This window comes from Lentzea sp. NPDC051208, assembly GCF_040682435.1.
GTDB classification, from domain to species: Bacteria; Actinomycetota; Actinomycetes; order Mycobacteriales; family Pseudonocardiaceae; genus Lentzea; species Lentzea kristufekii.
Genome location: NZ_JBFBAW010000015.1, coordinates 1 through 56404 on the forward strand (window position 1 = coordinate 1; position 56404 = coordinate 56404).

A 56404-nucleotide genomic window follows, 5' to 3' on the forward strand; every position below is an offset into this window, starting at 1 on the left:
GTTTCCGGCCCAGAGCCGGATCGGTTTTGGTCTGCACTGAAGCCACAGGGCCGTTCAGGGCTTCCGGGAACGCGCCGCGGCGAACCTGGCCGCCGCCTCGCGCAGATCCACGACGGGCGGCGGGTAGTCCAGCGCCTTCCGTTCCTCGTCGGGCAGCGTCCACGGTTCGTGGACGTGCTTTGGTTCCACCGCGGCAAGTTCGGGCACGTAACGCTTGACGTAGGTGCCGTCCGGGTCGTAGCGGTGAGCCTGGGCCAGCGGGTTGTGCACGCGGTTAGGGCGGGTGTCGGTGCCCGTGCCGGCCACCCACTGCCAGTTCATCTGGTTGTTCACCAGGTCGCAGTCCACCAGCAGGTCGACGAAGTGCTGGGCGCCCAGCCGCCAGTCCAGGTACAGGGTCTTGCACAGGAAGCTCGCCGCGATCAGGCGGGCCCGGTTGTGCATCCAGCCCTCCCGGACGAGCTGGCGCATCGCCGCGTCGACGATCGGATAGCCGGTGCGGCCGTCCCGCCACGCTGCGAAGTCCTGGTCCGAGCGCCGCCAGCGGTCGTTCCGGGTGCGGTAGTCCTTCGTGGCCGACTCGGGACGGGCGGCCAGCACCTGGTGGTGGAAGTCGCGCCACGCGAGTTGGCGGGTGTACGCGCGGGCACCTTCGGACGCGGTGCCGGCGCGGTCCAGCAGTTCGGTCACCGACACCGTGCCGAAGTGCAGGTGCGGTGACAGGTGCGAGGTGGCGTCGTCGGCCAGTGCGTCGTGCAGGTCTGCGTAGTCGTCCACGCCGGTGCGCACCCAGTTCGCCATCAGCTTGCGTCCGACGGTCTCACCGCCTGAGGCCAGGTCCGGTGACGGGGTGCCGTCGTGGAGCCTGCCCGGCGGCTCACCGCTGATCTCGGGCAAGGTCAGCCGCGGCGCGCGCAGGACGCCTCGGCGGTGCACGGTCTCCCACTTGCGGAAGTACGGGGTGAACACCGCGAAGTGGTCACCACCGCCGGACGGGGTGAGGGACAGCGGCGGGACGGCGTTGATCGACGCGTCGTGCACGCGCAGGTCCACCCCCAGCGCCTCCAGGGATTCCTCACGGCGGCGGGCGTACCGGCTGACGTCGGCGGCGAGGTGGATCTCGGTGACGTCGTGGGCGCGGACGATCCTGGCGACCTCGTCGACGATCTTTCCCTTGCGCAACACCAGTTTTCCGCCGCACTCCCGCAGCGACCGGTCCAGGTCGGCCAGGCAGTCGGACAGGAACGCGGCGCGGTTGGCGTTGAAGAACGCCGACGAGACGATCGCGTCGTCGAGCACGAACAGAGGGATGCACCGGTCCGCCGCGGCCGCGGCGTGCAGCACCGGGTTGTCGTGGACCCGCAGGTCACGGGTGAACAGGGCGATCGACGTCGTCACCGGTGAGCGGTACCCGACGGCCCGGCTCGGCAACCGCGACGTCATGCGTTCGTGGACGGACGGTTGCGCCCACCCGGAAGTGGGCACGTCATGCGGGTGACGACCGACGAAGACGGGCAGCCGACGAGGTGCCTCGTGATGGGCGCGACCGGGCACCTCGGGTCGCGCCTCGTGCCCGAGTTGCTCAGGCACGGCCACCAGGTGGCCGTGCTGGTGCGCGACAGTGCGCAGGCGGCGCAGTTCGCCACCAGGGTGATGGTGCACGCCGGTGATGCCACGGACCCGCACGCGGTCCGGGAAGCGTTGGCGGGCAACGACATCGTGTACTTCCTCGTGCACTCGCTGGACCGGCCGGACTTCGCGGGCGTCGACGCCGAGGCCGCCGCCGTGCTGGCCGGGGCGGCGGCGGACGCGGCGGTGCGGCAGATCGTCTACGTCGGCGGACCGCGCCCCGGCTCCCCCGGCGTGTCCGCGCACCTCGCCTCACGGGCCGAGGTCGGCGACGTCCTGGCCGCGGGGCGGGTGCCCGCACTCGTGCTGCAGGCGTCGATGATCATCGGTGCCGGCTCGGCGAGCTTCGAGCTGCTGCGGTCGTCCGCGCGGCTCACGCCGTGGGTGCCGGTGCCGTCGTGGATGCGCAACACCAGCAGGCCGGTCGCGGTCGCGGACGTGGTGCACTTCCTGGTTGCCGCGGCGGACCTCCCGGAACCGGTCGGCGGCGTGTTCGACGTGCCGGGCCCGGAGCGGCTGAGCTACCTGGAGCTGGTGCAGCGGTGTGCGCGCGTGCTGCGGCTCCCGGTGCGGCTGCCGGTGCCCGCCCCCTTCTGGTCGCACAAGCTCGCCGCACAGGTCGCCGGACTGGTGACCCCGGTGCGCGCGGCGGTCGCGGAACCGCTGTTCGCGTCGCTGGAGCACGACCTCGCGGCGGACGGTCCACTCGCCACCGACGTGCTGCCCGCACCACCCGGCGGCATGACCAGCGTCGACAACGCCATCCGCGCCGCGACGGAACCGGAGGCCGAGAAGGACGGTGGCGAGGTGTTCACCGAGGAACGGACGGTGCTGACCGAGGCGTCACCGGAAGACGTCTGGCGCACCGTGAACACGTTGGGCGGCAAGGACGGCTGGCACACCATCCCTCTCGTGTGGACGGTCCGGGGTGCGATCGACCACCTGCTCGGCGGCATCGGGCTGTACCGCGGCCGGGCACCCGAGGTCGGCGAAGGCGACGTGGTCGACTTCTGGACCGTCGTGCACCGCGACGACGAGGCGAGGCAGCTGGTGTTGCGGGCGGACATGAAGATGCCCGGCCGCACGCTGCTCGACATGCGCGTGGATCGCGAGGGTGATCGCACGCGGTATCGGCAGAAGATCACGTTCACCGCCGACGGCCTGCTGGGCCAGCTGTACTGGGTGGCGCAGAAGCCGTTGCACGACGTCGTGTTCGCCGCGATGGCGCGCGGGATCGTCCGGAAGGCGTCTGCGGCATGATCTGCCCATGCGCAGCTCACTGTTCAACCACGAGGAGCGGGCCGTCGAGCCCGGAAGCTTCCAACTGCAGAACGAACGCATGCTCAAGGTGGACCTCACCGGCAGCGGCGGGTTCTTCTACGCCAAGCAGGGATCGATGGTCGCCTACCAGGGCGACGTCGACTTCGCCTACGAGGGCAGCGGTGGTCTCGGCAAGCTGTTCAAGAAGGCCTTCACCGGTGAGGGCATGTCGCTGATGAAGGTGTCGGGCAGCGGCGACGTCTTCCTCGCCCAGGACGCCGACGAGATCTTCGTGCTGTACCTGGAGGACGAGGGCGTCACGGTCAACGGCAAGAACGTGCTCGCCTTCGACAGCACCCTCAAGTGGGACATCAACCGCACCGAAGGCGCGTCGATGCTCAGCGGCGGTCTGTTCAACACCACGTTCACCGGCACCGGCGCGCTGGCCATCACCGCCTACGGCACCCCGGTCGTGCTGAACGTGGACCAGCCGACGTTCGTCGACATGCAGTCCGCCGTCCTGTGGTCCACCTCGCTGCAGTCCACGATCCGCAAGACGGCCAAGCTCGGTGCCGTCATCGGCCGCGGCTCCGGTGAGGCGTACCAGCTCGCGTTGTCGGGTCAGGGCATCGTCGTGGTGCAGGCCTCGGAAGGCCACCCCGTCCCGACCGCGCAGTAGTGCTCAGGCGAACGCAGCCGAGGACACTTCTCGGCTGCGTCGCTCATCGGACGCGGTCTCCGGCGATCCACAGTCCGGCGATGTTCCGCGTGGCCGTGAGGTCGCCGTCGACCAGGAGCAGATCCGCGCGCTTCCCTGCCGCGATCACCCCGCGGTCGCCGAGGCCGAAGACCTGTGCGGGCAAGGAAGTCGCACTCGCGAGCGCTTCGCCCGGAGTCAGACCTGCGGCAATCAGGAGTTCGAGCTCGTGGTGCATCGACTCGCCGTGCTTCGGGGCGAACGGCGCTCCGGTCGCCGAGTTCGAGTCCGTCCCGGCCAGCAACCGGATGCCGGAGTCGTGGAACGCGGTCACCGTGTCGCGCGCGTGCTCGTAGCGGAAACCGGCGCCGGCGAACAGCTTCGCGGTGCCTTCCATCATCGTCAGCGTCGGCACCGACACCATCCCGATCTCTCGCATCCGCGCGATGGTGTCGTCGTCGAGGACGGCGTCGAGCGGCGCGTGCGTGCTGACGTCCGCACCGGACTCCACGGCGACGCGGAACGCGCCCGTCGTGACGGAGTGCGCGACGACGAGGAGGTCGTGTTCGTGAGCGGCCTGCACGAGGGCGTTCACGGTCGCCTGGTCCATGCCCTCGGGCGGTGCGGCCTCGGTGACGATCTTGATGTAGTCGGCGCCGTCGGCGACGCGCCGGTCGACGAACGCCCGCGCCTCGTCCGGGCCGGTCACGATCCCCTCCGCCGGAAAGCCCGGCATCCGCGCGTGGTGACCGCCCCGCGCGACCACCGGGATCGTGGCGCTCAGGATCTGCGCCACGCCTCTCTGCCGCCGCATCTCATCGACGAACGCGAGCGGCCAGGCGCCCATGTCCAGCCCCGTCGTGACGCCCCAGCGGGCGAGGTCCTCAAGATCCGCCCGGCCGCGCACGGTGTGCACGTGCGCGTCGATCAGGCCCGGCAACAGCACGCCTCCCGCCGCGTCGGCGACCGTGTCGGCCGCGGCGGTGTCGTCCGCGAGGACCGACTCCCCGAACACCACCCGCCGGGGCTCGCTCACCACCGAGCCGTCGAACACCCGGACGTTCTCGATCGCCGTCGTCATCGCGCCTCCCAATTTAGCTTTTACAAAAGCTATCACGAAAGGCGTCTGATAGGATCCAGGCATGTCCGCGCTGTCACTCGCCCAGCACGCCGTCAGGCTGCAAACGTTGCTGGAGCGGCACATCACCGAGGTGCTCAAGAAGCACGGACTGTCCCGCAGCGAGCTCGACGTGCTGGGAGCCCTGGCCTCGTGCGGTGATGCCGGCGCACGCCCGCAGGAGCTCTCCTCACAGCTGCTGCTCACCACCGGCGGCATCAGCAACATCCTGCGCAGGCTTCAGAACGACGGGCACATCACGCGCGAGGCGAACCGCACCGACGCACGAAGCAACATCGTGCGCCTCACCCCGCAAGGACTTGACGTCGCGCGAGAGGCCGGGACGGCCGTCACCGAGGTGATCAGCCGGGTCCTCGCCCCCGCCGATCGATCCGTGATCGACACCGCCGCCGAACTCCTGCACCAGGTCCTCGTCGCCCTCGACGAGGACTCACCGGTGCACCGCGACCTCACCCCCTGACGCCCGCGCCGCACGCGCGGCCAGTTCGGCGAAGGCGCCACGCAGTTCCGGTGGCCCGACGACCTCGATCTCGGCGTCGAAGCGCGCCAGCCGGGCGGCGAGCGCGGCCCACGACCAGGAACCGGCCACCAGCCTCGTCCTGGCAGGAGCCACCTCCTCGGCGGTGCCGTCTCCCGCGAACAGCGCCACCTCGGCCAGTGGAAGGCCGAGAACGACCTCGCCCCGGCAAGGCCAGGCGTCGGCACCGGCGGAGCCCTTGAACCGGGCGGACAGGAACGCCGCGACGTCGCCGCCGGGCACCTCCCGCCGGGTGAAACGGGGACCGGTGGGCACGCGGAGCGTCATCCGGTCCACGCGGTAGGTGCGCCAGTCCTGCCGTTCGCCGCTCCACCCGAGGAGGTACCAGCGGCCGCTCCGGACGACGAGGTGGTGCGGCTGCACGCGCCGAGGGGGTTGCGGCTCGGCGTCGTCCGGGCGGCCCGGCGAGTGGTAGTCGAACCTCAGCTCCTCCCGGTTGCGGATGGTGCTGCTCAAGGTGAGCAGCACCTCGGTGTCCACCCGAGGGGACGTTGCGCCGGCCGCGGTGATCTCCAGCGCGTCGACGCGGCGGCGCAGCCGGGACGGCATCACCTGACGCACGGTCACCAGGGCTCGTGCGGCGGCTTCCTCGATGCCGGCGCCCGCGCTCACCGCGATCCGCAGCGCCACGGCGAGCGCGATGGCCTGCTCCTCGTCGAACAACATCGGTGGCATCTGACTGCCGGCTTCGAGCCGGTAGCCGCCGTCGGGTCCCTTGACCGCGTGCACGACGTAACCGAGCTCGCGCAGCCTGTCGACGTCACGGCGCACCGTCCGTTCGCTGACGGCCAGGCGCTCGGCGAGCAGGCCCCCCGGCCAGTCGCGGCGCGCCTGCAGCATCGACAGCAGCGCCAGCAGGCGCGCGGAGGTGGTCGTCGAGGAAGCCGTCGGCATGGTCCTGAGTCTGGCAGGAGAAGCGGACGTTCTCTGTCCTCTACCGCTGACATCGTGGTTCTTGTCGCCGGAGCCCTCCGGCGGCGAGAACCACTCGTGAAGGACCGGACACCATGTCGCTCAACGCAGTCGCCCACCTCAACTTCCGCGGCCAGGCCGGGGAGGCCCTGGAGTTCTACCGGTCGGTGTTCGGCGGACAGGCCACCATCGCCACCTACGCCGACTTCGGCATGCCCGCCGACCTGCCCGGCGCCCGGAACGTGGTCTTCGGCCAGGTCGTCGCGGACAACGGCTTCCGGGTCATGGCCTACGACGTGCCCGGCGAGAACGTCCCGTTCGTGCAGGGCGAGCCCACCACGCACCGGGCGAACGGCACCACGATCACCACGGAGCCGTTCTTCCTCTCCGTGCGCGGCGACTCCGTCGAGGAGGTCGCCACCCTGTGGAAGGGCCTCGCCGAGGGCGCCGCGGTGATCGAGGAGTTCGGCCCCGCGCAGTGGGCGCCGGGCTTCGGCATGCTCACCGACCGGTTCGGCGTGACGTGGATCCTCGACGTCGCGGCCGACCACGCGTGAGTTCCTAGAACGCCGTCAGGATCTGGTGGTTCCACCACAGGTCGAGCTTGTCGAGGGTGTCGATGTCGCCCGGCTTCTTCAGCGTGCCGATGGTGAGGCTCCTGGTGTCGACCCACCAGACCTGGGCGGTGCCGCCGTCGAGGAAGCAGGTGGTGTACTCGTTCGGCAGCGGGCCGGCGGTGTCGCGGTAGAAGAGCGCGTAGTGGATGGGGTCGGACTTCGGCCGGCACCCGCCGCGCTCGTCCATCCGCGGGATGCCCCGGCTCGTGACCAGTGCCAGGAAGAACGCGTTCTGCTTGGCCTGGTCGGCGAACAGCCGGAACTCGGCCTCGGCGGGCGGTGGGGCCCACGGGTCCTGGACGGTCACGGTGGTGCAGCGGACGGTGGCGACCGTGTCCTTGTCGAGAGCGATGGGCGCGCAGGACTTGGCGCTCTGGTAGACGGTCGGCAAGGCGGCCATCAGCGCGTCGTCCTGCGGCGTCCGCGTCCGGGTGGCGCTCGTGGTCGCGGTGGCGGTCGTCGTCGTGGTCGTGCTGGTCGGGGTGCTGCTGGACGTGCCGGACCCGAGGGTCTTGTCGCCGTTCCCGATGATCAGCACCGTCGTGACCAGCCCGGCCACGACCGCGAGGGCGCCGGCGGCGAGGGCGACCCGCTTGGCGGGGCCGGACCTGGTACGGGTTCGGGGGTACGGCAGCGGGTTCACGGCCTGTTGCGGGCCGGTCGTGATGTGCTGGGCCGGTGCCCAGGGCTGGGGTGTGGGTGTGGACGGCTGGGGGAACTGCGGGCGGCCCTGCGGAACCGGCGCGACGGGCCGTGGCCAGCCTGCCGGGGGTGCGACCTGCCCGCCTGGCGGGGTCGGAGGTGCGGGCTGTCCCGCGGGAGAGATCGCGCCGCCGACCAGCCCACCTGGCGGAGTCGGTGCCACGTACCCACCCGGCGGGGTCGCGGGTGCGACGTGCCCACCCGGCGGGGTCGGAGGGGCGGGCTGTCCCGCGGGAGAGATCGCGCCGCCGACCAGCCCACCTGGCGGAGTCGGTGCCACGTACCCACCTGGCGGAGTCGGTGCTACCTGCCCGCCCGGCGGGGTCGCAGGTGCGGCGTGCCCACCCGGCGGGGTCCGAAGGGCGGGCTGTCCCGCGACCGGAGTCGCGCCGCCGATCAGCCCGAGTGGTCCGGCGGACGCGGCCAGTGCCTCGGCCGCCGCCCGTGCGAACGCGCCCGCCGTGGCGTAGCGGTCGGCCGGGTTCTTGGCCATGCCCTTGGCGATGACCTCGTCCAGCGCCGCGGGAACAGCCGGGTTCAGCGGGGACGCCTTGGGCGGTGCCTCGTTGAGGTGCGCCCAGATCTGGGCGGCGGTGCCGTCGGCGGTGAACGGACGGCGGTTCGTCAGGCAGGCGAACAGGACGCACGCCAGGGCGTACACGTCCGCGCGGCCGTCCACCGGGCCGCTCTCGAAGCGTTCCGGGGCCATGTAGTCGAGGGTGCCGACCACGGAGCCGGACGCGGTCAGGCTCGTCGCGGCCGGTGAGACGCTGCGGGCGATGCCGAAGTCCACCAGGTACACGAAGTCGCCGGAGGTCACGAGGACGTTCGAGGGCTTCACGTCGCGGTGCACGAGACCGTCTGCGTGCGCGGCGTCCAGGGCGCTCGCCACCTGGTCGACGATGCGCACGGCCCGTGCCGGTTCGACGGTGCCCTCGCGGATCACGTCCGACAGGTCGGCGCCCTCCACCAGCCGCATGTCGAGGTAGAGGCGGTCGTCGATCTCGCCGTAGGCGTGGATGGGGATGACGTGCGGTTCGCGCAGCCGGGCGACGATCTGCGCCTCGCGGCGGAAGCGGGCTCGGTAGTCCTCGTCGTCGTGGTAGCCGGGCGACAGCCTCTTGAGCGCCACGAACCGGTCGTGCGCCGTGTCGTAGGCCCGGTGCACCTCGCCCATCCCGCCGCGACCGAGCAGCTGCTCGATCCGGTACGGCCCGAACGTCTCCTGCGTCATCGTCCTCGTGTCCCGCGCGTCTCGTCCGTTCGAGTCGACGCGCGCCGGCCGCCGCGCGTTCCACCGGAGTGCAGCCTACAAATCCGCGTGCCCGCCGGTTCGCGCAGGACGCGGTCACACGTTCGGCCGTTGTGCCGGGCGGCCGGGTGGGTGAGGGTTCGGCGGTGGCGATCAAGAAGCGGCGCGCCGGTGGGGTCTCGGGTCGGGTCCGGCGGGGGTGGGAGGTGGTCACCACCTCGCTGGCGCTGCTGACCGGCGTTTACCTGATCCTCACCACGATCGAGCCGACCCGGATCGTGCTGGAGCGCTACGTCGGCAAGCTCGACCTGCAGGGACTCGTCGCGCTGGTCGCGGTGATGCTGGAGATCGCCACCATTGCGATCTACCAGCACGGCAGGGATGTCCGTGAGTTGAAGGCCCTCGTGACCGAACGCGAACGGCAGGACGTCACGCACTCCCTCACCGACGTGCTGGCGGCCACGGGACAGCCCGGCATCGGGCGGCGGGCCCGGCGGCTGGAGGTGCTGGGGCTGACGCTCAACACCACGTGGCCCGCACTGGCCACGTGGCTCACCTCGGGCGAACGGCCGCACGGCTGGCACGTCACGCTGTACGGCCTGGATCCGGACTTCGTCGCGCGGTCCGGCGAACTGCCCGCCGAGTGGGCCGGCGAGGCGCGGCGCAGCCAGGAGCGCATCCGGTCGTTCCTCACCGAGGAGGCCGACGAACTGGCCCGGCGGCGGATCACCGTGGAGCTGCGGGCCTACGCGTGCGTGCCGATCGTGCACGGCTTCCGGTTCGGCGACGGCACGGTGTTCCTGTCCTACCTGCAGTGGACGGAGAACGGGCGCATCCGGCCGTTCGAGTTCTACGACCGGATCGGCACCGACGACCGCTCCCCTCGCGCGGGGCACTACCGGGACCTGTTCGACAGCTGGCTGCACCGGGCAGTCACCAAACAGGTCCGCCCGGCGGGGTCACCGGACGGGCAGCGGCAGGACGCGCGCCAGCACGGGCACCGTGGCGGCGGCGACGACGGTGTGCATCGCGATCAGCGCGACTGAGTTCACCACGGAGGCGCCTCCCGCGAGGATGCCGAGGTCGGGAATCCACGAGAGCACGACGACGACCGGCACGAGGACGCGCAGCACTCGCCGCGGGTCGCGGGCGAAGCGGCGCACGAGGTACCAGCCGAGCGTGCCGAGCAGGACGCCGATCACCGTGGCGGGCGCGTACTCCGCGAGAGCGAGGCCCATGCGTTCGGTGCCCGCCGGGACGAACCTGCCCGCGACGAAGGCGATCAGGGCGTTGACCGCGATCGAGACCACGGCGGAACCCAGGAGACCGACGACGACCTCTCCGGTGCTGGGCGCGAGAACTGAGGAGCGAGCCGGGAAGCTGGTGTCGGCCATGGGCCCGTCCTTCGGTAGGCTGAATTGCAAGCGGTCACTTGCAAACAAGGTAGCCATCCGGTCACGCTGATGCAAGTGCTCACTTGCATACATCGAGGAGGGTGCGTGGCCGGCCGGGTGACCGACGAGACGGTGTTCGACGCGGCGCTGGCGGTGATCGCCGAACAGGGGTACGAACGGGCGACCACCCGCGCGATCGCCGACGCCGCCGGGATCAACGAGGCGACGCTGTTCCGCCGGTTCACCTCCAAGCAGAACCTGCTGCGGCAAGCCGTGCGCAGCAACTTCACGGGCTTCGCCCTCGACCTCGACGCACCGGGCGACGACGTGACCGCCGACCTCGTCACGATCGTGAGCTACTACTCCCGGCTCTACGAGACGCGCGGTGGCGTGGTGCTCACCCTGATGCGGGAGGCGAAGTTCAGCCCGGAGGTGGCCGCGGTCCTCACCGAACCGGAGAAGCTGCTGGAACGGGTCGACGCGGTGATCCTGCACCACCAGCGACGAGGCGCCCTCGTCGTCGAGCCACCGCGACACACGTTCTTCGCGCTGGTCGGACCGGTGATGATGCGGGCCATCGCGCGGCGGGTGGACCAGCGGGCCACCCAGACGCCCGCCGATCCCGAGACCGTGGTGCGCCGGTTCCTCGCCGGACACCGGCCGGGCTGAGGCGTCGCTACTCGGGCAGGACGGAGGCCATGGCGGCGAGGAGTTCCTCGGGGGACTCGACCTGCGGCAGGTGGCCGGTGCGGGGAAGCAGCGTGAACGTCGCCGACGGGATCGCGGCCGCGCAGGCCTTGCCGTAGGCGGGATCGACGATGCGGTCGCTCTCGCCCCACAGCACGTGGACGGGGATCTTCACGTCGGCGAGCCGGCCGAGCAGCGAGGGGTCCGACATGGACGGTCCGGCGTAGCCGATGAGCGCCCGCACGTCCGGACTGGGGCCCGTGCCGCCCGCGGGTGGCACGGGCAGCTTGGCGGGGTCGTGGAACGAGAACGAGCGGATCTCGGCGGCGCTCAGGCCGCGGACGTCGGTCATGGGGTGGCCGTCGACCACGACGCCGATCCCGTTGACGATCACCGCGGCGCTGACGCGCGGGCTCGCGCACAGCGCGATCTCGGCGGCCAGCCAGCCACCGAACGAGTTGCCGACCACCACGACGTCCGTGAGGTCCTGCTCGTCCAGCATCGCGACGTAGTACCGCGCCAGCTCGCGGACGCCGGTCAGTCCGGCCGGTGTGGGGGTGCCGCCGAACCCGGGATGGGTGGGCGCCAGCACCTCGGCTTGGGTGCGGTCGGCCAGCAACGCGGCGAACGCGGTCATCGTGGAGGCGCCGCCCCCGCCGTGCAGGAGCAGGTACGCCTGAGTCATATAAGCAAACTTAGATAAGGAGGCTTATATAAGCAAGATTCGTTAAGCTGACCGGCGTGAAGCACCGTCCAGCCGACGTCGCGCTCGCCGTGAAGCGCCTGCAGCACCGCCACCACCGCGCACTGAGCCAGGCACTGGCGCCGCTCGGACTGTCCCTGGTGCAGTGGGACACCCTGCGCCACCTGGACCGCCGGCCGGACGCCTCGCTGCACGACCTCGCGGTGCTGACGTTCCAGACCGACCAGTCGTTCGGCTCACTGGCGGTGCGCATGGCCGATCGCGGGCTGATCGAGCGGGTTCCGGGTCCGGGACGAGCCGTGCGCCACCGCCTCACCGAAGAGGGCGCCCGGCTGCGAGCCGAGGGGCAGGCCCTGGCCGACGGCATCGTCGAGTCGTCGTTCAGCCGGCTGTCGGCCGCGCAGCTCGACCACCTGGGCGATCTGCTGCAGACCGCGCTCGGGAGCGACCAGGACTGACGTCAGTCCTTTGTGGACACTGACGGCGTTTGTCGTGACGGCTGTTCGGGTGGTTTCTCGTCGCCACACTCGATGTTCATTTCGTTGCTCATTGACAGATCGCGCGCGGACTCGACACGCTGCACCTCCCTGTGATCGAAAGGTGCCGCTTGTCATGAAGCTCCGTTTCGTCTTACCGGTCCTCGCCCTGCTCTCCGCCGTGGTCGTCACCCCTGCCGCGGCAGCGGAGGCGGACCCCGTGTCGGCCGCCGACGCCTGCTACACCTGGGGACGCACCCTGTCGGAGGGAGCGTCGGGCGAGGACGTGCGCCAGCTGCAGATCCGGGTCGCCGGCTACCCCGGTTACGGCGGCGTGCTGGGTCTCGACGGGCAGTTCGGGCCCGCCACCAAGGCGGCCGTGACCCGGTTCCAGCAGGCCTACGGCCTCGGCGCCGACGGCATCGCCGGGTCCGCGACGTTCTCGAAGCTCTACGCGTTGCAGGACAACGACTGCACGCCGATCAACTTCTCCTACGACGAGCTGAACAACTGCAACTCCGACTGGTCGGGCGGCAACGTCTCGGCGGCGACCGCACGCGCCAACGCCCTGGTGTCCATGTGGAAGTTGCAGGCGATGCGGCACGCCATGGGAGACAGGCCGATCGACGTCAACGGCGGCTTCCGCAGCGTCTCGTGCAACAACGCCGTCGGCGGCGCGTCCGGAAGCCGGCACCTCTACGGCGACGCCGTCGACCTGGGCGCCGGAGCGCAGGGCTTCTGCGCGCTGGCGAAGCAGGCCCGCAACCACGGCTTCAACGAGATCCTCGGCCCGGGCTACACCGGCCACAACGACCACGTGCACGTCGCGCACAAGTCCAGCCGCTTCTGGTCCGCACCGAGCTGCGGCATCTAGTCACACGTCACCGACACGACGGCTCCCGCGCGGGAGCCGTCGTTCACTCCCCCGCCGCCTGCGCCCGCGGGGGCACCGCGAACCACTCCAGCTCGGCGGCGAGCATGCCGAGCTGGAACCTCGACTGCACGCCGAGCATCGACTGCAGGCGTGCGATGCGCCGGTTCAGGGTGCGCAGACTGACGTCCAGCTCGCGCGCGATCGCGCGGTCGGTCGCGCCGGTGCGCATGAGCCACAGCAGGCGCTGAGTCGCCATCGTGGGCTCCTGGCCCACGGTCAGGTGGGAGACCACCCCCGGTGTTACGCGGGTCACAGTCATTGGGCGACTGTATGTCGGACTATTGGCGGCCGTCAATCAAAAGTCCGTACTTAGCTGTCAAATGGCGCGCATCTTCAGGATGAAAGCCGCCATTACCGGGGCATGCGTGATCGCTGCCCCTCGGCGGGACAGGTATCCGTGGAAGCGACGCGCCTAGGTGGCGCTGGAGGAAAGCCGCACTTCAGGCACGGCGCTACCGGCGGCGACCTCGCCCAGCCGCGCGTCCAGCACCTCGGGTGACAGCACGTGCCGCACGACCATGGCCGCCGCGCCCAGGGCACCGGCGGTCACACCGGCACCCGACGCGACGATGCGGAGGTTCTCCGTGGCCAGCGGCAGCGAGCGGCGGTAGATCGACTCGCGCACGCCCGCCAGCAGCATCTCGCCCGCCTCCGCGAGGAGGCCGCCGATGACCACGAGCGACGGGTTGAACATGCTCACGCAGCCGGCGAGGACCTCGCCGATGTCCCTGCCCGCCTGTCGCACGACGCGGCCCGCCTCGAGGTTGCCGGCCCGGACCAGGGCGACCACGTCGGCCGTCGAGTCCGCGGGGTGGCCCAGGTCGCGCAGCTTCGCGGCCAGTGCGGGGCCGGCGGCGACCGCTTCCAGGCAGTCGGTGTTGCCGCAGCGGCAGACCGCCTCACCGCCCTGCGGCACCCTGATGTGGCCGAGGTCGCCCGCGGCACCCGCCGCGCCGCGGTGCAGGACGCCGTTGCTGATCAGGCCGGCGCCGATGCCGGTCGCCGCCTTCACCACGATCATGTGCCGCACGTCCGGGTGCGAGGCGGTGTGCTCGCCCAGGGCCATGAGGTTGACCTCGTTGTCGACCAGGACCGGCACGCCGAACTCCGCCGCGATGGCCGCGGGGACGTCGAAGCCGTCCCAGCCCGGCATGATCGGCGGGTTGTTCGGGCGGCCGGTGGAGTGCTCGACCGGGCCGGGCAGGCCGATGCCGACGCCCGCGATCTCCGCGGCGTCGACGGTCAGCAGCAACGAGCGCCAGGTCGTGACGAGGAGCGGGAGTATGGCCTCCGGGCCGTCGGCCACGTCGAGGTCCACCTGCTCGACGGCCAGCAGCTGACACGCCAGGTCGGAGATCGCGACGGTGGCGTGGGTGGCGCCCACCTCGGCCGCGAGCACGAGGTGGGCGGAGGGGTTGAAGCCGAACCTGCCGGCCGGACGGCCGCCGGTCGACTCCCCCGTGCCGCTGCCGGTCACCAGCCCGGCGGCCACCAGCAGGTCGAGCCTGGCGCGCACGGTGGAACGGGCGAGGCCGGTCGCGGCCACGATCTCCGCTCGGGTGCGCGGGCTGCCGTCCATCAGCATGCGCAGCACTGCGGCCGGCGAACCCGCCTCGACACCCAAGGTGCTCTCCATCGAACAATTGTCACATCGGCAGGGGAAGGTGCTTCGCGGTCGTCACCCGCTAGGGCCTGTATCGAAGTCTGGTTCGATGAGGGTCGCGCTTGAGGTGGTTCCTGGTGGTGCGGGCGAACGGCCTGCGTACCGGTGTTGTACGTGGGCCGTTCGGCCGTGCCGCCAGGGGCCGCCTCGGGCCCGGCTGTCGCGGATCAGACTTCGATAGAGGCCCTGGAGCTGAACGCGGCGTCGAACGAGGCCGACGGCGGGTCGAAGGCGTTGCGGCGGATGAACTCCAGCGCCTCGGGGGCACCGGTGAGCCGGTCCATCCCCGCGTCCTCCCACTCGACGCTGATCGGGCCGGAGTAGCCGATGGTGTTGAGCATCCGGAACGACTGCTCCCACGGCACGTCACCGCGTCCGGTCGAGACGAAGTCCCAGCCGCGCCGCGGGTCCGCCCACGCCAGGTGCGAGCCGAGGCGCCCGTTGCGGCCGTTACCGACCTGGCGCCGGGCGTCCTTGCAGTCGACGTGGTAGATCCGGTCGCGGAAGTCCCACAGGAACCCGACCGGGTCGAGGTCCTGCCAGACGAAGTGCGACGGGTCCCAGTTGAGGCCGAACGCGGGCCGGTGCCCGATCGCCTCCAGCGCCCGGACGGTGGTCCAGTAGTCGTAGGCGATCTCGGACGGGTGGACCTCGTGCGCGAACCGCACGCCCACCTCGTCGAACACGTCCAGGATCGGGTTCCAGCGGTCGGCGAAGTCCTGGTAGCCCGCGTCGATCATCGAGGCGGGCGCCGGCGGGAACATCGCGACGGCCTTCCAGATCGACGAGCCCGTGAAACCGACGACGGTGTCGACGCCGAGCCTGGCCGCGGCCCGCGCGGTCGCCTTCATCTCCTCCGCCGCCCGCTGCCGCACCCCCTCGGGGTCGCCGTCACCCCAGTTGCGGGCGGACAGGATGCCCTGGTGCCGCTCGTCGATGGGGTCGTCGCAGACGGCCTGGCCGGTGAGGTGGTTGGAGATCGCCCACACCTTCAGGTCGTGCTTGGCGAGGATCGCGAGCCGGTCCGCGACGTAGTCGTCGTCCTCCGCGGCCCGCCACGGGTCGAGGTGGTCGCCCCAGCAGGCGATCTCCAGGCCGTCGTAGCCCCAGCCGGAGGCCAGCCGGGCGACCTCTTCGAACGGCAGGTCGGCCCACTGGCCCGTGAACAGCGTGATCGGACGTGCCATCTCCGGTCTCCCCTTCTCAAACCTGCTGCCACGTGCGGGATTCGGCGCTGGCCTCGACGGCGGCGAGGACCTGCTGCACCCGCAGTCCGTCGGCGAACGTCGGCGTGGGGTCGGTGCCCGCGGCCACCGCCCGCACGAAGTCGACGGCCTGGTGGGTGAACGCGTGCTCGTAGCCCAGGCCGTGCCCTGCCGGCCACCACGCGCCCACGTACGGGTGCTCCGGCTCGGTCACCATGATCCGGCGGAAGCCCGCGACGGCGGAGTCCTCGGTGCCGTCGAAGAACTCCAGCACGTTCATGTCCTCGAAGTCGAACGCCAGGCTGCCCTTCGAGCCGTTGATCTCGATGCGCAGCGCGTTCTTGCGGCCGTTGGCGAAGCGCGTGGCCTCGAACGAGCCGAGCGCGCCGCCGGCGAAGCGCGCCAGGAACAGCGCGGCGTCGTCCACGGTGACGGGACCGGTCTGCCCGGTCGCGGCGGTACCGGACAGACCGGAGTGCGTGGAGGCCAGCGGACGCTCCGGTACGAACGTCACCAGCGTCCCCATCACCTCGCTGATGGTGTCGCCGAGGACGAACTGGGTGGCGTCCACGATGTGCGCGCCGATGTCGCCCAGCGCGCCGGAGCCCGCCTTCTCCTTGTCCAGCCGCCACGACAGCGGTGCGGCCGGGTCCACGATCCAGTCCTGCAGGTACTGGGCGCGCACGTGGTGGACGCGGCCCAGCCTGCCCTGGGCGACCAGGTCGCGGGCCAGGCCCAGGGCGGGCACCCGCCGGTAGCTGAACCCGACCATGGCCCGCACCCCGCGCTGCGCGGCGCGTTCGGCGGCCTCGGCCATGGCGACGGCCTCGGCGACGCTGTTGGCCATCGGCTTCTCGCACAGCACGTGCTTGCCCGCGTCCAGGGCCGCGACCGCGATCTCGGCGTGCGTGTCACCCGGCGTGCAGATGTCCACCACGTGCACGTCGTCCCGGTCCAGCACGGACTTCCAGTCGGTCACGGCCTCCGCCCAGCCCAGGCGTTCGGCGGCGGCCGCGGTGCGCTCGGCGTCGCGGCCGCAGAGCACGGACATCACCGGTCGCAGCGGCAGGTCGAAGAAGCGTGGTGCGACCCGCCACGCCTGGGAGTGCGCGGCTCCCATGAAGGCGTGGCCGATCATCGCGATGCCCAGCTCCGGCGTCGTCACAATGCGGTCCTCTCGGTTTCTCAGGACTCGAAGGCGGTCGGCAGGTAGCGGTCGACGTTGTCCTTGGTGACGACCGGTGCGTAGAGCTGGACCTGCCGGGGGACCTCCACCTCGACCAGGTCGCCGAGGGCCTTGTTCTGCACGGCGAGCCGCGCGAGGCGGATGCCGTCGGCGCCCTGGGTGGACGGGTAGATCACGGTCGCCTTGTGCGGGCCGTTGTCCGCCTTGATCTCGCGCATCACGTTCGCCGACCCCGCGCCGCCGACCATGAAGAACTCGCTGCGGCCGGAGTTCTTGATGGCGGCGGTGACGCCGACGCCCTGGTCGTCGTCGTGGTTCCACAGGGCGTCGATCTTGGGTGCGGCCTGCAGCAGGTTCGCGGCGGCCCGCTCACCGCTCTCCACGGTGAACTCGGCGGCAACGCGGTTGCTGACCTTCAGCCCGCAGCCCGCGAGCGCCTCCGCGAAGCCCTTGCTGCGGTCCTGGGTCAGCGGCAGCGAGTCGATGCCGGCGATCTCCGCGACCACGGAGCCCGGCTTGTCCTTGAGCCGCTCGCAGACGTACGTGCCGGCGGACACGCCCATGCCGTAGTTGTCGCCGAGCACGGTGGACCGCGCCGCGAACGGGCTGTCGAACTGGCGGTCGACGTTGATCACGGTGATACCGGCCTTCATGGCCTTCAGCGCGACCGGGGTGAGCGCCGCGCCGTCGAACGGCAGCAGGACGATCGCGTCCACCTTGTCGTTGATGAACGTCTCGACCTGGCTGATCTGGAGGTTGGGGTCGTTGGTGCCCTCGACGACGCGCAGCTCGACGTCGGAGTACTTGCCGGCCTCCTTCTTGGCGGCGTCGGTGATCGCGGCCATCCAGCCGTGGTCGGCGGCCGGCGCGGAGAAGCCGATGACGACCTTCTTGCCCGGCTCGTCGTTGGCGACCTTCACACCGCCGCTCTGGTTCCCGCCGCCCTGGGGCTCGGGGGTGTTGCCCGTGCACGCGGTGAGCGCGACGCCGAGTGTCAGCACGGCGGCGAATCGAACGACTCTCTTGTGTTGCATGGGTTTCTATCTCCTCGGAGTGCGGCGGTGGTTGGGTCGCGGCCTCAAGCGCCGCTGCGTCGGGCGAGCCGCTGCTGGAGGAGGACGGCGACCACGATGATCGCGCCCTTCGCGACGGCCTGGGCGGAGATGGAGAGGTTGTTGAGGGTGAAGACGTTCGACAGCGTGGTGAAGATCAGGACGCCGAAGACGGTGCCGGCGATCGTGCCGCGGCCACCGGACAGCAGCGTTCCGCCGATCACGACCGCGGCGATCGCGTCGAGCTCGTACAGGCCGCCGTGGGTCGCGCTGCCGGTCGTGGTGCGGGCGATGAGCATGACGGCGGCGAGGCCGCAGCACAGGCCGAGCAGCGAGTAGAGCATCACGGTGTGGCGCCGCACGTCGATGCCCGCCAGCCGGGCCGCCTCCGGGTTGCCGCCGACGGCGAACGTCCGCCGCCCGAACGTGGTCCGGTTGAGCAGCACCCACCCGGCCACGGCGACCACCGCGAAGATCACCACGAGCACCGGCACCCCCAGCACCGACGCGTCGAAGAACGCGGCGAAGCCAGGCACGTTCACGATCTGCGTCTTGCGGTTGGAGATGATCTCGGCGAGACCGCGGGCGGCGGCCAGGCTCGCCAGCGTCGCGATGAACGCCACGACCCGCCCGTAGGCGATGAGCGCGCCGTTGACCAGTCCGCACGCACCGCCCACCAGCAACGCGGTGAACACCATGACGATCCAGTGCGTGTCGTTCGCTATCCCCTGCGTGGCAAGGGTGGTTGCCCACACCGAGGAGAGCGCGACGATCGCGCCCACCGACAGGTCGATGCCGCCGCCGGTGATCACGAACGTCATGCCGATGCTGACGACGCCGATCACCGCCGCGAGCCGCAGGATGGTGAGCAGGTTGTCGACGTCGGCGAACCGGTCGCCGGCGGTGACCACACCGCCGGCGCACAACAGGACCAGTGCGACCACGAGACCGGTGTTGCGCCCTGCCGGGGAGCCGAGCAGCGCCGAGATGCCGGACTCCTTCGCGACCGGGGGCGTCTGCTGCTGCGTGGGCACGGCGGCGGTGTCCTCGCTCATGCTGGCTGTCCTTCCATGACCAGGTCGAGGACCCGGGACTCGTCGATCTCGTCGGCCGGGCCGTCGTGCACCACGCGGCCCTCGCGCACCACCAGGACCCGGTCGGCCAGGCCCAGCACCTCCTCGACGTCGCTGGACACCACGACCACGGCGACACCGGAGTCGGCCAGCTGACGGACGAGCTCGTAGATCTCGCTGCGCGCACCCACGTCCACGCCGCGGGTGGGTTCGTCCAGCAGCAGCACGCGGCACTCCCGCATCAACCACCGCGCGAGCACGACCTTCTGCTGGTTGCCTCCGGACAGTCCGCGCACCACGCGGTCGACACCGGCCGGCCGGACGTCCAGCGCCTCGGTCAGCCGGCTCGAGCGGGCGCGTTCGGCGCGGTCGTCCAGGAACCCGAACTTCGCGAACGACGACATCGACGAGACGGTGATGTTGCGGTACACGGCCTGGTCCAGCAGCAGGCCCTGGCTCTTGCGCTCCTCGGGGCACAACCCCATCCCCGCGCGCACGGCGGCGCCTACGCTTCCTCGTCGCAGGCGCCTGCCGTCGACCTCAACGGTGCCCTCGGCCGCCTTGCGCGCGCCGTAGACGGTCTCCAGGATCTCCGAGCGTCCGGATCCCACGAGACCGGCGAGCCCGACCACCTCACCGGCGCGGACCGTGAGGTCCACACCGGCGAAGCGGTCGCCGTCGGCCAGTCCGCGCACCACCAGCACCTCGGGTGCGGCCGGGTCGAGAGGTGACCGCTGCGGGTACACGCTCTCCAGCACCCGCCCGGTCATCAACGAGATCAGCTCCGAGGTCTTCACCTCGCGCGCGGGCAGACCCGTCGCGACCGTGCGGCCGTCCTTGAGGACGGTCACCCGGTCACCGATCTCCCTGATCTCGGCCAGCCGGTGCGAAATGTAGATCACCGCCACCCCCTGGGCGGTGAGCTCCCTGATGACACCGAACAGGACCCGCACCTCGTCCGGGTCCAGCACGGCCGACGGCTCGTCCATGATCAGCAACTGCCCGTCCAGCGACAGCGCCCGCGCCATGCTGACCACCTGCTGGTGCGCCACCGACAACCGGCCGACGTCACGGTCGGGCGAGATGTCCCGGTGCCCCAGACGATCGAGCAGCGCACGGGTCCTGCGGCGCGCCTCGGCCCGCCGGCTGAAGCCCGCTGTGGACAGTTCGTGACCGAGGAACACGTTGTCCGCCACGGACAAGCCGGCCACGAGGTCGAGCTCCTGGTAGATGGCGGCCACACCGCTGCGCATCGCGGCCGTCGGGTTGCCGAACTCCACGACCTCGCCCCGCCAGCGGATCTCGCCCTCGTCGGGACGGTGCGCACCGGACAGCACCTTGATCAGCGTCGACTTGCCCGCGCCGTTCTGCCCGAGCAGGCAGTGCACCTCCCCCGCGCGGACGTCGAAGTCCACTCCCCCCAGCGCGGTCACGCCGGGAAAGCGCTTCACCAGCCCCTGCACGGACAGCAGCGCGTTCGCACGCGCGGGCGAGCTCACCATCGAGTCCTCCGGGGCTCCGGCAACCGTTGTGCCAGAAGGGAATTCGGCCTTACCGAAAACGACGCTAATGAGACGCCGGACCTGCGACAAGGTGGTCGGCGTGGCACATATCGGCCAAGTTTTCTCTTGACCGGCGCGGCCCGGGGAGCGTCGCCGCCCACGCCCCTGGTGCTCACGGGGTCCGGCAGGTTCGCCATCGCCGTACGGCCGAACGGAGTCCTGTCGCCGACGGCCGCCCGCAGGTAGCGTCCCGGGCATGAGACGACTGCTCAGCGTCGCGTTGTCGTTCCTCCTCGTGTCCGTCGTCGCGCAGCCGGCGGCGGCCACCGGCGGTGGCGATCAGCCGTTGCCCGGCTACACGATCGTCAACCCGCCTCTCGCCCCGGCACTGGTCGGTGGCAAGCCGACGAGGGTCCTGCAGGGCGTGCACAGCCACGCCGGCTACATCATCGAGGTGCCGCCGCGCTGGAACGGGCGGCTCGCGATGTGGGCGCACGGTTATCGCGGTGACGGCAAGGTTCTCACCGTCGACGCTCCGCCGTTCGGCCTGCGGCAGCGCTGGCTCGACGAGGGCTACGCGTGGGCCGCGTCGTCCTACTACAGCAACGCCTACGACGTCCGGGCCGGCGTCACGACGACCCGTGAGCTCGCCGCGTTGTTCGGGCGGAAGGTGCAGCGGCCGTCGAAGGTCTTCCTGGCCGGTGCGTCCATGGGCGGGCACGTCATCGCCCGGTCGCTGGAGCAGTATCCGGGGTTCTACGCGGGTGCGCTGCCGATGTGCGGGGTGCTGGGCGACCACGAGCTGTTCGACTACTTCCTGAGCTACCACCTCGTCGCGCAGGCGTTGACCGGCATCAAGGCCTATCCGCTGCCGCCGGACTACGCGACCGTCGTGGTGCCCCGGATCAAGGAGGCGCTGGCCGGGCGCGACGACCAGTTCAAGGCCGTCGTCGCCACCCTGTCCGGCGGTGCGCGGCCCGGTACCGAGGCGGCCTACGCCTACTGGAAGGACTTCCTGTTCGGGCTGGTCACGAACTCCTCCAGCACCAGCCTCGCGGAGAACCCGCTGCAGATCGCCACGAACCTCACCACCCGCTACCGGCCGAACTCGCCGGTGGACGTCAACGCGGCCGTGCAACGGGTCCGGCCGGCCAACCCCGTCGCGCGCCACACGTGGGCGCTCACGCAGATCCCCGCCGTGCGGGGCCTGCCGAGTGCTCCCGTCGTGTCGCTGCACGGGATCGGCGACCTGTTCGTGCCGTTCTCGATGGAGCAGGACTACCGCGACGACGCCGCCCGCTTCGGCCGCACCCACCTGCTGGTGCAGCGCGCCATCCGCACGGTCGACCACTGCGAGTTCTCCCCCGCCGAGGCCGGCACCGCGTGGAACGACCTGACCACGTGGGTGGACCGGGGCAAGCGGCCGGCCGGTGACGACGTGCGCCGGACGGACGATCCGCGGTTCGGCTGCCGGTTCAGCGACCGGCAGGCGACCGGCGGCACCAGGGCGTTCTTCCCCGCCTGCTGAGCGAGGTCCCGCCTGGCCGGGCTCAGGGCCTGGTCAGGCGGACCAGGAAGGCGGGGTGGTCGGTGTAGCGCAGCGAGTACTTCTGCGTGCTGACGAACGTCAGGTCGCCGGAGAACACGACGTGCTGCACGCTGCCGTCGCCCTTGCGGACGTGGCCGGGCGGGACGCAGTTCTGGGCGTTCTCCGGGTCGGAGGTGTCGTACTCCAGGTTGAAGTCGCCGCCGACGACCGTCCTGCCGGTGAAGCCCTCCGCCGCCCTGATCTGCGGAATGACGTCGAACAGCAGGGACCGGCACTGGGCGAGCGCGACCGGTTCGCTGGACGCCGACAGGTGGGTCGTGCAGCCCAGGTGGTCACCGATCGCGTACACGCACGCGTACGTCCGCTGCTCGTTGCCGGCGTCCTGGCTGGTGTACCTGCCGGTCCACGTCTTCACGCCCTGGTAAGTCGCCGCCGGCACGCGGCCGATCACGGCGTTGCCGTAGTCCTGGCCGTTGGTGCACTTCACCGGCGTGCCGGTGTCCTTCCTCAGCGCGGGCGCGAAGAACTGGTGGACCCGGTCGCCCGGCCAGGCCGCGACCATGGCCGGCACCAGGCGGTCCGGCAGGTCGTTGCGGCAGATCTCGTTCAGCGTCACGAGGTCCGGTCGCAGCCGGACGATCAGGCCCGCGGCCTCGGGGACCGACCGGCCCTGCTGGTAGCAGCCGGCGATCCCGCTGTTGCACAGGTTCAGCTGGAGCTCCCAGAACCGTTCGGCCGCCGCAGCGCTCTGAGCAGGGACCACCACGCTCGCCAGCACCGTGAGTGCCGCCGTCATCAGCTTCCACATCAGGCCGACCGTAGGGATCACGGGGCCGCGGCGACACCCATTGCGGTAGAACGCAAGGCCTCAGGCCGGTGGCGCCAGCACCACCACCGAGTTGTGGCCGCCCATGCCGAGCGACGACTTGATCGTGAGGCCGCCGCGCAACGGCGTCGGCCCGTCCAGCAGCCGGGGATGTGCCGGTGCGACGACCGGTGACGCCGGGATCGTTCCCGTGTCGTACGCCATCGCCGTCACCGCGACCTCGATCGCGGACGCCGCGCCCTGGCAGTGCCCGGTCAGCGGCTTCACGGAGTAGATCCCGGTGTCGGGACCGAAGAGCTGGTCCAGCACCGCCGCTTCGGCGGTGTCGCACTGCGCCGTCCCCGGACCGTGGGCGTTCAGGTAGCGCACGTCGGCCGCGCTCACCCCGGCGTTGTCGAGCGCGTCGGTGAAGCAGGCGGTGACCTGGTCGAGCCGCGGATCGATCGACGTCACGTGGTACGCGTCGTGAGACATCGCGCCACCGAGGGTGAGGGCGTAGGGGTTGACCGAGTTTCGCGAAAGGACGAACGCCACCGACGCCTCGCCCATCACGAAGCCCCTGCTGCCCTCCTGGAACGGTCGGCACGCGTCGAGCGGTTCCGCGTCCACGATGGCCACTCCCAACCGGACGAAGTGGGAGACGTTCTCCGGGGTGAGCGACAGATCCGTTGCGACGAACACGACGTCGTCGACGATTCCCGCGTCCAGCCACGCCTTCGCCGTGATCAATCCGGCGTTGCCGGACGCGCACATCGCCGAGACGTTCATGGCGGGGCCGTGGAACCCGTATTCCTGCATGAACGTCGACATCGGTGTGGACGGCATCAACGCCAGGTAGTCGTGCACGGGTAACTCGCCACCGCGCGTGACGTAGAAGTCGCGCCACAGGTCCACCTCGCCCAGCACGACGGCGTGCAGCAGCCCGACCCTCCGGCCGGGACGCCAGCCGCGAGCGCCGGCGTCGTCGATCGCCTCCCTGGCGGCGGCTCGCATGGCGCGCGCGAACCGGCTCGGCCCGTCGACCGGGTCACCGCCCTGCGCGACGTACGCGGCCCAGACCGTGTCGCCCGGGAACCGGTTCAGCTCCGGGACGATCGACGCGGCGGGTTTGCCGCTCATCAGTCCCTCCCAGAGCGACCGGCGGTTCCACCCGTACGCGCTGACCACGCCGATTCCGCAAATGCCCATGCTTCGCGCGACCATATCCAGCTCCCCCAGACTGAGGGCCGACACCTCTTCGGGAAAGGATAACGGTGTAAACCGGCTTGCGGAAAGGCGCTCGACCGTCCACAGTGGACTGTCAGAAGCGAACCCTGATCATCGGGCGCTCCCGGCGACCGGATATAACGGCTCACCATGTTCACGCCAGGCGGATGCGGCTCTGGTCGAGTGTGTAGTAGGACTTCACAGTGCCAACACCCGGATCTGGGGGCCGAGACGTGAGCGGCCTGATCGGTGACGCCGGGTTCGACCAGGAACTGCTGGTCGAGCTCGGGCTCTCGGTCGGCGCCGCCGTCGTGTGGTGGCTGGACCTCGACGCCGGCGAGCTCGGCTGGATGCCCGGCCTCGACGCGGTCATCGGCGTGCCCGGCGCGGACCAGGAGACCGTGCGCGCCCGGCTGGCCGAGCTGACCGCACCGCTGAACGTGGCCACCAAGGCGGCGGCCTGGCAGGACTTCGAGCTGGAACAACCCCTCGAGACACCGATCGGCACGCGCTGGCTCCAGTTCCGCACCCGCGTCTCGACCCACGGCTCGGCCCGCGCCCTGGTCGGCGTCGTCGCCGACGTGACCCGGCGGCACGTCCAGCAGCAGGAGCTCGCGGACCTCGCCGACCGCTACCGGCTGCTCGTGGACCTCGCCCCCGAGGCGATCGTGGTGCACGAGGCCGGTCTGCTGGTGTACGCGAACCCGGCGGCGGTCCAGTTCGTGCGGGCGCGGTCCGAGTCCGACCTGATCGGGCGCCCGATCACCGACTTCGTGCACCCGGACTCGCAGCAGGACATGATGCAGCGGATCTCGAAGCTGACCGAGCCGGGCGCGACGAGCGATCCGGCCGACGCCGTGCTGGTCCGGTTCGACGGCGGCACCACCGACATCGAGTCGGTCTCCGTGCGCACGACGTGGGAGGGCCGGCCGGCGTTCCAGGTGATCATGCGGGACGTCACCGAGCAGAAGGCGGCCGCGGCGGTCCTGCGCTACCAGGCCGCACTCGCCGCGCACGTCAGCGACGCGCTCATCGCGACCACCTCCGACGGCGTCGTGACGAGCTGGAACCGCAGCGCGGAGAACGTCTACGGCCGGCGCGCGGCCGAGGCGATCGGGCAGTCCATCGGTCACGTGGTGGGGGCCCCGCTGGACCCGCTGGAGGTGCTGGAGGCGGGAGGCGTGGTGCACGCGGTGCACCGGCGCTCCGACGGCGGCGCGCTGGCGGTGCGGGTGTCGGTCGCCCGGATGGACGACGGGTACGTGCTGATCTGCGCGGACGAGACCGCGCGCAGGCGGGCCGAGCACCACTTCACCTCGGTGGTCGCGGCCATCGAGGAGGGCGTGCTGGTCGTCGGCGCCACCGGCCTCGTCGAGTCCGTGAATCCCGCGGCCGAGCGGATCCTCGGCGTGCGCGCCCAGGAGGTGATCGGCCAGCCCGCGTCCCTGGCCGAGCTGCACGACGAGTCCGGGCAGCCGGTCCCGCACGACCAGTACGCGTCGGCCATCACCCGCGCCACCGGCAAGGCGCAGCACGGCCGGATCCTCCGCGCGCGGCGTCCTGACGGCAGTCACGTCTGGCTGTCGCTGAGCGCCCGCGCGCTGACCCAGGACGGGATGATGCCCTCGGCGACGGTCATCTCGTTCACCGACATCACCGAACGCCGCATGATCGACAGCCAGCTGGAGCACGAGGCGACGCACGACGCGTTGACGGGCCTGTGCAACCGCACGGTGACGATCAACCGCCTCAGCCCCGCCGCCAGGGCGCACCGGTCAGGTCTCACCGCGGTGCTGTTCATCGACCTGGACAAGTTCAAGGTCATCAACGACTCGCTCGGCCACAGCGCCGGTGACGAGGTGCTGCGGGTAGTCGGGTCGAGGCTGAGCCGCAGCTCCCGCCGCGGCGACGTCGTGGGCAGGCTCGGCGGTGACGAGTTCACCGTGATCGCCTACGGCGTGGCCGGCCCGGACGAGGCGACCTCCCTCGCCGACCACGTCCGCGCCGAGCTCAACCGGCCGATCTCGGTGGACGGCCGGCGACTGCACGTCGACGCGAGCGTCGGCATCGTGCTGGCCGAACCGGGAGACCCGCGCGACGGCGCCGACCTGCTCCGCGACGCCGACCTCGCGATGTACCACGCGAAGACCAGGGGCCGGGGCCGCATCGCGTTCTTCGACGTCGAACTGCGCGACCGCATCCAGCGCAGGCTGCAGCTGGAACAGGACCTCCGCACGGCGCCGCTGAGCGACCAGCTGTGGGTGGCCTACCAGCCGATCGTCGACCTCCGCACGGACGAGCGCACCGCCGTCGAGGGCCTGCTGCGCTGGACGCACCCGCGCTACGGCCTCATCTCCCCGGCGGAGTTCATCACGCTCGCCGAGGAGAGCGACCTGATCAACATCGTCGGCGCCCACATGCTGCACACCGCCACCCGCGAGATCGCCGACCTGGCACCGGGCCTGGAGCTGACGGTGAACCTGTCGGCCCGCCAGCTCGACGACCCGTGGCTGGTCTCCGCGATCCGGCACGCCACCCACAAGGCCGGGCTGGACCCCAGCTCGTTGTGCCTGGAGATCACCGAGAGCGCCCTGACCCGCGACCCGGCGCTCGCCGCCCGCACCCTCACGGCGTTGCGCGACCTGGGCGTGCGGCTGGCGATCGACGACTTCGGCACCGGCTACTCGTCCCTCGCGCAGCTGCTCACCCTGCCGCTGGACACGCTCAAGATCGACCGTTCCTTCACGACGGGGCTGGGCCGGTCCGACGAGGCGGAGGCGATCGTCACGAGCATCATCGCCATGGCCCACGCGGTCGACATGACCGTGATCGCCGAGGGGGTGGAGCAGGTGGAGCAGCTCGAGATCCTGCGGACGCTCGGGTGCGACCAGGCGCAGGGGTTCCTGCTGGGCAGGCCGGTACCGCTGGCCGACCTGTGAGCCTGCGGCCCGCCGGCGTGGTTCGCCGGCGGGCCGTCGGCGTCAGACCAGCGGGGCGAAGAAGAACGTGTCCCGGCGGGCGAAGTGGCCGTCGACGGTGAAGTCCGGCATCGAACCCTGCCAGACTGCGGGAACAGGCAGAACCCACCGGTCCCGCACTCTGGGCATTGCATTCTGAGCGGCCAGGAGGAGTTCGCCATGACGGGAGACGGCCGACGCACGCCCCCAGCGCGGCGACCCTGGCCGCGGGCGTCGACCACGTCCGCTTGTCCTGTCTGTACCAGGACGAGGGCGACCTGGACGCCTACGCGTCACTGCTGCACGAGGACATGCAGGTGCGGGCACCCGACGCCCCGGCGTGCCGCGGCCGCGCGGCGGCGTTGCGCCTCGCCCGCACCACCAGAGGCACGCACGAACTGTTCAAGGTGATCGGCGACGGGTATTGCGTGGTGGCGGTCGGCCATTACTCCCCACCGGGTACCGCGCCACGTCACGACCGCACGAATTCGATTTCGCCGACTTCTTCACGCTGTCCGACGACTCGCTGCTGCTGAGCCGGCGGCGGTTCTACTACCTGCGGCCGCGCTGAGGCCGGCCGATACCGTGCATCCGTGATCGCCCCCTCGGCACGCCCGCTGGTCTTCCTCGACGTCGACGGAACCCTCCTGCCGCACGGCGGAACACGGCTGCCGTCCACCCTCGGGCAATGGGCCGAATGGCAGCTTCCGTCCAATCCGCACCTGGCCTCGATCGCCCCGGAGCACGGCCCGCGACTGCTGGCCCTGGACTGCGACCTGGTGTGGGCCACCGCGTGGATGCACGACGCCAACGCGGTGATCGCCCCGATCCTCGGCCTGCCACGACTACCGGTGGCCGACCTGCCGGACGCGCCACTGGAGGACGAGGCCGGCGTGCCGCACTGGAAGACACGGGCGTTGGTCGAGATCGCGGCCGGCCGCCCGTTCGCGTGGGTCGACGACGAGATCAGCGACCTCGACCGCGTCTGGGTGGCGGAACAGCACCGCGGCGAAGCGCTGCTCCTCCGCGTCGATTCCACGACCGGCATCACCGACGCCGACTTCGTCATGCTCGAAGCGTGGCTGCACCAGAGTCCTTAATGGACTGGCCTGGAAGTGGACACGTTCTCGCTGCCGCGGAACGGCTGTAAGGGTGATGTCGGTCGGCAAGCGGCCTATTCCGCGCGGTAGGCCTGGATCGGGACCCGCACCGGCCCTGACCATGTTCTGCCATGGCGGATGACCCTCACTCCCAGCTCAAGGTCAGGCAGAAATCACTTCGGACCCGGCTCGACGCCTTCACCGCAACGGCTCCGGACGACCCGCAGTGGGCCAAGATCTCCGACGAGGTGCACGACGCCGTCGAGGCGCTCCTCAAGGCACGGCGCGACATCGATGCGGACAGGCTCCTGCTTCCCAACCGCGTCCTCGGCGGAGCGGCTGCGGTGGCCGCGGTCGTGGTGCTCGTCGGGTGGTTCAGCGCGTGGAACGTGGTGCCTGCCGTGCTGGCTCTTGCCGTCGGTGCGGTACTCCTGATCAACCCCGCCATGCGCGGCGACGAGGAACCGAGTGCCCGCAGATGGGCGGGAATCGCCGCCGTGCTGGGCGCCCTGTCGACGCCGCTGCTGAGCGGGTGGTCGGCGTTGGTCGTGCTGGCGGGAATCGGTTGGTGGGCGTGGAGGTGCCTGAAGTGAGGAACGATCCGATCCACAACCTGACGGAGACGACCGACGACCACCACCGGCGCCTCGACTCGCTCGAGACGGCGCTGAGCACCAGATCGGACACCGCCGACAAGATCCGCAAGCGACTCCACGACCTGGAGGACAAGGTCGGCCGGCACTCGGTCCAATCGGTGCTGGACAAGGTCACCAAGGTCGAGACGAACCTCGGCAAGGCGGACAAGCGACTGGACAGGCAGTCCGCGAAGATCGAACACCTGCGTCTGGAAGTCACCGCTCTGGATCGCAAGGTGCGCTTGAGCGGCGGGCTGCCCCGAGCGGACTTCCACACCTGGCAACCGGACATCACCCCCGAGATGGTCCAGTTGATCCGTGCGCGACTGGCTGCCGCGCCCGTGTCCGAAGCGAAGGTCCAGCAGTTGCTGACGAAGCTGGAACAGGCACAGGACGCGGTCACGCGCTGGGACAGGTCGCGGGAAGCCGCGATCCTGGCCGTCAAGGCGCTGTCCGAACTCCCCCCGGCCGCGGAACGGGCGTGGCGGAAGGAGAAGCAGACGTGGTTCGCGTTCCGCGCCGGCGGCCCGCGCCCGGTCGAGGAGGAGGTGCGCGCACGCCGTCAGTACGACGAAGCGGTGCACGCTCGGCGAGCCGAGACGATGGCCCTGGACCAGTCGACGAAGGCGGACGAGGCCGCGTGCGCGACGATCCGCGAGCGCATCGAGGACGCGGTCGCCCGAGACCTCGTCCTCCCCCAGTGGTTCGACATCGCGCTCGGCCTCTTCGCGCCGGGGAAACCCGAGCGGATCAAGCCGTGGCTCGACGCGGCCACGAGACTCGTTCGCTACCGCCTGCTCGCCGACGTCCGGGATCCACTGGACCCCTACGGCGACCGGCCACACGACGAGACCCTCGCCGCCGAGTACGACCGAGTGGTCCGACGCTGCTCGGACGTGCGGCGGTAGGCCAGGGGAAATCCAGCGCGACCACGCTGCGCCGTCTGGGATACTCCCCGCTGTGAACAGGGGGAACGGCCATCCGGGAGTGCATTTCCTGCTCTCGCTGATCGACCAGGACGACGCGGCCGCGGTGCGGCGGCGGCTCGGCATCGGCGAGCCGGAGGAGCTCGCCGTCGAGCACGCGGTGCAGTGGCTGGACCGGCTCCCGCGGCCCCGCTCGGTGCTGCTGTGGATGCTCCAGGAAGACGATCCCGCGACCAACCGGGTGCTGTTCAACCACCTCGGCACCCCCGGCACGATCAAGCGCGACATCCTGCGCGGTGTGCCGTTCGGGGGCACGGGCGGACGCCTGCACGTGCTCGTGCACGGCCAGGCTCCCGAGATCCCGGTCGGCCCGCGCGGAGTGGTCGGCGACCTGCGCGAGGCGCGGACGATGAAGACGGCCCGGGCCGCGGCGCGGGTGGTGGGCGGCGACGACTGGACCGACGTCGCCGAGGCGGACCGGACGGAGCCGCTGCCGGGCTACGCGCGGTGGGCGCTGACCGAGCGGATCGACTGTCCGGCGACGGTGCGCGCGCAGTTCGGGTCGCACGCCAAGTTCACCCACCGGCTGCGGCGGGCGGGCATCGTCGAGCCGGCGGAGTACGTCGAAGTGACCAGGCCTCCGCAGGACATGCTCGCGGTGCTGCGCCTCGGTGAGGTGCTGTTCCCGCGCCGGGTGAGGGAAGCCGCCGCGGTGCTGGCGCCGTTGGTGCACTCCGAGCTAGGCGTGGATCCGGACGCGTGGGCGGTGCTGGCGCAGTTGCTGCCGAGGTTCGCGGGGACCGTGCCGGAACTGGTGAGGACCAGCGGCGCCGTCGCTCGCGTCTGAAGGTGACGGGCGGCTGGATTCGAACCAGCGCCCCAGCTTTGCAGGCTGGTGCGCCTGCCTCTGCGCTACGACCCGTCGGCACGAATCCTGCTGGTGGGTTATGGCGTCTCCTCGGGCGGACCTGTGGAAATTAGACTCTTGCAGGTCAGCCTGGGTCCGCTCGATTCTGTTGAGGACCGTTCAAACACGTTCAACGCATGGTTCTGCTCCCCAATTGAAGCGTGCTCCGAGAAGTCGGCGAGGCCTCGGGGCCTTGTGCAGACCCGCCGGTTGCGGCACAGATCAGAAGAGCCGTGCCTGGTCCGGGTCGAGGACAACGACGCCTCTCAGCTCCCGGCCCAGCGGCCGAGCTGTCCGCCATGCGGGAACACCAACTCTGACCACGCCCCGCACCCCACAACGCCAGCAACTCCACATCACTCGGACGTCCTCTCCTGCCGCTGAGCGCGCAGCCCGACCATGGGCAAGGCAGCGCCAGTGAGCTTGGGAGCACGGAGTGGGAGCAACCGGACGTTTTCGCGGCCTCTTGCAGTTCGGCGCGGTGCGATGGCGCACGCGTTGATCCGGATGCCACGCAGAAGATCGAAGACTCATGAACGCTTCGCTGCACAACAACGTCAGTGCCATGCCCGGACGAAGTCGCGGGGTTCTCGCTGCCGATCCGTGGACCACGCGGTCGGCAACACTCCGGTTCTGCGGGGATCCAGCATGAGGAGCGCGGCGACGATCTGCGGTTGAACCACTTCGGGATTCCGTTCGGTGCTGTTCTCCGTTACCAGCTTGCCAGCGCGTTCCGCCATCGGAGTTGTTCCTGAATCCCGCCTGATCCTCTCCCGGGGTCGCTCGAACGGTCGGCCCCGACCGCGCGGCGATCGTCCACAGTGGACTGGAATTCGACGCGCGCGGAGCCTTCGCGGAAGGTGAGGCGCATGACTGCGATCGGTGTGCTGGTGGGAAATCCGCGTCCGGCCTCCCGCACCCTGCGGGCGGCGCTCGCGGTACGTGAAGCCCTGCGGCAGGTGCTCAAGGACCCCGTGGCCGGAGCCACGGTGGACGCCGCGGAGATCCTGCACCAGGTGTTCGACCCCGGGCGGATGCGGGTGGTGCTGGAGGAACTCGGGCGGTCGGACGTGCTCGTGATCGCCACCCCCACGTACAAGGCGACCTACACCGGCCTGCTGAAGGCCGTGCTCGACCAGGCGCCGCCGAACTGGTTGCGGGGCAAGGCCGTCGTTCCCGTCCAGGTCGCCGCCTCCGAACGGCACGCGCTCGCCGTGGAGGTGCACCTGCGGCCGTTGGTGGTGGAACTGGGCGGCCAGGTGCCCGGACGGGGCCTGTTCCTCACCGAGTCCGCGCTCGCGGTGGACGGCGACGCGCTGACGGCGGCGTTGCTGGAGATGATCGACGCGGACGCGCTGAACGCGGTGGTGGCGGCGTGATCGCGGACCAGCTCAGGGAGGCGTTGCGGCACCAGCCCCAGTCCGTCGCGATCATCACCGCCGCCGGGGCGGACGGGCCGGTCGGGGTGACGGTCAGCTCGTTCGGCTCGGCCAGCATGCGGCCGCCCCTGGTGGCGGCCTGGATCGGCGCGACGGCGTCGGCGTGGCCGGTGTTGAGCACGGTCCCGATGTTCGCGGTGCACCTGCTCGGGACGGGACAGCGCGAGCTGGCGGACCTGTTCGCGCGCAAGGGCGCCGACCGGTTCGGGCCCGCGACGGCGTGGGAGCCCGACGAGGACGGCGTGCCGCACCTGCTCGACGCACCGGTGCGAATGCGCTGCCAGGCGGTGCGGCGGATGGAGGTCGGCGACCACGTGGCGCTCGTCGGCGCCCCGGTCGAGATCAGGTCCGTGCCCGAGGAGGTGCCGCCTCTAGTGCGGCACCAGGGCAGGTGGACGTCGGTGGCCTGAGCCGTCAGAACAGGCGGGCCACCCGCGACAGGGTGTCGCGCAGGTTGTCCTCGGCCACCAGGTCCAGCGCCTCGGGCACGGTCAGCCAGCGCAGGGGCGCGGTCGGCTTCTCCGGCCGCGCCTCGTCCGGCGTGTCGGTGGCGAGCACGAACCGCAGGTCGGCGTGGTCGTGCGCGGGTTCCTTCGGCGACTCGGGCACCGGCACGACGACCACGTGCGTCAGCTCGGCCACCGGCCACGGGCGCAGGTCGGCGAGATTGGTCTCCTCCCGGCCCTCGCGCAGCACCACGTCGAACGGGTCGGACTCGCCGGGGTCGCCGTGGCCACCGATCTGCAGCCAGCTGCCCATCTTCTGGTGCCAGCGCAGCAGCACGCGCTGTGTCTGCGGGTGCACGACCAGCGCCGACGACGTGAGGTGCAACGGCAGGGCGCGCGACCACGGGTCGTCCTCGGCCTTGATCAGTTCGACGAGCCGGGCCACGTCGGCCGCCTCGGTGTCGTCGGCCGGTCGGTAGGCGTCCAGCAGCGTGGCGGCGGTGCGCTCGGCGTTCCCCATGCGGCCTGAGTCTAGCGGTGTGGATCAGAGCGGTGACGGCGCGCCCTCGGCTGCCGATCGCAGACTCGTGTACGGGTGCTCGTTGTGCTGCAACGCGTTGAGGTACGCGGTGGTGTGCTTGGCCGCGTGGGCCATCGCGGTCTGCCAGTCGAGGCCGGCGAGCCGCGCGTCGAGCAGGCAGGCGAAGTGCACGTCGCCCGCGCCCACGGTGACGATGTCCCCCAACGCCTCCGGGAGCGAGTGCCGCACCACTAGGTCCGGACCCACCACCAGCGCGCCGTCCGCGCCCAGCGTCACCACCACGTGCCCGGCGTCGCCCGCCAGCTCCCGCGCCGCCGCCTCCACCGCGCGGTCGTCGGTCAAGCCCCTGTCCGCCCACAGGCACAGCTCGCGCAGGTTCAGCGCCACCAGGTCGGCCCGACGGCCGCGCGGCACCAGCTTGCCCACCTCGCGCGGGTCGGCCGAGAGCAGCCAGTAGGGCACGTCACCGGCGACTTCGGCGAGCCACGCCAGTGTGTCCACGGCGCCGTCGGTCGCCGCCACCAGCGCGCTCGCCCCGGTCAGCTCGGCCGCGAGCCGTTCGCCGAGCACCTGCGGCGTCAGCGAATCGAGCGCCTCCTGCCCGAGGAAGTGCATGTCCGCCACCGAACCGTCGACCAGTTCGGCGTGGAACACGGGTAACGGTGAACGCACGGGTGCGGGCGCCCACGTGACGTCGTTGCCGGCCAGGTGCGCCGCGACGGCTCCCCGCAACTCACCGGTGTAGTCGGCGGTGATCAGCACCGGTTCGCGGCCTCGCGCGCCGAGTGCGCAGGCCACGTTGTTCAGCACACCGCCCCAGCGCAACGTCGCGGGTGGCAGGCCCTTGCCGAGCGGGCCCTCGTGCAGGAAGTCCAGTGCCACCGTGCCGATCAGCAGCGGTCGCCCATGATGGCGGAACATCAACCATTCCCCAGCTTCAGCCGTGTGTACAGGGCCACCAAGTTAGGCGAACCGGAGTGCGCTTTCCACCCCTTCGGCCTCGCTGGCGCGGCCGAGAAATCCCGTGCTAGCTTCCGATCCGTTCACGCACCCGAGGGGGAATCCGTGAAACAATGGTCCACAAAGGACTTGACGGTGGTGCGCGCTCCGAGCGGCGGCGTCCCCGGTGAGGGAATCATGCGGTTCAGCGACCGCTATTCGGTGTTCGACTACGGCGTCCTCGCCGACCGGATCCCCGGGAAGGGCGCGGCTTCCTGCGCGATGGCCGTGCGTTCGTTCGCGTTGTTCGAGAAGGCCGGGATCGCCACGCACTTCATGGAGCAGGTCGCTGACGACGCGATCCGCATCCAGCTGCTGGACATCGACACGGACGGTTCGAAAGGTCCGACGGGACCGGGCCGCACCGTCCCGTTGCAGGTGATCTACCGGCTCGCGTTGCCGCGCGAGTCGTCGGTGCACCGCCGCGCGCGCCAGGGCGTGCTCGACGCGAGCACCGTGCCGCCGTACGCGGAGGCCCCGTGGCTGGCGGCGCCGATGGTGGAGTTCACCACCAAGTACGAGGAGACCGACAGGTTCGTCAGCCGCGACGAGGCCGCGCGGGTGGGCGCGATCGGCACCGGTGACCTGCTGGAACTGGCGGGCCTCGCCGAACGCGTCGCCGAGGTCCTCGACGAGCACTGCCGCGAGGTCGGGTTGACGCTCGTCGACGGCAAGGCGGAGTTCGGCTACGACGGCGACCGGCGGCCGATCCTGATCGACCACGCGGGCACACCGGACGAGAACCGCTTCTACTTCGGCGGCGTGCCGGTCTGCAAGGAGCTGCTGCGCTTCCTGCACCCCGGCCTGCGCGAGGTCGTGCAGGAGCTGATCCGCGACGGGTTCCCCCGCGCGCAGTGGCCCGTGCAGCCGAACCTCGCTCCCGAACTGGTCGAGGCGACGTCCGCGGTGTACGCGGAGCTCGCCGCGGTGTGGACCGGGGCGCCGCTCACCGGGTTCGCCACCGCGATCGAAGACTTCAAGGCGGCCTGCGGCTCCGATCTCGGCGACCGCACCGGCCTGTGAACCGGAGGAACTCGACGAACATGAGCACCGACAACCAGTTCGGTCCGGACGGCTGGGCGGTCGAGGTCACCGCGCCGGCCAGGCTGAGCTTCACGCTGATCAACCTCGACAGCGAGTCCCTGCGCCGCAACGGGATCGCGGCACTGGCCGTGCGCAGGCCGGGTCTCGTCGCGCGCGTGCGCCCGGCGGAGGCCGTCGAGGTCGTCGGCACCGAGGCCGAGACCACCAGGGACCTCACCAAGGGCCTGACCAAGCTCCGCGAGCTGTGGGACGGCCCCGGCGTCCGCGCCGACGTCACCCGGCCGCTCCCCCAGCACAGCGGGTTCGGCTCCAAGACCTCGTCGCTGCTCGCCCTCGGCCACGCGTACAGCGTGCTGTGCGGCCGAGAGGTGGACCTGCGCGAACTCTCCGAGCTGCTCGGCCGCGGCCGCACCTCGGGCGCCAGCACCGGGCTCGCGGCGGGCGGCGGGTTCCTCGTCGACGGCGGCCACCGCAACCCACCGGAGTTCTACAGCGCTCCCGAGACCTTCCTTCGGCCGAGCCGGTTCGCGCAGTCCGTGCCGCCACCGAAGCCCGTGGTGCGCCTGCCGTTCCCGCAGTGGCCGATCCTCGTGCTGCTCACCAACGGCCGCCACCTCGGCGGCACCGAGGAGCTCGCGTGGTTCCAGTCGGTGACGCCGATCCCGCCCGCCGAGGCCGCCCGCACCGCGCAGCTGGTGTTCATGGGCCTCGCGCCCGCGATTGCCGAGCACGACTACGACGGGTTCTGCGACGCGGTCAACGAGATCACCTTCCGCAGTCACTTCAAGCGCGAGCAGATCCGCTTCCAGGGCAGGGAGATGATCGACCTGCTCGACGAGGGCGGCAGCGAGAAGTCCGTGGACGCGATCGCGCTCAGCGTGACCGGGCCCGCGTGCTTCGCGTTCACCCGCGACCCCGGCGCCGCCACCCGGTGGGCGCAGAGCCTGCGGGAGCGAGGGCTCGTGCGCGACTTCTGGTTCACCAACGCCTGCAACACCGGCATCACCACCAGCTTCGTCCCGTGACCGAGGAAGAGATGACCGACTACGACGAGACCGTGCCCGATGTCCTCGCCACCCGTTACGCCTCACCGGCGCTGGTGGCCCTGTGGTCGCCGCGCAACAAGGTGATCGCGGAACGCAGGCTGTGGATCGCGGTGATGACCGCGCAGCAAGAGCTGGGCGCCGACATCGGTGAGCAGGTGATCGCCGACTACCAGGCGGTGATCGAGCAGGTCGACTTCGCGTCGATCACCCGCCGCGAGGTCGTGACGCTGCACGACGTGAAGGCGCGGCTGGAGGAGTTCAACGCGCTCGCCGGACACGAGCACGCCCACAAGGGCATGACCTCGCGCGACCTCACCGAGAACGTCGAGCAGATGCTGGTGCGGGAGAGCCTGGAGCTCGTCCGGCTGCGCTGCGTCACCGTGCTCTCCCGGCTCGCCGAGCTCGCGGCCGAGCACGCCGGCACGATGATCGCCTCGCGCACGCACAACGTGCCCGCGCAGGTCGTGCCGCTGGGCAAGCGGTTCGCCACCGCGGCGGAGGAGATCCTCGTCGCCGTGGAACGGCTGGAGGACCTGCTCCGCCGCTACCCGTTGCGCGGCATCAAGGGCCCGGTCGGCACGGTGCAGGACATGCTCGACCTGTTCGACGGCGACCGGGAGAAGGTCGCCGCGCTGGAGGCCAGGATCGCGAACTTCCTCGGCTTCGAACGCCGGTTCACCAGCGTCGGCCAGGTCTACCCGCGTTCCCTCGACTACGACGTGCTCACCGCGCTGGTGCAGATCGCCGCCGGACCGGCCTCGCTCGCGAAGACCATCCGGCTCATGGCGGGCCACGAGCTCGCGTCGGAGGGCTTCGCCGAGGGCCAGGTCGGCTCGTCCGCGATGCCGCACAAGATGAACCCGCGCAACTGCGAGCGGATCAACGGGCTGATGGTCGTGCTGCGCGGTTACGCCTCGATGGCCGGTGAGCTGGCGGGCGATCAGTGGAACGAGGGCGACGTGTCGTGCTCGGTGGTCCGGCGCGTCGCGCTGCCGGACGCGTTCTACGCCATCGACGGCCTGCTGCAGACCATGCTCTCGGTGCTGGAGACCTTCTTCACCTCGCCGAAGGTCATCGCCGCGGAACTGGAGCGGTACCTGCCGTTCCTCGCGACGACGAAGATGCTCGTCGCGGCGGTGCGGGCGGGGCAGGGCCGCGAGACCGCGCACGAACTGATCAAGGAGCACGCGCTGAAGGCCGCCGCGGGCCTGCGCGACGGCGAGCGGGAGAACACGCTGCTCGCCACGCTCGGCGCGGATGAGCGTTTCCCGCTGGACACCGCGCAGCTCACCGACCTGCTCGCCGACCGGGGCCCGTTCACCGGCGTGGCGGCCGACCAGATCGCGGAGATCGGCAAGCGGGTGGCCGAGCTCGCCGGTCGCTACCCGCACGCGGTCGGCTACGCTTCGGAGTCGCGGCTTTGACGCACCGTCAGGACTTGGGGAGGCTCTGGTGACGTACTGGTCCATCCTGCGCAGAGAGCACGTGTTCCGCGTGCTGTTCGGCAGCTGGGTCGGCAGACTCGCGATGGCCATGGCGGCCGTGGCGATCCCGCTGGCGCTGCGCGACGCGGGAGCCGACTACGTGTTCATCGGGCTGGTGGCGGGCAGCTTCGCCATCTCCGCCGCGATCGGGTCCCCGATCGTCGGCCGGATCGTCGACCGGGTCGGTCAGGTGCGCGTGCTCGTGCCGACCGGCCTGCTCGCCGCCGCCGGGTTCGTGCTGATCGCGGTGGCGCCGTCGAACCACGCGCTGGTGCTGACCGGCGCGATCCTGGCCGGGGCGCTCACGCCGCCGCTGGAGCCGTGCCTGCGCGTGCTGTGGCCCGGCCTCGTCGAGGACGACGAACTGGAGAAGGCGTACGCGGTCGACTCGGCGGCGCAGGAGCTGGTGTTCGTCTTCGGCCCGCTCGTGGTGACGCTGTGCCTCGCGGTCTTCGCACCGGTCAGCGCGTTGTGGGCGCAGGCCCTGCTCACGGTGGCGGGCGTGGCGATGTTCGCGACGGCGTCTCCCGCGCGCAGGTGGACGCCGGAGAAGGTGGAGAACCGGCACTGGCTCGGCCCGCTGCGGCACCGGGGCCTGTTGGTGCTGCTGCTCGCCCCGGTCGGCATGGGCGTCGCGATCGGCACGCTGAACGTGCTGGTGGTGAGCTACGCCGAGCGGTTCGAGGTGTTCGGCGGGGCGCCCATGCTGTTGACGCTCAACGCGTTGGCGTCGCTGGTCGGCGTGCTGATCTACGGCGTGATCCCGTGGAAGATCGAGCCCCGGACCCGGATCGTGTTCTTCGCGGTCGGCCTGCTCGTCGGCTACGGGCTGCTCGCGACGGTGCCGTCACCGCTCGGGATGGCCGGGCTGATGCTGCTCACCGGGTTCTTCCTGGCTCCGCTGCTGGCGGCCCTGTTCCGCCTGATCGGCGAGCTGGCGCCGCGCGGCACCGTCGCCGAGGCGTTCGCGTGGCTGGTCACGCTCTTCGCGGCAGGCAGCTCGCTCGGCGCCGCGGTGGTGGGACCGGCACTGGACCGGAACGACCTGAACCTGGCCGCGGCGCACGCGGGCGTGGGCGCGTTGTTCTGCCTGCTGATGGTGAGCGTGGGCTACCGGTTGTTCGTTCCCGCCAAGGAACCCGCGGTCGCCTGACCCCCGGCTGTGCGAACGGCCCGTTCGCCCCTGGTGGGCGAACGGGCCGTTTTTCGTTGTCTCAGAAGTGCTTGAGCAGCTCCGGGAACGTCTCGATGAACAACACCCCGTCGTCCTCGCGGTTCACCGAGTCGTCGAACTCCAGCACCCACGTGTGCTCGTTCGGCACGTAGACCGCGTTCATGCCCGCGGCGCGCGCCGGGCCGATGTCGGACTTCATCGAGTTGCCGATCATCCACGCCGTGGCGGGTTCGATGTCCTGCTCGGCGATCAGCGCCCGGTACGTGTCGACGTTCTTCTCCGGCACGATGTGGATGCTGTCGAAGTGCGGCGCGAGGCCCGACGCGTCGAGCTTGCGCTGCTGCTCCTCCAGGTCTCCCTTGGTGAGCAGGAGCATCCGGTACCTGCCGCGCAACGCGTCGAGCGTCTCGGTCACGCCGGGGATCAGCTCGACCTCGTGGCGGATCAGCTTGCCGGCGAGGTCCTCGATCCTGGCGCGTTCGTCGTCGCTCGCCGTGCGCTCGTTCAGCTTCTCGAAGCAGTCGTGCAGGCTCTGCAACAACATCTTGGCGCCATAACCGTGCGTGACCGCGTTCGCGGCCTCGATGTCGTCGAGCACCTTGCGGGTCTGCTCGCGGCCGAGCGTCGGATGGTCGACCCAGTCGAGGAAGTCGTCGATCACGCGCTCGAAGAGGACGTTGTTCTCCCACAGCGTGTCGTCGGCGTCGAAGATCAAGACCTGGGCTGGCTCTGTCGCACTCACCCGACGGATGCTATCAAACACCTACCAGCACTTTTCCTTGGAAGCGCACGGAAATCCGAAGTGGAGGACGCATGGGCACGCTCGTGCTGACCGGTGCGGCGACCGTCTTCTCCGGCGACCCGCACGCACCGCTGCTCGACGCCGACACGGTGGTCTGCCGCGACGGTGTGATCGAGGCGATCGGCCGTGCGCGCTCGCACGGAGCTCGTCTGCCCGGCGCCGAGGTGATCGACCTGGGCGGCGGCACCCTCGCGCCGGGCCTGATCGACTCGCACGGGCACGTGACGTTCGGTGACTACAGCCCGCGCCAGCGCACCGTCGACTACCTCGCCGGATACGTCCAGGGAGGCATCACCACGACCGTGTCCGCGGGCGAGGTGCACGTGCCGGGCCGCCCGCGCGACCGGGCCGGGGTGAAGGCGCTGGCCGTGGCGGCGCAGAGGTGCTTCAGCGAGTACCGGCCGGGCGGGATGCGGGTGCGGGCCGGAGCGGTGCTCATCGAGCCGACCCTGACGCAGGAGGACTTCGCCGAGCTCGCCGAGACCGGCGTGCGGCTCGCGAAGTACGGCTTCGGCGCGTTCGCGGACCCGGTGGACGGCGTGGAGCACGTGCGGTGGGCGCGCGAGGCCGGACTGACCGTGATGTGCCACGCGGGCGGGGCCAGCGCGGCCGGCGGCGCGTCGTTGGGCGGCAAGGCGTTGCTGGCGTTGCGCCCCGACGTGTGCGGGCACGCGAACGGCGGGCCGACCGCGCTGCCGTTCGCGGAGGTGGAGGCACTGTTCGACGAGACGGACATGGCGTTGCAGGTGGTGCAGGCGGGCAACCTCAAAGCGGCCCTGCGGCTCGTGGAGCACGCGGCCGAACGCGGTGAACTGCACCGGGTCGTGGTCGGGTCGGACACGCCGTCGGGGTTCGGGGTGATGCCGCTGGCGGTGCTGAAGACGGTGCTGGAGCTGACGGCACTGGGCGGGCTGGAACCGGAGGTGGCGTGGTCGCTCGCGACGGGAACCGTGTCGGACGTGTGGCGGTTGCCGGAGGGCAGGGTGCGGGTCGGGGCGCCCGCGGACCTGCTGGGGCTCGCGGCACCGGCCGGGTCGCAGGCGGACACGGTGGCGGAGGCGATGCGGATCGGGGACATCCCCGCGATCACGGTGGTGGTGAGCGACGGGGTGGTGCGGGCCATGCCGGGGCGGATGACGCCGCGACCGGCGGTGCCCGCGCAGCTGCTGTCGTGAGGCGTTGAGCGGCTGGGCGTCCTCGTTCCCGCCTGATCAGCCGCGCTCTCACGCCTCACCGACCGGGCTCTCCGACACACCGGCGGGCTCTCCCGGTACGCCAACGGTCCTCCCACCAGTTCGGAAGGACCGTTGGCGCCTCGGAGAAACTAGGCCGTGGCGCCCGCGTACAGCTCCGCCACCGCCTGCTCGTACTCGGCGCTGATCCGGAACGCCTTGGCCGCCAGCGCCAGCCTCGTCGCCACCGGCACCTCTCCCGCGGCGAGCTGCTCCAGCACCCCGGCGTAGTCGTCCGGATCGGTCAACGGCACCACGTGCGCGCAGTTCTTCGCCGCCGCCCGCAGCATGGCGGGCCCGCCGATGTCGACCTTCTCCCGGAAGTCCGCGAACGACGCCGGGTCCGTCGGCAGCCGGTAGTAGTTGCACGCCACCAGGTCGACCCTCGTGATGTCGTACCGCGACAGCTCAGCCAGGTCCGACTCGTCGTCCCTCGCCAGGATCCCGGCCATCACCGACACGGTGAGCGTCTTCACCCGGCCGCCGAGCAGGGTCGGCACGCCGGCGAGATCCGCCACCGCCCGCACCGGCAAGCCCGCTTCGGCGCACAGCCGCTGCGTGCCCTCGGTGGCCACGACGTCCCACCCGAGGTCGAGCAGACCCCTGGCGAGCACGTCGATGCCGCGTTTGTCGCTGACGCCCAGCACGGCCAGCATCAGTGGTCCCCTCCCCGATCGATGAGCGCGTCGCGGTGTGCGCCGACGCCGACGTACCGCACGGGTGCGCCGAGCAGCTGTTCGATGCGTTCCACGTACGCCCTTGCCGCGGCGGGAAGTTCGGCGTAGGTCCGCACTCCGGTGATGTCCTCGTCCCAGCCCGGGAGGGTCTCGAACACCGGCGTGGAGCGGTCGAGCACGGTCGGGTCGGCGTTGAACGACTCGGTGCGCTCGCCGTCGTGCTCGTACGCCACGCAGATCTGCAGGTCGCCGATGCCGGTGAGCTGGTCGAGGTTCGTCAGGGCCACCTCGTCCGCGCCCTGCATGAGCACGCCGTACGCGGTGGCGACGCCGTCGAACGCGCCGAGCCTGCGCGGGCGGTTCGTCGTGGCGCCGTACTCGCCCCACTGCTCCCGCAGGCGGTCCGCGGTCTCGTCGTCGAACTCGCTGACGAACGGGCCCGCGCCCACGCAGCTGGAGAACGCCTTGGACACACCGATCACCCGGTCCAGCTTCGCCCACGGCGTGCCGAGGCCGACGGGCGCGTGCGCCGCCAGGCACGTCGAGGACGTGGTGAACGGGTAGATGCCGAAGTAGATGTCCTTCAACGCTCCCAGCTGGCCCTCAGCCAGCACGTGCTTGCCCTCGGCGAACGCCCTGCGCAGCAACGACGTCACGTCCGCCACGTGCGGGCGCAACCGGTCGGCGAGCTTGTCCACCCACGCGCGGACGTCGGCGAGTTCGACCGGATCGGTGCCGTAGATCGTGGTCAGCCGCGCGTTGGCCCAGTCGAGCACCGGCGCCAGCTTCGCGTCGAGGTGCTCGGGGTCGAAGAGATCGCGCACCAGCAACGTCTTCTTCATGACCCGGTCGCCGTAGGCGGGCGAGATGCCCATCCTGGTCGAGCCGTAGCTCGCCTTGCCCAGCCTGACCTCCTCCGCGGCGTCGAGGTCGCGGTGGAACGGGAAGCACACCGACGCGGTGTCGGCGACCAGGATCCGCTCCGGGTCGACACCGTGCGCCACGACGAACTCGACCTCGGCCACGAAGTTCTCGACGTCCACCACCATGCCCGGCCCGAGGACGCTGACGACGTCCGGCCGGAACACGCTGCTGGGAAGGTTGTGCAGGCTGAACCTGCCCTCGTCGACGACGACGGTGTGCCCGGCGTTGCCTCCTCCGTGATACCTCACGACGTAGTCGACCTCACCGGTGATCGCGTCGACCATCTTGCCCTTGCCCTCGTCGCCCCAGTTGAGGCCCACCACGGCAGTCAGCACGTTCTCAGTTCTCCCCTCGCAGCGGCTGCGCTCACCCCACCAGGTGGCGCCAGTCGTCCCCATCGCTCACGACGACGTTCGCCGACCTGATCTTGCGGTAGTCGACGTCGTCGCCCAGTCCCGCCGGAACCCGGCCCTCTGCATGGTCCTTCACGGCGTCCAGCAGGAAGTGACGCGCACGGACGATACCGGTGTCGCTCTTGCCGGGGTTCTCGATCGAGCGATCGACGATGGCGCCCATGCTCTCCTGCACGGCGATGTCCTGGGCGGCGAGCCCGGTGATGCCGGAGAAGCTGGTGCCGGCGCGCATCGCGGCGCGGTCCTGGCCCCACATGTTCTCCCGCGAGTAGCCCTCGCGGAAGTTGTCCTTGTTCATGTTCTCGAGGTCCAGGCCGAACTGGTCGGCGAAGTAGCTCGGGTCGACCGGCTGGTCCTCGTTGTACCAGAGGTACCAGAAGATGGTGCGGTGGTCGTTGATCGGCACCCAGGCGTGCCAGAGGCGGTCGCCGTTGGGGAGCTCCGGCACGATGGTGTACCAGGGCATGATCATGGGCTTGACGCGGACCAGGCTGTCCCCGGTGGACAGCTGGCGGACGGCCGCATACCTGATGCCCCACGGGGTGCGATCGATCTCGTCGCGCGGCGCCCGGTCGTCGAGCAGATCCTTCAACGGGCCCTTGGCGGCTTCGGTCTCGTGCAGCAGCGAGACGTGGGCGGAGTCGATGTCCGCCTCCAGCCCCTGCATCCAGTTGCACTCCAGGATCGCGACGATGCCGAAGACGTGCGAGTCGGGCAGGTCGGTGAAGGCGAAGCGCGGGAACGGGTTCGGCTCGCGGCCCGTGCCGCCCGCCCAGATCCAGATCACGCCGCCCGCGTCCACGACGGGGTGGTGGTTGAGCTTCACCTTGGACGCGAACCGGCCTCCGTCCTCGGGCTCGGACGGCGTCTCGACGGTGCGGCCGTCCGTGGTGAACTTCCAGCCGTGGTAGACGCAGCGCAACGCGCAGTCCTCGTTGCGCGCCAGCGCCAGCGAGGCGCCGCGGTGCGGGCATGCCTCGTCGAAGCAGGCGACCGTGCCGTCGTCACCGCGGAAGACCACGTACCGCTCGCCGAGCAGTTCGACGGCGACGGGCTCGCCACCCGCCACGACGCGCTCGGACCGCATCGCGGGCATCCAGTACTCGCGCAGGAGGTCGCCCATCGGCGTCCCCTTGCCGACTCGGGTCAGAGTCTCGTTCATGGACTTGGTGGCCATCGAAAACCTCTCTCACCGCTGTGGGTTACGGCAAACCATGTCAGAAATCGGTCTGGCACAACACCTTGTGCGTTCCGTCGAGCTTCGCGACGCTGAAGGACGTTGCAGCACAAGAACTTCTCCGGAGGCCACGCACATGCGACCTACCGTCGTCCTTCTCGGCGCTCTTTACGACCCCGCCGCGGAAGACCACATCGCCGACAACGCCGAGGTCGTGCGCGTCGACCCGGAAGACCGCGCGGCGCTCACCGCGGCGCTGGCGGACGCGCACGGCCTGATCGCGAAGTACCCGGCGGAGATCACCGCCGAGGTCCTCGCGTCGGCACCGAAGCTCGTCGCCGTCCTGTCGAGCGGGCGGGGCACGGACAACATCGACGTACCGGCCGCGACCGAGGCGGGCGTGGTGGTCGCGAACAACCCGGGCCTGGGCGGCCGTCCGGTGTCCGAGCACGCGCTGGGCCTGATGATCTCGGTGAGCCGCGACCTGACCGCCGTGGCGCGACACGGGATCGAGGGCGCCTGGGAACGCAGGCTCACCACCCACCGCGTGGAGCTGGTGGAAAGCACGCTGGGCATCATCGGCATCGGCAACGTGGGCAGCAACATGGCCCACCGCGCGTCCCGCGGCTTCGGCATGACGGTGCTGGGCTACGACCCGTACGTGAGCGCGGAGACGATGGCCGAGCACGGCGCCACGAAGGTCGACGACCTCAAGGAGATGCTGGGGCGCTGTGACTTCGTCACGTGCCACCCGGAGCTCAACGACGAGACCGAGCACATGTTCAACGACGAGACGTTCGCCGCCATCAAGCAGGGCGCGTACTTCCTGAACACCTCGCGCGGCCGCGTCGTCGACACCGACGCGCTGGTGCGGGCGCTGCGCAGCGGCCACCTGGCCGGTGCCGCGCTGGACGTGTTCGAGGACGAGCCGCTCGACCCGGCGAGCCCGTTGCTGACGATGGACAACGTGGTGCTCAGCGCGCACGTCGCCGACTTCACCGTGCAGACGAAGACGGCGCTGGCGTTCTCGGCCGCCACGAAGCTGCTGGGGGCGTTGAACGGCGAGATGCCGCCGAGCGCGTTGAACCCGCAGGCCTGGCAGCGGGCGGACCTGCGGCGCAAGGAGCTGCTGGGCGGCTGACGACGTGCGGGGCGTGGCGGGCCGGGTGCCCGCCACGCCGGTCAGCCGGGCCGCGCGGAACCGCCGGGCGGCCGACTCACCCGTCACGCCACCACCAGCTTGCTCACCGGTGTCTCCACGACCTGCACGGCCCCGGCTCCGGTCAGCCGCACGACCACCTCCGCGGCCCTCTCCCGCGCACACGTCACCTGCGCCACCGCCACGTCCGGCCCGCTGTCGAGCACCCACCACGTCCCGCTCAGCCCGGCCCGCACCGCGCTCCACCGCGACACCGGCGTCACCACGGTCAGCAGCACGTTCTCCTCCGCCGCCCGCGCGGCCCGCAACAACATGGCGATCTTCTCCGCCACCCCGCGCACGACCGGGTCGGCCCACGCGAGCGCACCCGCCACCAGCTGCACGCCACACCGCCGCACCGTGGCCAGCTCGCGAAGTCCGTTGTGCCGCAGGGACGCACCGGTCTCCACGACCTCCAGCACGGCGTCGGCCAGGTCGGGCACCTTCGCCTCGGTCGAGCCGTAGGAGTGCAGGACCCGTGCTTCCAGGCCGAGCTCCTCCCCGAAGTACCGCCGGGCGATGGCCGGGTACTCCGACGCGACCCGCACGCCGGCGGGCAGGTCGGCGGGGCTCGACGCGGGGTCGTCGGCCGGCACCGCGAGCACGACGCGCCAGCCGGTGCTGGTGGTCTTCGAGTAGCCGATCTCGTGCACCACCTCGAGCTTGGCGCCGCTCTCCTCGATCCAGTCGGTGCCGGTGAGCCCCAGCGAGAAGGTGCCGTCGGCGACGAAACCAGGTATCTCGCGGGGTTTGCCGAACACCACGCCGTCGATGCCCGGGAAGTCGATGTCGGCGCGCAGGGCGCGGGAGGACGCGCGCCGCACGGTCAGTCCGGCCGCGGCGAACAGGCGCAGGGTGGACTCGTGCAGCGACCCGGTGGGCAGCGCGAGGGTGACCATCTCATCTCCCGGTGCTGAGCAGGCTTTCCAGGTGGACGGCGACGCCGTCGCGGTCGTGGTGTTCGGTGACGTGGTCGCAGGCGGCCAGCACCGTGGGATGCGCGTTCGCCGTGGCCACGGAGATGTCCGCCCACCGCAGCATCGGCAGGTCCGACGGCATGTCGCCGTACGCGACCGTGCGAAGGCCGAGCGGGTTCAGCTCGTCCAGCCCCACGGCCTTGTGCACGCCCGCGGGCAGGATGTCGACGAAGTGGCTGCACGGCACCGCCACCGCGCACGACGGTCCGACGAGCGTCCGGACGGCACGGGCGAGCCGGTCCACCGGGAGCTCGTCGGACTGCGCGATCAGCTTCACCGCCGGTTCCACGACGTGGCGCAACGGTGACGACGCGACGACGTCCGCGACGCCGGGCGCCCCGACGTCGAAGCCGGGGTCGAGGTCGCACCGGTCCAGGTGGTCGACGCCGAGCCGGATGCCGTCGAACGTCTGCCGCAGCAACGACTTCAGCTCACCGGCGCGCTCGGCGCCGAGCACCGTCGACCGCACCACCGACGCCCGCGCCGGGTCGTAGTGCACAGCGCCTCCCGAGCACACCAGGAAGTCCGCGCCGGTCCGCGAAGCGACGTCGAGCGCGTCCCGCAACGGCCGCGCCGTCACCAGCACGACCACACCGCCGGCCGCCCGCACCTCGCTCAGCGCGTTCTGGGTCCGGGCGGTGACCTGCCGCGTGCTGGTGAGCAGCGTGCCGTCGAGGTCCGTGGCGACGAAGAACATCAGACGTGCAGCAAGCGGTCGATGCCGGTGACCGGCGGCGTGGGCAGCAGTGCCGGCCGGAACTCCAGCTCCCCCACCACGAGGTCGTGCGGCCAGTCCGCGACGATGCTCGCCACGCACCGCCCCACGGACTCCACGCTCACCTTGGTCGGCGCGTCGTCACCGTCGAGGTTCGAGATCGCCCCCGGAGCGAGCAGGCAGGCGCGCACCCCGTTGTTCCGCTCCTCCAGCAACAACGTCTCCACCAACGCCTTCAACGCGGCCTTGGTGGCGGAGTACGCGACGCCGCCCTCGAAGTAGTACGACCCGGCGTGGCTGCCCATCACCACGAACAGCCCGCGCGAGCGCCGCAACGCGGGCAGCACGTGCTTCACGAGCCGGAACACCGACGACAGGTTGATCTCCAGCTGCCGGTCCCAGTCCTCCTCGGACATCTTCTCGATCGGGTCGAGCACGCGGTCCACGGCGTTGGCCACCACCACGTCCAGCCGACCGGCCTCGGCCAGCACCGCGGAGACGACCGCCGCCGACGCCGACGGGTCGGCGAGGTCGCACCGCCGCTCTCCCAGCCACTCCGCACCCGACACGCTGCGGTTCAACGAGAAGACCCGGTACCCGCGCGCGTACAGCTCCGCGGCGATGGCGAAGCCGCTGCCCCGGTTCGACCCGGTGATGAGCGCCACCGGCGCCTCAGAGCCCATCGAAGGCCTTCTTCCACTGGGCGACGAGCTCGTCGGCGGAGGCACCCGTGCGGAAGAGGTCCTTGTCGAGCGGCCTCCCGTCGGCGGACCGCAGCCGCATGCAGTCCTGCGACATCTCCGAGATCAGGCTGATCCTGCCGTCAGGGGAGAAGCCGAAGATCACGCAGAAGTCCCACAGCACCAACGGGTGCAGCCAGTCCCGCAGCACGTCGTTCACCAGCAACGCCTGCGAGTACATCTCGTCCACCGGCAGGTCGAGCGCCCGCAGGTAGTCCTCGCCGATCGGCTGGTCCTCGGGGTCGACGCGGTAGTCGAACTTCACCACCGGGCGTGGCAGCGGCTCGCCGTCCACGAACAGGCCGGGGTACTTGCGGGTGGTGGAGCCCGTCGCGACGTTCTTGACGATCACCTCGAACGGCGGCGCCGGGCGGTAGTCCGCGAGGTAGGTGTCCGGTGCTAGCCGGGCGCGGAACGCGCACTCGACCCCCGCCGCGGACAGCCGCGCGGCCGCCTTCTCGTAGAAGTCGAGCCGCAGCGGCCCCGTCCCGTCGACCAGCTCGTCGCGGTCGTAGGTGAAGCTGCGCAGGCTGGGGATCAGCTTGACCACGCAGAGGTCGTCGCGCACCAGCCAGATCCGCTTGCTGCGCCCGGTGATGTCCGCTTCCCGCTCGTCCACCACGGCCGCCAGCCCGGCGGCGTCGAACACGGTGTCGGTCATGCCTCTCCCTGCCTTCCTGCCGTGGAACCGGGTCAGCCCTGTGCGCGGGCCCGGTCGATCGTCGCGCTGACGGCGCTGTCGAACGCGGCGCCGAACTCGTCGATGTCGGCCTGGATCATCGGCGTGGAGACGCAGCCGAGGCCGCTGTCGCCGATGAGGATCCCGTTCTCCAGCAACGTCCGGAACAGCAGGTGCCCGAGCTGCGCCGGCGTCGCGCTCGAGCCCGGCACCGTGCCGGTGAGCACGCGGAACAGCGACTCCACGCCGTTGACCTGCCAGTCGAGGTCGTTGGCCTCGATCGTCTTGGTCATCGTGTCGCGGACCTGGTCGCCGAGCTCGCCGATGCGCTTCATCTGCTCCCGGGTGAGCAGCCGCAGCGAGGCGACACCGGCGGACATGCTGACCGGGTTCGCGTTGTAGGAACCGGAGTGCGGCAGCTTCGGCTTGCCCCGGCTCGGGTCGAACACGGCCATCACCTCGGCCTTGCCGGCCACGGCGCCGATCGGCATGCCGCCGCCGATCACCTTGCCCATCACGGTGAGGTCGGCGACCGCGCCGAGCGCATCCATCGCGCCGCCGTAGCCGATGCGGAACGAGCCGACCTCGTCCGACACCAGCAGCACGCCCGTCTCGTCGCAGAACGTCCGCAGAGCCGCGGTGTACTCGGGGCTCATCGGCACCAGGCCGATGCGCCACGGCACCGGGTCGACGAGCACGCACGCCAGCTCGGCGGCGTGCTCGCGCAGGATCGCCAGGGCCGCCTCGGGCTCGTTGAACGGGATCACCACGGTGTTGGCGATCACCTCGGCGGGCATGCCCGCGGTGTGGCTGTGGCTGAGCAACGAGTTCGAGCCGTCGTTGTTGACCGCCACCGAGTCGTACGCGCCGTGGTAGGCACCGGCGATCTTGGCGATCTTCGCCTTGCCGGTGTGCGCCCGCGCCGCCTGCAGGGCCATCATCACGCCCTCGGTGCCGGAGCTCGTGAACCGCGCGCGTTCGAAGGTCTCGTTGCGGGAGCACAGCGCCTCGGCGAACAGGACCTCGGACTCGGTGGGCAGGCCGAAGCACGTGCCGCGGGCCGCCGCCTCCGAGATCGCCGCGACGATCTCCGGGTGCGCGTGACCATGCACGAGGGTGGTGCTGTTGTTGAGGAAGTCGATGCGGGCGGTGCCGTCGAGGTCCACCACCCGGCTGCCGTTGCCCGACGCCGCGTAGATCGGGTACGGCGAGCTGAACACCGCGGTCCGGCTGTTGCCGCCGGGCAGCACCGCCCTGGCGCGCGCGTACATGTCCTTGGACGCGGCGGAGACCGACTCGTAGGTCGAAGTGCTCACGGTAGTCCTTTCCCTGTGTTCTCGGCCGTGTCGCGGTCAGCGACCGGCGACCGTCGTGTCCGGGTTGAACAGATCGGTGGGGAGCTTGATCTCGGCGCCGGCCCGCACCCACCGCGGCGTCGCCTCCAGCGCGACGGCGTCCTCGCCCAGCCCGGCGGCGATCCGCTCACCGGCTTCGGGTGCCAGCGGCGTGATCGCCGCGGCCAGGGTGCGCACGGCCATCAGCTCCAGTGCCGCGCACGTGCGGGCGAGGCCGGAACCCGGGGTGGCGTCGGCGCTGACCTCGGCGAAGTCCTCCGCGTGCCGGACCAGTGCGGTCACCGCGGCCACCACCGCTCGGGGGCGGAAGCGGCCGGGCAGGTAGTCGAGCGCCGCGGTCCTGGCGAGGTCGGCGATCTGCCCGTAGAACCGCTCCGCCTCGGCGTGCCAGCCGCCCGCCTCCGGTGCGGTGCCACCGAAACGCTCGGCCACGCGGGCGTCGACGCCGTCGAGCAGGCGCTGCCAGCGGCCGATCAGCTCGCCGGTCACGAACTCCGCGTAGCCCTGCACGGTGAAGTCCCGCCGGCGCACGTCCGGCGCGGTGGCCGCCAGGTAGAGGCGCAACTGGTCCGCGTTCGCCGGGTTGACGGCCTCCCGCAGCCACACCGCGTGCTTGCGGCCCGTCGAGAACTTCTCACCGTCGAGCAGGTAGAAGTCGTTGCACACCAACGCTTCCGGCAATGCCAGCGCATCGGTGAACGCACCCAGCACCGCCGGGAACGCGAAGGCACGCAGGAACGCGTTGTCGAAGCCGAAGAACAGCACCGTGCGCGGGTTGACGCGCCGGGCATAGGCCTCCCAGCCTCCGGAGAACCCGTCCAACGCCACCAGGAACCGCGCGGTGAGCTCGAACGCCGAGTACATCCGCTGCTCCGAGGGACCTTCCGCGTCCCCGACGTGGATCGGGATGCCGTGCTCCGCGGGGATGCTCACCGGCAGGTCGGGCAGCGGGTTGGCGAGCACGCGGTCGACGTAGGCGCGCAGCCTGCCGTGCGTCGCGGCCCCGCGCAGGTAGTCGGTGAGCTTGGCGCGCAACGGTTCCAGCGGCAGGAAGTACCGGGTGAGCGGCCGTGGCGTCGCGGCCGTGCCACACCCGGCGCACGACGGGTCGACCAGGTCGCGGTCGTCGTAGGGCAACGCGCACAGCTCGCACTCGATGCCCGCGGTCTGGTCGGAGCCGCAGTGCGGGCAACGACCCGCCACGAACGCCTCCAGCAGGTACCGGTCGCACGGCTCGCAGTAGTTCGTGGGTTCGGTGCGCCGCACCAGCACGCCCTTGTCGCGCAATGACTCGAACACCGCCGTGGCCATCGCCGGGTAGGAGGGTTCGGACGGGCGCACGAACACGTCCCAGTCGACACCCGCCGCCGTGAGCCCCTCGGTGATCGCGTCGGTGTTGCGCTCGGCGAGCTCGTGGAAGGTCACGCCCTCCGCCTCGGCCGCCGCCGAGACCTGGCTCTGGTGCCCGACCGTGCCGAGCAGCAGGTGCGCCCGGTCGCCTGCCGCCAGCAACGCGCGCCGGCACGCGTCCGCGCTGAGGAACGGCCCGGACAGGTGCCCGAGGTGCAGCTCTCCGTTCGGTGTGGGGAACGACGGCAGCAGCAGCACCGGACGTCCCTGCCGTTCGGTCGCCTGTTGCTCCTCGCGCAGGGCGTGGACCTCCGCCAGCGCGGGCAGGCTCTCCCACCACATCGAGAAGAACGACAGCGGCCGGTCGTCGGAGAGGTTGCGCAGCGTGTGCGGGGCGAGCGGCGGCAGGTAGACGCTGTCGCCCGCCGCGAGGACGCGGTGGTGGCCGTCCCAGCCCACCTCACCGGTGCCGTCGAGCACCACCCAGACCTCCAGGTCGTGGTGGTTGTGCTCGGCGGTGATCTCGCCGGGCTGCAACGTCACGCGCCGCACGTTGAACGGCGCACCGGCGGCGTGCGCCCATTCCGGCGCCGCGCTGCGCACGAAGTCCGCGCGCGCCAGGTCGGCGAGCTCGCGGGGGATCCCACTGACGATCATCGGAGTCCTGTTCGCAGTCGGGTCAGCGCGTCAGCGCGACGTCGGGTTCGTCGGAGCCGATCGGCCAGTCGAGCACCGCGCTCACGTCGGCGACGGGGAAGCGCTCGAAGCCGAGCACGCTGTTCGCGATCGTGGCGCTGCGCCAGGTCAGCAGGCTCAGGTTCGGGTCCGCGACGCCGAAGCTGTGCCGGGCGGCGTTCTGCACGAACACCCGCCGGTCGTCCGGTCCGTCCCAGTCCAGGCTGAAGTCCTGCCGCACCTCGACCTCGCCGCCGTCCCCGCGCATCGCCTCGCGCAGGTTGCTGAACAGCCCGTGCAACGGTCGCGGCAACCCGTGCCGGTAGCCGGTGGCGCAGATGACGACGTCGGCCTCGACCCGCACCTCGTCGCCCGCGGAGGGCATCCACCGCGTCAGCAACCCGGACAGCGTCTTCTCCACGGTGGTCAGCGAGTAGCCGAGCAGGGTGCGGCACGGGCGCCGCTCCCCCTCGATCACCTCCAGGTCGTAGAGCCGCCGGTAGATCGCCTCCAGCAGGCCGACCGAGATGCCGTCGCTCGCCATCTTCTGCTCCTCCACCAGCTCCAGGCGGCGCTTGGCGGGCAGGCTGTGGAAGTAGCGGCTGTAGTTCGGCACGAACAGCTCGTCCACGAACGGGCTGTCGTCGAGCGGCAGCAGGTTCGGCCGCGAGGTGCCCCACACGACGGTGGCGGGCCGGTCCGGCGAGGTGAGCAGGTGGTGCACGACCTCGGCACCGCTCTGCCCGCCGCCGACCACCACGACCCGTTTGCCGCCGAGGTCACGCGGCACGTCGAGCAGCGCGGAGGCGTGGAAGACCTCCTGCCGGTCGTGCCCGTTGGCGAACGACGGCAGCCGCGGCGCGAGGCCGGTGCCGCTGACCACGTTGCGCGCCAGCAGTTCACCCTGGTCGGTGTGCACGACGAACAGCTCGCCGTTCCACGTCACGTCCCGCACGTCGACGCCGAAGCGCAGGTTCGGGATCCGTTCGGCGGCCCACCGGCAGTACTGCTCGAACTCGCGGCGCGGCACCTTCGTGCGGCCGGTGACGAGCAACCGGTAGAAGCGCTTGGTCTCGACCATGAAGGCCGGGAACGAGTACGGGTTCGTCGGGTCGACCGGCGTCACCAGGTCCTTGAGGAAGTGCACCTGCATCTGCACGTCCGGCAGCATCAGCCCGGCGTGCCAGCCGAACTCGGGCTTGCGGTCGAGGAACGCGACCTTCAGGCCGGTGCCCTCCTCCGCGAGCAGCGCGGCCAGGCTGAGGTTCGACGGCCCGATGCCGATGCCCACCAGATCCAGGACGTCGTGTCCGGTACTCATGAGTCACTGCCTCCCGATGCGACCCCGCTCGGTGACTGGGGCGGGGTGTGTCGGCCTTCTCCGTCGGCGGTCCACCGCACACCGAGCGCGGCCAGGTCGTCCCTGATCCGGGCGAAGTGCCCGGCGGACAGCGCCAGGTGCGGTCGCAGCCAGCCCGTCCCCGCGACGGCTCGCTCGGCCAGCAGCACGGTGGCGGCGGCCAGGGTGAACCCGGTCGTGCGGGTCATCGCCGCGAGCCCGGTCTCCGGGTCGGCGCGGTCGACCAGCAACGCCCTGATGCTCAGCGTGGTGCCGCCGGCGTCCGGCAGGCCGGTGCCGGACACCTCCAGCACCACGACGTCCTCGTCTTCCGGCCGTGCGCGCAACTGGGGCGCGAGCACGTGTTCGACGACGCGTTTGGGGGCCACGGCGACGCCGTCGACCGCGACCGGTGCCTCGTCCAGCAGCCCGAGCGTCGCGAGACCCGTGACGGCCTGCGCGAAACCCGGCCACCGCAGCGTCTTCTGCGTGCAGTCGGCGTGCGCGAGCGCCGGGTGGTCGGCCAGCCACGGGACCATGCCGTCGTGGTAGGCCTCCAGCAGTCCGACGCCGGGCACGTGCCGTTCCTCGACCCCGGAGAACCGGGGGTGGCCGACGACCTGGCCGTGCTCGACGGCGAGCGAGCTGCGTTGCGCGATCGGCAGGTGGTTCGCCAGCTCACCGCCGAAGAAAGCCGTGTAGCCCCAGGGCTTCCTCGGGGTGGCGGGGACTCCGCCGCAGAACACCTCCAGCGTGCGCACTCCTCCGGTGAGGTCAGTGAGTCTGCGGGCCACGTCCGCGGCGGCCAGCTCGGTCAGGCCCGGTTCGAGGCCCACCGGCAGCAGCACGGGAACACCCGCGGCACGTGCCAGTTCGTCCACTGTGGACTCCTGCGGTGGCCGGGTGATGCTCGCGACCGGCACCTTCGCCCGCGCGGCGAGCTCGATGGCCGTCCGGGTCGCGGCCCACGGCACGGCCGCCGCCACCGCGTCGCTGCCCGCGATGGCATCGGTGCCGCCGACCCGGACCTCGCACGCCGCGTGGGCGGAGAGCCAGGCGGCGAGTTCGCGCGCCTGCTCGTGGTCCCGGTCGACGAGCGTGATCGACGTGGTGCGCGGATCACGGGCGAGTGCGTAGCCCGCGCCGCGGCCCATCCGGCCGCAGCCCAGCAGTGTCACCCTCACTCGTCCTCCCCCTTCCGGCTCGGTGGTGCCCGGCGTCGTGACGGCGCGGCGAAGCGCCCCGCCGGAGGTACAGCGATTCCGGCGGGGGACTTGGCTTCAGCGCTTTCAGCTGATGCGGGCCGTGATCCGTTCGCCCGCCGCGTCGAGCAGGGCGTCGAGGCCCGCCCGGTCGGATGCCCGCGCGCACACGGCGGCGACGCGTTGCGTGCCGAAGTTCGCCGGCGGCAACGCGACCTGGCTGCCGGGCGTGACCTCGGTGAAGACGTGGTCGTAGCCCGGCTCCTCGAAGAGTTCCGTGACGCCGTCGACCCCCTCGAACGTGCCCGCCCGATCGGCGAACACGAACCGCAGGCCGGCGTGCAGGTCGCGGTCCGGCGTCAGTTCCAGCGGGTCGCCGGTGGCGACGCGGATGACGTTGGCGAAGAAGTCGACGCCCGTGGCGGCCTTGATCAGGTGCGAGGCGATGTAGTCACCGGCCGGTCGTGCCGCGACCTCGATGAACCGCATCCGCTCGCCGTCCCACTTGGCCTCCAGGTGGAAGGCGCAGTGGTCGAACCCGAGCGCGAGCAGGATCTCCTCCGCCCGCCGCCGGATCTCCTCCTGCGCGGCCTCAGGCAGCACGCTCGGCAGCCGGTGCGAGACCTCCAGGTGGAACGGCACGGTGGTGACCTTGTCGGTCAGCAGGATCGTGCGCACCTGACCGCCCGCGATGAACCCCTCGACCGACAGCTCGTCGCCGACGAGGTACTCCTCGACGATGAACTCGGCGCCGAACTGGCGGAACACCGCGTCGAAGGCCGGGTCCGCGATGCGGCTCAGCTCGGTCATCGCGGGTTCGAGGTCGGCTTCGCCGTGCAGTTCGAAGATGCCCTTGGACCCGGACGCGCCGGTGGGCTTGACAACGCACGGGAAACCGATGCGGGCGACGGCCTCGCGCAGGTCGGCCAGGTCGGCGACGCGCGCGAACTTCGGCAGCACGCCTTCGATCCCGGTGAGGGCGTTCTTCATCGCGAGCTTGTTGCGCGCCAGCACGGCGGCCTCCGGCGACATGCCGGGCAGGCCGAGCTCGGCGGCGATGGCCGCCACGAGCTGGACGTCGATCTCGGTGAAGTTGACGACACCGGCGATGTCGTGGACGGCCGCGATCTCCCGCGCCGTCTTCAGCGCCAGCTCGGTGTCGTAGGTGTCGACCTGGTGGAACTCGTCGACGAGTGGAGCGGCGAACTCCGGCAGTGCGCGGCCGAGCAGGACGACCCGGTGACCGAGCCTGCGTGCGGCGACGAGCGACTCGAAGCCCTCGCGCTTGATGCGCCTGAGGTTGACGAACAGGACGCTGCGGGTGCTCAAGCGGCCCTCCACTGCTTGGGAAGCGATGTGTGCTCTCGACTGCACAGCGAGTCAACCACGCGCACTCGGCAGGCATCAAAGCGTTGTCTAAAAAGGACTTCTTGCGTGTCCGGCGGATCTGCGCCCATCGTGGAGCCGCATCCACGCGGACGGTGAAGGAGAGAGCATGAAGGTCCTGGTGATCGGCGCGGGAGCGATCGGCGCGTGCGCCGCGCTGCGCCTGGCCGAGGCGGGCGCAGCGGTGACGGTGATGTCGCGCGACGAACCGCTCACCACCCTGTCCGCGCACAGCTTCGGCTGGGCCAACGCCATCGACGAGAAGAACGAGGCCTACCACTCCCTGAGCATCGAGGCGCTGGAGGCCCAGCGACGGCTGGTAGCGGACGTCGGTGTCGCGCCGCGGTGGTTGTTCGAGCACGGGAACCTGCACTGGGGTGACGACGAGGCGAGCGCCGCGGCCCAGCGGGACATCGCCTCGGGTTACCGCGAACTCGGGTACCCGGTGGAGGAGTTGACCGTCGCCGAGGCCGCTGCGCTGGAGCCGGGTCTGGCGTTCGCGGGCGTCGTCGGCCCGGTCTACTTCTACCCGCGTGACGTGCACGTGCTCGGTGACGTGCTGCTGCCCGCCGTGCTGGACAAGGCACGCGCGGCCGGCGCGCGGATCCTGGTGGGCGCCGAGGTCTCGTCGCTGGACGAGGTGCGCGGCTCGTACGACGCGGTG

The 56404-nt window shown here is 71.0% G+C and carries 54 protein-coding genes and 1 tRNA gene (1 of these 55 cut by a window edge); 24 read left to right on the forward strand and 31 right to left on the reverse strand.

The window, feature by feature from the left end; translation table 11 throughout:
* Positions 1-54: 54 nt before the first annotated feature.
* On the reverse strand, positions 55-1485 hold the full coding sequence (locus tag AB0M48_RS31685) for a deoxyribodipyrimidine photo-lyase (RefSeq protein ID WP_363848986.1): 1431 nt from the start codon (positions 1483-1485) through the stop codon (positions 55-57).
* A 9-nt stretch (positions 1486-1494) separates the two neighbouring features.
* Between AB0M48_RS31685 and AB0M48_RS31690 the strand changes: the two genes are divergently transcribed.
* Together AB0M48_RS31690 and AB0M48_RS31695 are read left to right on the forward strand one after the other, a co-directional pair.
* Positions 1495-2889 carry a DUF2867 domain-containing protein gene (locus AB0M48_RS31690; RefSeq protein ID WP_363848988.1) on the forward strand — a complete coding sequence of 465 codons (1395 nt, stop codon included), beginning with the start codon at positions 1495-1497 and terminating at the stop codon, positions 2887-2889.
* Between the two features lie 7 nt (positions 2890-2896).
* Positions 2897-3568 carry an AIM24 family protein gene (locus AB0M48_RS31695; RefSeq protein ID WP_363848990.1) on the forward strand — a complete coding sequence of 224 codons (672 nt, stop codon included), beginning with the start codon at positions 2897-2899 and terminating at the stop codon, positions 3566-3568.
* 43 nt (positions 3569-3611) lie between these two features.
* On the opposite strand, the gene AB0M48_RS31700 is transcribed toward AB0M48_RS31695, so the two are convergent.
* Positions 3612-4667 (reverse strand): amidohydrolase family protein, encoded by a 1056-nt coding sequence (locus tag AB0M48_RS31700; protein WP_363848992.1) that lies wholly within the window; start codon positions 4665-4667, stop codon positions 3612-3614.
* A gap of 61 nt (positions 4668-4728) precedes the next feature.
* Between AB0M48_RS31700 and AB0M48_RS31705 the strand changes: the two genes are divergently transcribed.
* Entirely contained in the window at positions 4729-5184 is a 456-nt protein-coding gene (locus AB0M48_RS31705) for a MarR family transcriptional regulator (protein WP_363848994.1), read from the forward strand.
* Here the strand turns inward: AB0M48_RS31705 and AB0M48_RS31710 are convergent.
* Complete coding sequence (locus tag AB0M48_RS31710) at positions 5155-6156, reverse strand: WYL domain-containing protein (protein WP_363848996.1); 1002 nt, start codon at positions 6154-6156, stop codon at positions 5155-5157. The genes AB0M48_RS31705 and AB0M48_RS31710 overlap by 30 nt on opposite strands.
* A gap of 113 nt (positions 6157-6269) precedes the next feature.
* Here AB0M48_RS31710 and AB0M48_RS31715 point away from each other — a divergent pair, with 113 nt between their 5' ends.
* Entirely contained in the window at positions 6270-6731 is a 462-nt protein-coding gene (locus AB0M48_RS31715) for a VOC family protein (RefSeq protein WP_363848998.1), read from the forward strand.
* Between the two features lie 4 nt (positions 6732-6735).
* On the opposite strand, the gene AB0M48_RS31720 is transcribed toward AB0M48_RS31715, so the two are convergent.
* Positions 6736-8727: a protein kinase gene (locus AB0M48_RS31720; RefSeq protein ID WP_363848999.1), complete on the reverse strand. Its 1992-nt coding sequence runs from the start codon at positions 8725-8727 to the stop codon at positions 6736-6738.
* A 164-nt stretch (positions 8728-8891) separates the two neighbouring features.
* Between AB0M48_RS31720 and AB0M48_RS31725 the strand changes: the two genes are divergently transcribed.
* Positions 8892-9791, forward strand: coding sequence for a hypothetical protein (locus AB0M48_RS31725; protein WP_363849001.1), 900 nt, complete (start codon positions 8892-8894; stop codon positions 9789-9791).
* Here the strand turns inward: AB0M48_RS31725 and AB0M48_RS31730 are convergent.
* Positions 9705-10139, reverse strand: coding sequence for a DUF6069 family protein (locus AB0M48_RS31730; RefSeq protein ID WP_363849002.1), 435 nt, complete (start codon positions 10137-10139; stop codon positions 9705-9707). The genes AB0M48_RS31725 and AB0M48_RS31730 overlap by 87 nt on opposite strands.
* 105 nt (positions 10140-10244) lie before the next feature.
* Here AB0M48_RS31730 and AB0M48_RS31735 point away from each other — a divergent pair, with 105 nt between their 5' ends.
* On the forward strand, positions 10245-10808 hold the full coding sequence (locus AB0M48_RS31735; protein WP_363849004.1) for a helix-turn-helix domain-containing protein: 564 nt from the start codon (positions 10245-10247) through the stop codon (positions 10806-10808).
* 7 nt (positions 10809-10815) lie between these two features.
* On the opposite strand, the gene AB0M48_RS31740 is transcribed toward AB0M48_RS31735, so the two are convergent.
* Positions 10816-11511 (reverse strand): alpha/beta hydrolase, encoded by a 696-nt coding sequence (locus AB0M48_RS31740; RefSeq protein WP_363849005.1) that lies wholly within the window; start codon positions 11509-11511, stop codon positions 10816-10818.
* Positions 11512-11567: 56 nt separating this feature from the next.
* Between AB0M48_RS31740 and AB0M48_RS31745 the strand changes: the two genes are divergently transcribed.
* Both AB0M48_RS31745 and AB0M48_RS31750 read left to right on the forward strand, forming a co-directional pair.
* Positions 11568-11987: a MarR family transcriptional regulator gene (locus tag AB0M48_RS31745; RefSeq protein ID WP_363849006.1), complete on the forward strand. Its 420-nt coding sequence runs from the start codon at positions 11568-11570 to the stop codon at positions 11985-11987.
* A 154-nt stretch (positions 11988-12141) separates the two neighbouring features.
* Entirely contained in the window at positions 12142-12879 is a 738-nt protein-coding gene (locus AB0M48_RS31750) for a D-Ala-D-Ala carboxypeptidase family metallohydrolase (RefSeq protein WP_363849008.1), read from the forward strand.
* 43 nt (positions 12880-12922) lie between these two features.
* On the opposite strand, the gene AB0M48_RS31755 is transcribed toward AB0M48_RS31750, so the two are convergent.
* The 7 genes from AB0M48_RS31755 to AB0M48_RS31785 form a co-directional block, all read right to left on the reverse strand.
* Entirely contained in the window at positions 12923-13198 is a 276-nt protein-coding gene (locus tag AB0M48_RS31755; protein WP_363849010.1) for a LuxR C-terminal-related transcriptional regulator, read from the reverse strand.
* A gap of 153 nt (positions 13199-13351) precedes the next feature.
* A complete protein-coding gene (locus AB0M48_RS31760) occupies positions 13352-14575 on the reverse strand; it encodes an ROK family transcriptional regulator (protein ID WP_363849011.1) in 1224 nt (407 codons plus the stop codon).
* 194 nt (positions 14576-14769) lie between these two features.
* On the reverse strand, positions 14770-15789 hold the full coding sequence (locus AB0M48_RS31765) for a sugar phosphate isomerase/epimerase family protein (RefSeq protein WP_363849013.1): 1020 nt from the start codon (positions 15787-15789) through the stop codon (positions 14770-14772).
* 16 nt (positions 15790-15805) lie between these two features.
* On the reverse strand, positions 15806-16945 hold the full coding sequence (locus AB0M48_RS31770) for a Gfo/Idh/MocA family oxidoreductase (protein WP_363849327.1): 1140 nt from the start codon (positions 16943-16945) through the stop codon (positions 15806-15808).
* A gap of 47 nt (positions 16946-16992) precedes the next feature.
* Entirely contained in the window at positions 16993-18027 is a 1035-nt protein-coding gene (locus AB0M48_RS31775) for a substrate-binding domain-containing protein (RefSeq protein WP_319984927.1), read from the reverse strand.
* Positions 18028-18071: 44 nt separating this feature from the next.
* Positions 18072-19100: an ABC transporter permease gene (locus AB0M48_RS31780; protein WP_363849014.1), complete on the reverse strand. Its 1029-nt coding sequence runs from the start codon at positions 19098-19100 to the stop codon at positions 18072-18074.
* Positions 19097-20617 carry a sugar ABC transporter ATP-binding protein gene (locus AB0M48_RS31785; protein WP_363849016.1) on the reverse strand — a complete coding sequence of 507 codons (1521 nt, stop codon included), beginning with the start codon at positions 20615-20617 and terminating at the stop codon, positions 19097-19099. The genes AB0M48_RS31780 and AB0M48_RS31785 overlap by 4 nt, the downstream gene beginning before the upstream one ends.
* 259 nt (positions 20618-20876) lie before the next feature.
* On the opposite strand from AB0M48_RS31785, the gene AB0M48_RS31790 reads away from it, so the two are divergent.
* The gene (locus AB0M48_RS31790; protein ID WP_363849018.1) at positions 20877-22148 is read left to right on the forward strand and encodes a hypothetical protein; all 1272 of its coding nucleotides are present in this window, start codon (positions 20877-20879) and stop codon (positions 22146-22148) included.
* A 22-nt stretch (positions 22149-22170) separates the two neighbouring features.
* Here AB0M48_RS31790 and AB0M48_RS31795 read toward each other — a convergent pair whose 3' ends face one another.
* Positions 22171-22977: an endonuclease/exonuclease/phosphatase family protein gene (locus tag AB0M48_RS31795; RefSeq protein WP_363849020.1), complete on the reverse strand. Its 807-nt coding sequence runs from the start codon at positions 22975-22977 to the stop codon at positions 22171-22173.
* 60 nt (positions 22978-23037) lie between these two features.
* A complete protein-coding gene (locus AB0M48_RS31800) occupies positions 23038-24198 on the reverse strand; it encodes a beta-ketoacyl synthase N-terminal-like domain-containing protein (RefSeq protein ID WP_363849021.1) in 1161 nt (386 codons plus the stop codon).
* Positions 24199-24434: 236 nt separating this feature from the next.
* On the opposite strand from AB0M48_RS31800, the gene AB0M48_RS31805 reads away from it, so the two are divergent.
* The 6 genes from AB0M48_RS31805 (at position 24435) to AB0M48_RS31830 (ending at position 30666) form a co-directional block, all read left to right on the forward strand.
* Positions 24435-27140, forward strand: coding sequence for an EAL domain-containing protein (locus AB0M48_RS31805; protein ID WP_363849023.1), 2706 nt, complete (start codon positions 24435-24437; stop codon positions 27138-27140).
* A 266-nt stretch (positions 27141-27406) separates the two neighbouring features.
* On the forward strand, positions 27407-27694 hold the full coding sequence (locus tag AB0M48_RS31810; protein WP_363849025.1) for a nuclear transport factor 2 family protein: 288 nt from the start codon (positions 27407-27409) through the stop codon (positions 27692-27694).
* Positions 27695-27751: 57 nt separating this feature from the next.
* The gene (locus tag AB0M48_RS31815) at positions 27752-28258 is read left to right on the forward strand and encodes an HAD domain-containing protein (RefSeq protein WP_363849026.1); all 507 of its coding nucleotides are present in this window, start codon (positions 27752-27754) and stop codon (positions 28256-28258) included.
* A gap of 131 nt (positions 28259-28389) precedes the next feature.
* Complete coding sequence (locus AB0M48_RS31820) at positions 28390-28851, forward strand: hypothetical protein (RefSeq protein ID WP_363849027.1); 462 nt, start codon at positions 28390-28392, stop codon at positions 28849-28851.
* The gene (locus tag AB0M48_RS31825) at positions 28848-29801 is read left to right on the forward strand and encodes a hypothetical protein (protein ID WP_363849028.1); all 954 of its coding nucleotides are present in this window, start codon (positions 28848-28850) and stop codon (positions 29799-29801) included. The genes AB0M48_RS31820 and AB0M48_RS31825 overlap by 4 nt, the downstream gene beginning before the upstream one ends.
* A gap of 52 nt (positions 29802-29853) precedes the next feature.
* On the forward strand, positions 29854-30666 hold the full coding sequence (locus tag AB0M48_RS31830; protein WP_363849030.1) for a hypothetical protein: 813 nt from the start codon (positions 29854-29856) through the stop codon (positions 30664-30666).
* 3 nt (positions 30667-30669) lie between these two features.
* Here the strand turns inward: AB0M48_RS31830 and AB0M48_RS31835 are convergent.
* Positions 30670-30743: transfer RNA gene (locus tag AB0M48_RS31835), tRNA-Cys, on the reverse strand.
* 852 nt (positions 30744-31595) lie between these two features.
* Between AB0M48_RS31835 and AB0M48_RS31840 the strand changes: the two genes are divergently transcribed.
* Together AB0M48_RS31840 and AB0M48_RS31845 are read left to right on the forward strand one after the other, a co-directional pair.
* Positions 31596-32105, forward strand: coding sequence for an NAD(P)H-dependent oxidoreductase (locus tag AB0M48_RS31840; RefSeq protein ID WP_363849032.1), 510 nt, complete (start codon positions 31596-31598; stop codon positions 32103-32105).
* On the forward strand, positions 32102-32575 hold the full coding sequence (locus AB0M48_RS31845) for a flavin reductase family protein (RefSeq protein ID WP_363849034.1): 474 nt from the start codon (positions 32102-32104) through the stop codon (positions 32573-32575). The genes AB0M48_RS31840 and AB0M48_RS31845 overlap by 4 nt, the downstream gene beginning before the upstream one ends.
* A 4-nt stretch (positions 32576-32579) precedes the next feature.
* Here the strand turns inward: AB0M48_RS31845 and AB0M48_RS31850 are convergent, their stop codons facing one another.
* Together AB0M48_RS31850 and AB0M48_RS31855 are read right to left on the reverse strand one after the other, a co-directional pair.
* Complete coding sequence (locus AB0M48_RS31850) at positions 32580-33131, reverse strand: NUDIX domain-containing protein (RefSeq protein ID WP_363849036.1); 552 nt, start codon at positions 33129-33131, stop codon at positions 32580-32582.
* Between the two features lie 24 nt (positions 33132-33155).
* Positions 33156-34073 carry a PfkB family carbohydrate kinase gene (locus tag AB0M48_RS31855; RefSeq protein WP_363849038.1) on the reverse strand — a complete coding sequence of 306 codons (918 nt, stop codon included), beginning with the start codon at positions 34071-34073 and terminating at the stop codon, positions 33156-33158.
* Positions 34074-34247: 174 nt separating this feature from the next.
* Here AB0M48_RS31855 and AB0M48_RS31860 point away from each other — a divergent pair, with 174 nt between their 5' ends.
* Genes AB0M48_RS31860 through AB0M48_RS31875 form a run of 4 tightly spaced genes read left to right on the forward strand, consistent with a single transcriptional unit; the run spans position 34248 to position 38878 of the window.
* Entirely contained in the window at positions 34248-35174 is a 927-nt protein-coding gene (locus AB0M48_RS31860; RefSeq protein WP_363849040.1) for a phosphoribosylaminoimidazolesuccinocarboxamide synthase, read from the forward strand.
* 20 nt (positions 35175-35194) lie between these two features.
* Positions 35195-36220 (forward strand): beta-ribofuranosylaminobenzene 5'-phosphate synthase family protein, encoded by a 1026-nt coding sequence (locus AB0M48_RS31865; RefSeq protein WP_363849041.1) that lies wholly within the window; start codon positions 35195-35197, stop codon positions 36218-36220.
* Between the two features lie 11 nt (positions 36221-36231).
* Complete coding sequence (gene purB / locus AB0M48_RS31870) at positions 36232-37665, forward strand: adenylosuccinate lyase (RefSeq protein ID WP_363849329.1); 1434 nt, start codon at positions 36232-36234, stop codon at positions 37663-37665.
* Positions 37666-37693: 28 nt separating this feature from the next.
* A complete protein-coding gene (locus AB0M48_RS31875) occupies positions 37694-38878 on the forward strand; it encodes an MFS transporter (RefSeq protein ID WP_363849043.1) in 1185 nt (394 codons plus the stop codon).
* Positions 38879-38939: 61 nt separating this feature from the next.
* Here AB0M48_RS31875 and AB0M48_RS31880 read toward each other — a convergent pair whose 3' ends face one another.
* Positions 38940-39641, reverse strand: a complete 702-nt coding sequence (locus AB0M48_RS31880; RefSeq protein ID WP_363849045.1) for an HAD family hydrolase — start codon at positions 39639-39641, stop codon at positions 38940-38942.
* A gap of 71 nt (positions 39642-39712) precedes the next feature.
* On the opposite strand from AB0M48_RS31880, the gene AB0M48_RS31885 reads away from it, so the two are divergent.
* Positions 39713-40876, forward strand: a complete 1164-nt coding sequence (locus tag AB0M48_RS31885) for a hypothetical protein (RefSeq protein ID WP_363849047.1) — start codon at positions 39713-39715, stop codon at positions 40874-40876.
* 149 nt (positions 40877-41025) lie between these two features.
* Here the strand turns inward: AB0M48_RS31885 and AB0M48_RS31890 are convergent, their stop codons facing one another.
* The 3 genes from AB0M48_RS31890 to AB0M48_RS31900 are packed head-to-tail and all read right to left on the reverse strand — an operon-like array spanning position 41026 to position 44124.
* On the reverse strand, positions 41026-41589 hold the full coding sequence (locus AB0M48_RS31890) for a hypothetical protein (protein ID WP_363849049.1): 564 nt from the start codon (positions 41587-41589) through the stop codon (positions 41026-41028).
* Positions 41589-42869, reverse strand: a complete 1281-nt coding sequence (locus AB0M48_RS31895) for an adenylosuccinate synthase (protein WP_363849051.1) — start codon at positions 42867-42869, stop codon at positions 41589-41591. The genes AB0M48_RS31890 and AB0M48_RS31895 overlap by 1 nt, the downstream gene beginning before the upstream one ends.
* A 31-nt stretch (positions 42870-42900) precedes the next feature.
* The gene (locus tag AB0M48_RS31900) at positions 42901-44124 is read right to left on the reverse strand and encodes a Rieske 2Fe-2S domain-containing protein (protein WP_363849052.1); all 1224 of its coding nucleotides are present in this window, start codon (positions 44122-44124) and stop codon (positions 42901-42903) included.
* A 136-nt stretch (positions 44125-44260) separates the two neighbouring features.
* Here AB0M48_RS31900 and AB0M48_RS31905 point away from each other — a divergent pair, with 136 nt between their 5' ends.
* Positions 44261-45265 (forward strand): NAD(P)-dependent oxidoreductase, encoded by a 1005-nt coding sequence (locus AB0M48_RS31905; RefSeq protein WP_363849053.1) that lies wholly within the window; start codon positions 44261-44263, stop codon positions 45263-45265.
* A gap of 83 nt (positions 45266-45348) precedes the next feature.
* Here the strand turns inward: AB0M48_RS31905 and hisG are convergent, their stop codons facing one another.
* The 9 genes from hisG to AB0M48_RS31950 all read right to left on the reverse strand — a co-directional run bounded on the left by hisG (position 45349) and on the right by AB0M48_RS31950 (position 55683).
* Complete coding sequence (gene hisG / locus AB0M48_RS31910; RefSeq protein ID WP_363849055.1) at positions 45349-46221, reverse strand: ATP phosphoribosyltransferase; 873 nt, start codon at positions 46219-46221, stop codon at positions 45349-45351.
* Position 46222: 1 nt separating this feature from the next.
* Positions 46223-46996: an HAD hydrolase family protein gene (locus tag AB0M48_RS31915; RefSeq protein ID WP_363849056.1), complete on the reverse strand. Its 774-nt coding sequence runs from the start codon at positions 46994-46996 to the stop codon at positions 46223-46225.
* Complete coding sequence (locus tag AB0M48_RS31920) at positions 46996-47697, reverse strand: SDR family NAD(P)-dependent oxidoreductase (RefSeq protein WP_363849058.1); 702 nt, start codon at positions 47695-47697, stop codon at positions 46996-46998. Before AB0M48_RS31920 ends, AB0M48_RS31915 begins: the two co-directional genes overlap by 1 nt.
* Positions 47687-48415 (reverse strand): phosphoribosylaminoimidazolesuccinocarboxamide synthase, encoded by a 729-nt coding sequence (locus tag AB0M48_RS31925; protein ID WP_363849061.1) that lies wholly within the window; start codon positions 48413-48415, stop codon positions 47687-47689. Before AB0M48_RS31925 ends, AB0M48_RS31920 begins: the two co-directional genes overlap by 11 nt.
* A 32-nt stretch (positions 48416-48447) precedes the next feature.
* Positions 48448-49749, reverse strand: coding sequence for an aspartate aminotransferase family protein (locus tag AB0M48_RS31930; protein WP_363849063.1), 1302 nt, complete (start codon positions 49747-49749; stop codon positions 48448-48450).
* Between the two features lie 36 nt (positions 49750-49785).
* Entirely contained in the window at positions 49786-51795 is a 2010-nt protein-coding gene (locus tag AB0M48_RS31935) for a class I tRNA ligase family protein (RefSeq protein WP_363849065.1), read from the reverse strand.
* Between the two features lie 22 nt (positions 51796-51817).
* Entirely contained in the window at positions 51818-53134 is a 1317-nt protein-coding gene (locus AB0M48_RS31940; RefSeq protein ID WP_363849067.1) for a SidA/IucD/PvdA family monooxygenase, read from the reverse strand.
* On the reverse strand, positions 53131-54336 hold the full coding sequence (locus tag AB0M48_RS31945) for a saccharopine dehydrogenase C-terminal domain-containing protein (RefSeq protein ID WP_363849069.1): 1206 nt from the start codon (positions 54334-54336) through the stop codon (positions 53131-53133). The genes AB0M48_RS31940 and AB0M48_RS31945 overlap by 4 nt, the downstream gene beginning before the upstream one ends.
* A 105-nt stretch (positions 54337-54441) precedes the next feature.
* Positions 54442-55683: an ATP-grasp domain-containing protein gene (locus AB0M48_RS31950; RefSeq protein ID WP_363849071.1), complete on the reverse strand. Its 1242-nt coding sequence runs from the start codon at positions 55681-55683 to the stop codon at positions 54442-54444.
* Positions 55684-55849: 166 nt separating this feature from the next.
* On the opposite strand from AB0M48_RS31950, the gene AB0M48_RS31955 reads away from it, so the two are divergent.
* Positions 55850-56404, forward strand: partial view of an FAD-dependent oxidoreductase gene (locus AB0M48_RS31955; protein ID WP_363849073.1) — the 5' portion only. 504 nt of this gene lie beyond the right edge of the window; only the first 555 of its 1059 coding nucleotides appear in the window; its start codon is at positions 55850-55852; its stop codon lies off the right edge, out of view.

Coding starts and splice junctions, on each gene's coding strand:
- AB0M48_RS31695 (WP_363848990.1), top strand. CDS start 2,897: ATGCGCAGCTCACTGTTCAACCACGAGGAGCGGGCCGTCGAGCCCGGA.
- AB0M48_RS31700 (WP_363848992.1), bottom strand. CDS start 4,667: ATGACGACGGCGATCGAGAACGTCCGGGTGTTCGACGGCTCGGTGGTG.
- AB0M48_RS31705 (WP_363848994.1), top strand. CDS start 4,729: ATGTCCGCGCTGTCACTCGCCCAGCACGCCGTCAGGCTGCAAACGTTG.
- AB0M48_RS31710 (WP_363848996.1), bottom strand. CDS start 6,156: ATGCCGACGGCTTCCTCGACGACCACCTCCGCGCGCCTGCTGGCGCTG.
- AB0M48_RS31715 (WP_363848998.1), top strand. CDS start 6,270: ATGTCGCTCAACGCAGTCGCCCACCTCAACTTCCGCGGCCAGGCCGGG.
- AB0M48_RS31720 (WP_363848999.1), bottom strand. CDS start 8,727: ATGACGCAGGAGACGTTCGGGCCGTACCGGATCGAGCAGCTGCTCGGT.
- AB0M48_RS31730 (WP_363849002.1), bottom strand. CDS start 10,139: ATGGCCGACACCAGCTTCCCGGCTCGCTCCTCAGTTCTCGCGCCCAGC.
- AB0M48_RS31740 (WP_363849005.1), bottom strand. CDS start 11,511: ATGACTCAGGCGTACCTGCTCCTGCACGGCGGGGGCGGCGCCTCCACG.
- AB0M48_RS31750 (WP_363849008.1), top strand. CDS start 12,142: ATGAAGCTCCGTTTCGTCTTACCGGTCCTCGCCCTGCTCTCCGCCGTG.
- AB0M48_RS31755 (WP_363849010.1), bottom strand. CDS start 13,198: ATGACTGTGACCCGCGTAACACCGGGGGTGGTCTCCCACCTGACCGTG.
- AB0M48_RS31760 (WP_363849011.1), bottom strand. CDS start 14,575: ATGGAGAGCACCTTGGGTGTCGAGGCGGGTTCGCCGGCCGCAGTGCTG.
- AB0M48_RS31765 (WP_363849013.1), bottom strand. CDS start 15,789: ATGGCACGTCCGATCACGCTGTTCACGGGCCAGTGGGCCGACCTGCCG.
- AB0M48_RS31770 (WP_363849327.1), bottom strand. CDS start 16,945: ATGATCGGCCACGCCTTCATGGGAGCCGCGCACTCCCAGGCGTGGCGG.
- AB0M48_RS31775 (WP_319984927.1), bottom strand. CDS start 18,027: ATGCAACACAAGAGAGTCGTTCGATTCGCCGCCGTGCTGACACTCGGC.
- AB0M48_RS31780 (WP_363849014.1), bottom strand. CDS start 19,100: ATGAGCGAGGACACCGCCGCCGTGCCCACGCAGCAGCAGACGCCCCCG.
- AB0M48_RS31790 (WP_363849018.1), top strand. CDS start 20,877: ATGAGACGACTGCTCAGCGTCGCGTTGTCGTTCCTCCTCGTGTCCGTC.
- AB0M48_RS31795 (WP_363849020.1), bottom strand. CDS start 22,977: ATGTGGAAGCTGATGACGGCGGCACTCACGGTGCTGGCGAGCGTGGTG.
- AB0M48_RS31800 (WP_363849021.1), bottom strand. CDS start 24,198: ATGGTCGCGCGAAGCATGGGCATTTGCGGAATCGGCGTGGTCAGCGCG.
- AB0M48_RS31820 (WP_363849027.1), top strand. CDS start 28,390: ATGGCGGATGACCCTCACTCCCAGCTCAAGGTCAGGCAGAAATCACTT.
- AB0M48_RS31840 (WP_363849032.1), top strand. CDS start 31,596: ATGACTGCGATCGGTGTGCTGGTGGGAAATCCGCGTCCGGCCTCCCGC.
- AB0M48_RS31850 (WP_363849036.1), bottom strand. CDS start 33,131: ATGGGGAACGCCGAGCGCACCGCCGCCACGCTGCTGGACGCCTACCGA.
- AB0M48_RS31855 (WP_363849038.1), bottom strand. CDS start 34,073: ATGTTCCGCCATCATGGGCGACCGCTGCTGATCGGCACGGTGGCACTG.
- AB0M48_RS31865 (WP_363849041.1), top strand. CDS start 35,195: ATGAGCACCGACAACCAGTTCGGTCCGGACGGCTGGGCGGTCGAGGTC.
- purB (WP_363849329.1), top strand. CDS start 36,232: ATGACCGACTACGACGAGACCGTGCCCGATGTCCTCGCCACCCGTTAC.
- AB0M48_RS31885 (WP_363849047.1), top strand. CDS start 39,713: ATGGGCACGCTCGTGCTGACCGGTGCGGCGACCGTCTTCTCCGGCGAC.
- AB0M48_RS31890 (WP_363849049.1), bottom strand. CDS start 41,589: ATGCTGGCCGTGCTGGGCGTCAGCGACAAACGCGGCATCGACGTGCTC.
- AB0M48_RS31900 (WP_363849052.1), bottom strand. CDS start 44,124: ATGGCCACCAAGTCCATGAACGAGACTCTGACCCGAGTCGGCAAGGGG.
- AB0M48_RS31905 (WP_363849053.1), top strand. CDS start 44,261: ATGCGACCTACCGTCGTCCTTCTCGGCGCTCTTTACGACCCCGCCGCG.
- hisG (WP_363849055.1), bottom strand. CDS start 46,221: ATGGTCACCCTCGCGCTGCCCACCGGGTCGCTGCACGAGTCCACCCTG.
- AB0M48_RS31915 (WP_363849056.1), bottom strand. CDS start 46,996: ATGTTCTTCGTCGCCACGGACCTCGACGGCACGCTGCTCACCAGCACG.
- AB0M48_RS31920 (WP_363849058.1), bottom strand. CDS start 47,697: ATGGGCTCTGAGGCGCCGGTGGCGCTCATCACCGGGTCGAACCGGGGC.
- AB0M48_RS31925 (WP_363849061.1), bottom strand. CDS start 48,415: ATGACCGACACCGTGTTCGACGCCGCCGGGCTGGCGGCCGTGGTGGAC.
- AB0M48_RS31935 (WP_363849065.1), bottom strand. CDS start 51,795: ATGATCGTCAGTGGGATCCCCCGCGAGCTCGCCGACCTGGCGCGCGCG.
- AB0M48_RS31940 (WP_363849067.1), bottom strand. CDS start 53,134: ATGAGTACCGGACACGACGTCCTGGATCTGGTGGGCATCGGCATCGGG.